At 67.2% G+C, this 54,265-nt stretch carries 58 protein-coding genes (2 of these 58 cut by a window edge); 24 read left to right on the forward strand and 34 right to left on the reverse strand.

Annotated elements, in window-relative coordinates; genetic code table 11:
* On the forward strand, positions 1-52 hold the final stretch of the coding sequence (locus ACZ5BU_RS21610; RefSeq protein ID WP_465701403.1) for a CBS domain-containing protein. Its footprint begins 644 nt before the window's first position; the window shows 52 of its 696 coding nt (coding positions 645-696); its start codon lies off the left edge, out of view; its stop codon occupies positions 50-52.
* 129 nt (positions 53-181) lie between these two features.
* On the opposite strand, the gene ACZ5BU_RS21615 is transcribed toward ACZ5BU_RS21610, so the two are convergent.
* From ACZ5BU_RS21615 to ACZ5BU_RS21630, 4 genes are read right to left on the reverse strand one after another with little or no spacing between them, the layout of a single operon-like run.
* Complete coding sequence (locus ACZ5BU_RS21615; RefSeq protein WP_465701405.1) at positions 182-673, reverse strand: nitroreductase/quinone reductase family protein; 492 nt, start codon at positions 671-673, stop codon at positions 182-184.
* 17 nt (positions 674-690) lie between these two features.
* A complete protein-coding gene (locus tag ACZ5BU_RS21620; protein WP_465701407.1) occupies positions 691-1,512 on the reverse strand; it encodes an FAD/NAD(P)-binding protein in 822 nt (273 codons plus the stop codon).
* Positions 1,505-1,945: a cyclic nucleotide-binding domain-containing protein gene (locus ACZ5BU_RS21625; RefSeq protein WP_465701409.1), complete on the reverse strand. Its 441-nt coding sequence runs from the start codon at positions 1,943-1,945 to the stop codon at positions 1,505-1,507. Before ACZ5BU_RS21625 ends, ACZ5BU_RS21620 begins: the two co-directional genes overlap by 8 nt.
* Positions 1,938-3,011 carry a 4Fe-4S dicluster domain-containing protein gene (locus tag ACZ5BU_RS21630; RefSeq protein ID WP_465701411.1) on the reverse strand — a complete coding sequence of 358 codons (1,074 nt, stop codon included), beginning with the start codon at positions 3,009-3,011 and terminating at the stop codon, positions 1,938-1,940. The genes ACZ5BU_RS21625 and ACZ5BU_RS21630 overlap by 8 nt, the downstream gene beginning before the upstream one ends.
* Positions 3,012-3,118: 107 nt before the next feature.
* Between ACZ5BU_RS21630 and ACZ5BU_RS21635 the strand changes: the two genes are divergently transcribed.
* The 8 genes from ACZ5BU_RS21635 (at position 3,119) to ACZ5BU_RS21670 (ending at position 9,303) form a co-directional block, all read left to right on the forward strand.
* Complete coding sequence (locus ACZ5BU_RS21635; protein WP_465701413.1) at positions 3,119-3,868, forward strand: NADH-quinone oxidoreductase subunit B family protein; 750 nt, start codon at positions 3,119-3,121, stop codon at positions 3,866-3,868.
* The gene (locus ACZ5BU_RS21640; RefSeq protein ID WP_465701415.1) at positions 3,865-5,160 is read left to right on the forward strand and encodes a Ni/Fe hydrogenase subunit alpha; all 1,296 of its coding nucleotides are present in this window, start codon (positions 3,865-3,867) and stop codon (positions 5,158-5,160) included. The genes ACZ5BU_RS21635 and ACZ5BU_RS21640 overlap by 4 nt, the downstream gene beginning before the upstream one ends.
* Positions 5,157-5,687, forward strand: coding sequence for a hydrogenase maturation protease (locus tag ACZ5BU_RS21645; protein WP_465701417.1), 531 nt, complete (start codon positions 5,157-5,159; stop codon positions 5,685-5,687). The genes ACZ5BU_RS21640 and ACZ5BU_RS21645 overlap by 4 nt, the downstream gene beginning before the upstream one ends.
* Positions 5,688-5,696: 9 nt before the next feature.
* On the forward strand, positions 5,697-6,779 hold the full coding sequence (locus ACZ5BU_RS21650; RefSeq protein WP_465701419.1) for a site-2 protease family protein: 1,083 nt from the start codon (positions 5,697-5,699) through the stop codon (positions 6,777-6,779).
* An 83-nt stretch (positions 6,780-6,862) separates the two neighbouring features.
* Positions 6,863-7,405 (forward strand): pyridoxamine 5'-phosphate oxidase family protein, encoded by a 543-nt coding sequence (locus ACZ5BU_RS21655; RefSeq protein ID WP_465701421.1) that lies wholly within the window; start codon positions 6,863-6,865, stop codon positions 7,403-7,405.
* Between the two features lies 1 nt (position 7,406).
* Positions 7,407-7,610 (forward strand): HypC/HybG/HupF family hydrogenase formation chaperone, encoded by a 204-nt coding sequence (locus tag ACZ5BU_RS21660; protein ID WP_465701423.1) that lies wholly within the window; start codon positions 7,407-7,409, stop codon positions 7,608-7,610.
* Positions 7,607-8,512 (forward strand): DMT family transporter, encoded by a 906-nt coding sequence (locus tag ACZ5BU_RS21665; protein WP_465701424.1) that lies wholly within the window; start codon positions 7,607-7,609, stop codon positions 8,510-8,512. Before ACZ5BU_RS21660 ends, ACZ5BU_RS21665 begins: the two co-directional genes overlap by 4 nt.
* Positions 8,509-9,303 (forward strand): DUF6390 family protein, encoded by a 795-nt coding sequence (locus ACZ5BU_RS21670; RefSeq protein ID WP_465701425.1) that lies wholly within the window; start codon positions 8,509-8,511, stop codon positions 9,301-9,303. The genes ACZ5BU_RS21665 and ACZ5BU_RS21670 overlap by 4 nt, the downstream gene beginning before the upstream one ends.
* Here ACZ5BU_RS21670 and ACZ5BU_RS21675 read toward each other — a convergent pair.
* From ACZ5BU_RS21675 to ACZ5BU_RS21685, 3 genes are read right to left on the reverse strand one after another with little or no spacing between them, the layout of a single operon-like run.
* Entirely contained in the window at positions 9,221-9,862 is a 642-nt protein-coding gene (locus ACZ5BU_RS21675) for a hypothetical protein (RefSeq protein WP_465701427.1), read from the reverse strand. The genes ACZ5BU_RS21670 and ACZ5BU_RS21675 overlap by 83 nt on opposite strands.
* 19 nt (positions 9,863-9,881) lie before the next feature.
* The gene (locus tag ACZ5BU_RS21680) at positions 9,882-10,151 is read right to left on the reverse strand and encodes a hypothetical protein (protein ID WP_465701428.1); all 270 of its coding nucleotides are present in this window, start codon (positions 10,149-10,151) and stop codon (positions 9,882-9,884) included.
* 22 nt (positions 10,152-10,173) lie between these two features.
* Positions 10,174-11,235, reverse strand: coding sequence for a BtrH N-terminal domain-containing protein (locus ACZ5BU_RS21685; protein ID WP_465701429.1), 1,062 nt, complete (start codon positions 11,233-11,235; stop codon positions 10,174-10,176).
* 346 nt (positions 11,236-11,581) lie between these two features.
* Here ACZ5BU_RS21685 and ACZ5BU_RS21690 point away from each other — a divergent pair, with 346 nt between their 5' ends.
* The gene (locus ACZ5BU_RS21690) at positions 11,582-12,064 is read left to right on the forward strand and encodes a hypothetical protein (protein ID WP_465701431.1); all 483 of its coding nucleotides are present in this window, start codon (positions 11,582-11,584) and stop codon (positions 12,062-12,064) included.
* A 1,463-nt stretch (positions 12,065-13,527) separates the two neighbouring features.
* Positions 13,528-14,739, forward strand: coding sequence for a hypothetical protein (locus ACZ5BU_RS21695; protein WP_465701432.1), 1,212 nt, complete (start codon positions 13,528-13,530; stop codon positions 14,737-14,739).
* Here ACZ5BU_RS21695 and ACZ5BU_RS21700 read toward each other — a convergent pair.
* Positions 14,733-15,287 carry an NUDIX hydrolase gene (locus ACZ5BU_RS21700; RefSeq protein WP_465701433.1) on the reverse strand — a complete coding sequence of 185 codons (555 nt, stop codon included), beginning with the start codon at positions 15,285-15,287 and terminating at the stop codon, positions 14,733-14,735. The two genes, ACZ5BU_RS21695 and ACZ5BU_RS21700, sit on opposite strands and share 7 nt — an antisense overlap.
* Positions 15,288-15,605: 318 nt before the next feature.
* A complete protein-coding gene (locus ACZ5BU_RS21705; protein WP_465701434.1) occupies positions 15,606-15,935 on the reverse strand; it encodes a hypothetical protein in 330 nt (109 codons plus the stop codon).
* A gap of 212 nt (positions 15,936-16,147) precedes the next feature.
* Here ACZ5BU_RS21705 and ACZ5BU_RS21710 point away from each other — a divergent pair, with 212 nt between their 5' ends.
* From ACZ5BU_RS21710 to ACZ5BU_RS21720, 3 genes are read left to right on the forward strand one after another with little or no spacing between them, the layout of a single operon-like run.
* A complete protein-coding gene (locus ACZ5BU_RS21710; RefSeq protein WP_465701436.1) occupies positions 16,148-16,633 on the forward strand; it encodes a NucA/NucB deoxyribonuclease domain-containing protein in 486 nt (161 codons plus the stop codon).
* An 8-nt stretch (positions 16,634-16,641) separates the two neighbouring features.
* A complete protein-coding gene (locus ACZ5BU_RS21715; RefSeq protein WP_465701438.1) occupies positions 16,642-17,184 on the forward strand; it encodes an SMI1/KNR4 family protein in 543 nt (180 codons plus the stop codon).
* On the forward strand, positions 17,168-18,106 hold the full coding sequence (locus tag ACZ5BU_RS21720) for a hypothetical protein (RefSeq protein ID WP_465701440.1): 939 nt from the start codon (positions 17,168-17,170) through the stop codon (positions 18,104-18,106). The genes ACZ5BU_RS21715 and ACZ5BU_RS21720 overlap by 17 nt, the downstream gene beginning before the upstream one ends.
* A 28-nt stretch (positions 18,107-18,134) precedes the next feature.
* Here the strand turns inward: ACZ5BU_RS21720 and ACZ5BU_RS21725 are convergent, their stop codons facing one another.
* Positions 18,135-18,485: a hypothetical protein gene (locus tag ACZ5BU_RS21725; RefSeq protein WP_465701442.1), complete on the reverse strand. Its 351-nt coding sequence runs from the start codon at positions 18,483-18,485 to the stop codon at positions 18,135-18,137.
* A gap of 100 nt (positions 18,486-18,585) precedes the next feature.
* Entirely contained in the window at positions 18,586-18,933 is a 348-nt protein-coding gene (locus ACZ5BU_RS21730) for a hypothetical protein (RefSeq protein ID WP_465701444.1), read from the reverse strand.
* A gap of 567 nt (positions 18,934-19,500) precedes the next feature.
* Between ACZ5BU_RS21730 and ACZ5BU_RS21735 the strand changes: the two genes are divergently transcribed.
* Positions 19,501-19,968: a hypothetical protein gene (locus tag ACZ5BU_RS21735; protein WP_465701446.1), complete on the forward strand. Its 468-nt coding sequence runs from the start codon at positions 19,501-19,503 to the stop codon at positions 19,966-19,968.
* Between the two features lie 16 nt (positions 19,969-19,984).
* Here ACZ5BU_RS21735 and ACZ5BU_RS21740 read toward each other — a convergent pair whose 3' ends face one another.
* A complete protein-coding gene (locus ACZ5BU_RS21740; protein ID WP_465701448.1) occupies positions 19,985-21,157 on the reverse strand; it encodes an epoxide hydrolase family protein in 1,173 nt (390 codons plus the stop codon).
* Between the two features lie 113 nt (positions 21,158-21,270).
* On the opposite strand from ACZ5BU_RS21740, the gene ACZ5BU_RS21745 reads away from it, so the two are divergent.
* Complete coding sequence (locus tag ACZ5BU_RS21745; RefSeq protein ID WP_465701450.1) at positions 21,271-21,840, forward strand: TetR/AcrR family transcriptional regulator; 570 nt, start codon at positions 21,271-21,273, stop codon at positions 21,838-21,840.
* Positions 21,841-21,912: 72 nt separating this feature from the next.
* Here ACZ5BU_RS21745 and ACZ5BU_RS21750 read toward each other — a convergent pair whose 3' ends face one another.
* The 8 genes from ACZ5BU_RS21750 to ACZ5BU_RS21785 all read right to left on the reverse strand — a co-directional run bounded on the left by ACZ5BU_RS21750 (position 21,913) and on the right by ACZ5BU_RS21785 (position 27,912).
* Positions 21,913-22,776, reverse strand: a complete 864-nt coding sequence (locus ACZ5BU_RS21750; RefSeq protein WP_465701451.1) for a universal stress protein — start codon at positions 22,774-22,776, stop codon at positions 21,913-21,915.
* 63 nt (positions 22,777-22,839) lie between these two features.
* Entirely contained in the window at positions 22,840-23,715 is an 876-nt protein-coding gene (locus ACZ5BU_RS21755) for a universal stress protein (RefSeq protein WP_465701453.1), read from the reverse strand.
* Between the two features lie 16 nt (positions 23,716-23,731).
* Positions 23,732-24,706 carry an Acg family FMN-binding oxidoreductase gene (locus ACZ5BU_RS21760; protein WP_465701455.1) on the reverse strand — a complete coding sequence of 325 codons (975 nt, stop codon included), beginning with the start codon at positions 24,704-24,706 and terminating at the stop codon, positions 23,732-23,734.
* A gap of 101 nt (positions 24,707-24,807) precedes the next feature.
* Complete coding sequence (locus ACZ5BU_RS21765) at positions 24,808-25,437, reverse strand: helix-turn-helix domain-containing protein (protein WP_465701457.1); 630 nt, start codon at positions 25,435-25,437, stop codon at positions 24,808-24,810.
* 7 nt (positions 25,438-25,444) lie between these two features.
* Positions 25,445-26,011 carry a flavodoxin domain-containing protein gene (locus ACZ5BU_RS21770; protein WP_465701459.1) on the reverse strand — a complete coding sequence of 189 codons (567 nt, stop codon included), beginning with the start codon at positions 26,009-26,011 and terminating at the stop codon, positions 25,445-25,447.
* Positions 26,012-26,081: 70 nt separating this feature from the next.
* Entirely contained in the window at positions 26,082-27,056 is a 975-nt protein-coding gene (locus ACZ5BU_RS21775; RefSeq protein WP_465701461.1) for a hypothetical protein, read from the reverse strand.
* Positions 27,053-27,760, reverse strand: coding sequence for a cytochrome b N-terminal domain-containing protein (locus ACZ5BU_RS21780; protein ID WP_465701463.1), 708 nt, complete (start codon positions 27,758-27,760; stop codon positions 27,053-27,055). The genes ACZ5BU_RS21775 and ACZ5BU_RS21780 overlap by 4 nt, the downstream gene beginning before the upstream one ends.
* Positions 27,757-27,912: a hypothetical protein gene (locus ACZ5BU_RS21785; RefSeq protein WP_465701465.1), complete on the reverse strand. Its 156-nt coding sequence runs from the start codon at positions 27,910-27,912 to the stop codon at positions 27,757-27,759. The genes ACZ5BU_RS21780 and ACZ5BU_RS21785 overlap by 4 nt, the downstream gene beginning before the upstream one ends.
* A gap of 164 nt (positions 27,913-28,076) precedes the next feature.
* On the opposite strand from ACZ5BU_RS21785, the gene ACZ5BU_RS21790 reads away from it, so the two are divergent.
* On the forward strand, positions 28,077-28,805 hold the full coding sequence (locus ACZ5BU_RS21790; protein WP_465701467.1) for a dienelactone hydrolase family protein: 729 nt from the start codon (positions 28,077-28,079) through the stop codon (positions 28,803-28,805).
* 202 nt (positions 28,806-29,007) lie between these two features.
* Here ACZ5BU_RS21790 and ACZ5BU_RS21795 read toward each other — a convergent pair whose 3' ends face one another.
* Entirely contained in the window at positions 29,008-29,661 is a 654-nt protein-coding gene (locus ACZ5BU_RS21795) for a TetR/AcrR family transcriptional regulator C-terminal domain-containing protein (protein ID WP_465701469.1), read from the reverse strand.
* A gap of 98 nt (positions 29,662-29,759) precedes the next feature.
* On the opposite strand from ACZ5BU_RS21795, the gene ACZ5BU_RS21800 reads away from it, so the two are divergent.
* The gene (locus ACZ5BU_RS21800) at positions 29,760-30,782 is read left to right on the forward strand and encodes an NAD(P)-dependent alcohol dehydrogenase (RefSeq protein ID WP_465701471.1); all 1,023 of its coding nucleotides are present in this window, start codon (positions 29,760-29,762) and stop codon (positions 30,780-30,782) included.
* A 110-nt stretch (positions 30,783-30,892) separates the two neighbouring features.
* Positions 30,893-31,735 carry an LLM class flavin-dependent oxidoreductase gene (locus ACZ5BU_RS21805; RefSeq protein WP_465701473.1) on the forward strand — a complete coding sequence of 281 codons (843 nt, stop codon included), beginning with the start codon at positions 30,893-30,895 and terminating at the stop codon, positions 31,733-31,735.
* A 246-nt stretch (positions 31,736-31,981) separates the two neighbouring features.
* Here ACZ5BU_RS21805 and ACZ5BU_RS21810 read toward each other — a convergent pair whose 3' ends face one another.
* The 3 genes from ACZ5BU_RS21810 to ACZ5BU_RS21820 all read right to left on the reverse strand — a co-directional run bounded on the left by ACZ5BU_RS21810 (position 31,982) and on the right by ACZ5BU_RS21820 (position 33,914).
* The gene (locus tag ACZ5BU_RS21810; protein WP_465701475.1) at positions 31,982-32,854 is read right to left on the reverse strand and encodes a hypothetical protein; all 873 of its coding nucleotides are present in this window, start codon (positions 32,852-32,854) and stop codon (positions 31,982-31,984) included.
* Between the two features lie 2 nt (positions 32,855-32,856).
* The gene (locus tag ACZ5BU_RS21815) at positions 32,857-33,459 is read right to left on the reverse strand and encodes an RNA polymerase sigma factor (protein WP_465701477.1); all 603 of its coding nucleotides are present in this window, start codon (positions 33,457-33,459) and stop codon (positions 32,857-32,859) included.
* Between the two features lie 113 nt (positions 33,460-33,572).
* Positions 33,573-33,914: a TetR-like C-terminal domain-containing protein gene (locus tag ACZ5BU_RS21820; RefSeq protein ID WP_465701479.1), complete on the reverse strand. Its 342-nt coding sequence runs from the start codon at positions 33,912-33,914 to the stop codon at positions 33,573-33,575.
* Between ACZ5BU_RS21820 and ACZ5BU_RS21825 the strand changes: the two genes are divergently transcribed.
* Positions 33,891-35,231, forward strand: coding sequence for an MFS transporter (locus tag ACZ5BU_RS21825; protein WP_465701481.1), 1,341 nt, complete (start codon positions 33,891-33,893; stop codon positions 35,229-35,231). The two genes, ACZ5BU_RS21820 and ACZ5BU_RS21825, sit on opposite strands and share 24 nt — an antisense overlap.
* A 7-nt stretch (positions 35,232-35,238) precedes the next feature.
* On the opposite strand, the gene ACZ5BU_RS21830 is transcribed toward ACZ5BU_RS21825, so the two are convergent.
* From ACZ5BU_RS21830 to ACZ5BU_RS21855, 6 genes are read right to left on the reverse strand one after another with little or no spacing between them, the layout of a single operon-like run.
* Complete coding sequence (locus tag ACZ5BU_RS21830; protein WP_465701483.1) at positions 35,239-35,913, reverse strand: class I SAM-dependent methyltransferase; 675 nt, start codon at positions 35,911-35,913, stop codon at positions 35,239-35,241.
* A 12-nt stretch (positions 35,914-35,925) separates the two neighbouring features.
* Positions 35,926-36,993: a LacI family DNA-binding transcriptional regulator gene (locus ACZ5BU_RS21835; protein ID WP_465701485.1), complete on the reverse strand. Its 1,068-nt coding sequence runs from the start codon at positions 36,991-36,993 to the stop codon at positions 35,926-35,928.
* A 50-nt stretch (positions 36,994-37,043) separates the two neighbouring features.
* Positions 37,044-38,066 (reverse strand): hydroxyacid dehydrogenase, encoded by a 1,023-nt coding sequence (locus ACZ5BU_RS21840; RefSeq protein WP_465701487.1) that lies wholly within the window; start codon positions 38,064-38,066, stop codon positions 37,044-37,046.
* Between the two features lie 10 nt (positions 38,067-38,076).
* The gene (locus tag ACZ5BU_RS21845; RefSeq protein ID WP_465701489.1) at positions 38,077-38,973 is read right to left on the reverse strand and encodes a carbohydrate ABC transporter permease; all 897 of its coding nucleotides are present in this window, start codon (positions 38,971-38,973) and stop codon (positions 38,077-38,079) included.
* Entirely contained in the window at positions 38,970-39,935 is a 966-nt protein-coding gene (locus ACZ5BU_RS21850) for a carbohydrate ABC transporter permease (RefSeq protein ID WP_465701491.1), read from the reverse strand. The genes ACZ5BU_RS21845 and ACZ5BU_RS21850 overlap by 4 nt, the downstream gene beginning before the upstream one ends.
* 27 nt (positions 39,936-39,962) lie before the next feature.
* Positions 39,963-41,273 (reverse strand): ABC transporter substrate-binding protein, encoded by a 1,311-nt coding sequence (locus ACZ5BU_RS21855; protein WP_465701493.1) that lies wholly within the window; start codon positions 41,271-41,273, stop codon positions 39,963-39,965.
* 243 nt (positions 41,274-41,516) lie between these two features.
* Between ACZ5BU_RS21855 and ACZ5BU_RS21860 the strand changes: the two genes are divergently transcribed.
* Complete coding sequence (locus tag ACZ5BU_RS21860; RefSeq protein WP_465701495.1) at positions 41,517-44,957, forward strand: putative Ig domain-containing protein; 3,441 nt, start codon at positions 41,517-41,519, stop codon at positions 44,955-44,957.
* 51 nt (positions 44,958-45,008) lie between these two features.
* Here the strand turns inward: ACZ5BU_RS21860 and ACZ5BU_RS21865 are convergent, their stop codons facing one another.
* The 4 genes from ACZ5BU_RS21865 to ACZ5BU_RS21880 all read right to left on the reverse strand — a co-directional run bounded on the left by ACZ5BU_RS21865 (position 45,009) and on the right by ACZ5BU_RS21880 (position 50,142).
* Entirely contained in the window at positions 45,009-45,956 is a 948-nt protein-coding gene (locus tag ACZ5BU_RS21865; protein WP_465701497.1) for a glycoside hydrolase family 43 protein, read from the reverse strand.
* An 8-nt stretch (positions 45,957-45,964) separates the two neighbouring features.
* On the reverse strand, positions 45,965-46,705 hold the full coding sequence (locus ACZ5BU_RS21870) for a FadR/GntR family transcriptional regulator (RefSeq protein WP_465701499.1): 741 nt from the start codon (positions 46,703-46,705) through the stop codon (positions 45,965-45,967).
* 105 nt (positions 46,706-46,810) lie between these two features.
* On the reverse strand, positions 46,811-48,829 hold the full coding sequence (locus ACZ5BU_RS21875) for a glycoside hydrolase family 36 protein (protein ID WP_465701501.1): 2,019 nt from the start codon (positions 48,827-48,829) through the stop codon (positions 46,811-46,813).
* Positions 48,826-50,142, reverse strand: coding sequence for an L-fuconate dehydratase (locus ACZ5BU_RS21880; RefSeq protein WP_465701503.1), 1,317 nt, complete (start codon positions 50,140-50,142; stop codon positions 48,826-48,828). Before ACZ5BU_RS21880 ends, ACZ5BU_RS21875 begins: the two co-directional genes overlap by 4 nt.
* Positions 50,143-50,277: 135 nt before the next feature.
* Between ACZ5BU_RS21880 and ACZ5BU_RS21885 the strand changes: the two genes are divergently transcribed.
* The 3 genes in view from ACZ5BU_RS21885 to ACZ5BU_RS21895 are tightly spaced (at most 25 nt apart) and all read left to right on the forward strand, a layout consistent with a single transcriptional unit that may run on beyond the window.
* Positions 50,278-52,647, forward strand: a complete 2,370-nt coding sequence (locus tag ACZ5BU_RS21885) for a glycoside hydrolase family 95 protein (RefSeq protein ID WP_465701505.1) — start codon at positions 50,278-50,280, stop codon at positions 52,645-52,647.
* Between the two features lie 25 nt (positions 52,648-52,672).
* Positions 52,673-53,662 carry an ABC transporter permease gene (locus tag ACZ5BU_RS21890; protein ID WP_465701507.1) on the forward strand — a complete coding sequence of 330 codons (990 nt, stop codon included), beginning with the start codon at positions 52,673-52,675 and terminating at the stop codon, positions 53,660-53,662.
* Positions 53,659-54,265, forward strand: the 5' portion of a protein-coding gene (locus tag ACZ5BU_RS21895; protein ID WP_465701509.1) for a carbohydrate ABC transporter permease. It continues 344 nt past the right edge of the window; the window shows 607 of its 951 coding nt (coding positions 1-607); its start codon is at positions 53,659-53,661; its stop codon lies off the right edge, out of view. The genes ACZ5BU_RS21890 and ACZ5BU_RS21895 overlap by 4 nt, the downstream gene beginning before the upstream one ends.

Raw genomic sequence — 54,265 nt, forward strand, 5'->3', positions numbered from 1 at the left:
GACAGCCACACCGCACCCCCTGCCCTCCCCGGAAGTCCGCCGCCGCACCTGAAACCCACGTACGCCAGTCGGCTCCCGTCGGGAAGTGACCAGTACGCGACGGCCGCCCTTCGCCCCGCCGCCCGGCAGCCTCCGTCATCACGTGAGGGACCGGTGGCGTTCACCGACCACGTTCTTATCGCTACGAACCAGGTGTGTTCGGTCCGTGGGTGATGCGGAAGACGGGGTACTGCGGTGCGATGCGTTCGAAGTCCGTGAGGGGTGCGTGGCGGTCGATGGGGAAGTGCCCGCGGGCTCCCGGCGCGAGGTCGAGGTAGTGGCGGAGGATCGGGGCACGGGCTCCGGGGTCGATTTCTTCGAGGGTTACCTCTTCGCGGTAGCCGTGCCGGAGGACCGCTCGTCCGTCGGCGGCGCGGACGTTGTGGACCCAGTTGGTCCGGTCGCCGAGCATCGCGACCAGGTACCGCTCGTTGTGGTACTGCGTGAGAACCAGCGGGAACGAGATGACCCGGCCGCTCTTGCGACCGGTCACCTCGAGGGTGACGGCTCGCGCGGGCGCGGCGAATCCGCGCGCGTACTGGATCGCGCTGAGTCGGTTCAGCGCCCGCGCGATTCGGTTCGGTCGGCCGCCGCGGTACATCCAGCGGTCGAACTCGTGCAGCCAGCGCATCATCGATCAGCTCCCTCAGTTCACAACTCCGGCACGGCCAGTAGGGGTTCGGCGACGGTGTAGCTGACGACGGGGCCGTCGCGGCAGACCAGCAGCGGGCTGAGCTGGCAGTGCCCGCACAGGGCGATCCCGCATTTCATCGAACGTTCGAGCGACACGTGGATCCGCTCGGCAGGCACCTGTCCGCGGAGCAGTACGCGGGCGCTGAACCGCATCATCGGTTCCGGACCGCAGAGGAACGCGACGGTGCGCTCCGGATCGAGCCGCAGCCGGGCGAGCGGCTCGGTGACGAATCCGACCGTACCGTCCCAGCTCGCGGCCGGGCTGTCGACAGTGAGTTCGATGTCGAGGTCGTCGCGTGCGGCCCAGGTGTCCAGCTCTGTGCGGAACAGGAACTCGTCCGGAGTCCGCGCACCTGCGATCAGCACCACCCGGCGGTACGCCGAGCGCCGGGACAGCGCGGCCTGGACGACCGGACGCAGTGGTGCCAGTCCGACGCCGCCGGCCACGACGACCAGATCGTTGCCGACAGCACCTTCGGGTGCCCACGTCGTACCGAAGGGTCCACGGACACCGATCACTGTTCCGGGTTGCGCGTCGTGCAAGGCCCGGCTGACCGCGCCGACCGACCGGACGGTGTGGTGCAGGGTTCCGTCGTCGCCGATGCCACTGATCGAGATCGGTACCTCGCCGACGCCGTGCGCGTACAGCATGGCGAACTGCCCCGGCCGGAACGGCGCGAGCCGTTGATCGACCGGCTGCAGCCGAAGTGTTGCCGTGTCGCGGGTCTCGGCAGCGCGATCGACGACCCGGTACCGGACCGGCAGCATCGGCTCAGCCATGATCGGCGTACAGGTCCAGCAACCGCGCCCGGGTGGACTGCAGCCGATCGAGTACGACGCCCAGGAGCTGTCGCGTCAGCAGGTACCCGAGTCGAGGATCCTGGTCCGCGAGCACCCGCAACTGTTCCGCATCGAAGGCTGTCGCCTCGACGGTACCGATCGCACGGGCACCGAAGTGCCAGCGGTACGGCGGTATCAGCCAGGACCAGCCGAGCAGGTCGCCAGGACCGAGTGTCTCGACGACGACGTGACCGCGGCCAGGTACCGCGGTGTCGAGCGCGACGCGGCCGTGCCGGATCAACCAGCAAAAGCCTGCCCGGCCGCCTTCGTCGAACAGGCGCTCACCGTCGTCGTAGAACTCGTCACGAGAAGTGCGGACCACTGCCTCGCGTTCGTCGGCGGTGAGCCCGTCGAAGAGCTTTGCGTCAGGCATGAGCGGACTCCGCGAGCCGGCTGACCTCTTCGGTGAGGTCGATGCCTACCGGGCACCAGGCGATGCAGCGGCCGCAGCCGACGCAGCCGGAGCCGCCGAACTGGTCGTACCAGGTGCTGAGCTTGTGGGTGATCCACTGCCGGTAGCGGCTCTCACCAGAGGTACGGACGCTGCCGCCGTGCAGGTAGGAGAAGTCGAGTTCGAAGCAGGACGACCAGCGTTGCCAGCGTTCGGCGTGGTCGCCGGTGAGGTCGGTGACGTCCTCGGTCGTCGTACAGAAGCAGGTCGGGCAGACCATCGTGCAGTTGCCGCAGGTGAGGCACCGCTCGGCGACGTCCGCCCAGTGTGACGACTCGCGGCTGTCCACCAGCAGCGCTCGCAGGTCCACCTCCGGCATCGCACGCCCCATCCGATGAGCTGCTGCCTCAACTGCTGTGTGCGCCCCGGCTGTCTCGTCGTCGGTCGCGGCTCGGTGGACGATCCGCGTGAGTACCTCGAGCCCGGCTTCGCTGCCGGCCTCGGCGACGAAGTGATCGGCCATCTCGGTGAGAGTCAGGTCCGCGCCAGGTCCGGCCGCCGGTCCCGTGCCCATCGAGGCGCAGAAGCACACCTCACCGGGCTCCGTGCAGTTCACGGCGACGACGAACAACGCCTGGTGCCGGGCCTGGAACGACCCATCGAGATGCAGGACCTCGCGAAGCTTCCCGATCGCGGCCAGGTCGCATCCGCGGACGCCGAGCAGCGCGTACCGAGGCGTCTCCTCGTCGGCTGCGTCGAACGAGCCGTCTGCATTCGTGGACCACAGCTTGCGGTGCGCGGGGTGCAGGAAGGTCTTCCACGACTGGGGTCCGGCGGAGTGGGCGAACACGGCGTCGTCCTCGCGCCGCCGCAGCCGGTAGTACCCCGGGCCTGTCTCGACGCCCCAGCCGGCGGGCAGCTGGCCGGCGTCGGTCAGTTGGGCCAGTTCGATCGCGCTGCCCGTCTTGGTCGGTCCGATGACCTGGTACCCGTCAGCGATCAGCACCTCGACCAGCTCGGTCAGGCCGTGCACGATCACCTGGTTCATAGCGCGATCGTGCCGAGAACCGCCGTACTGGCCAAGGGCCGAAGGTCCCGGTCATCTCGGTCGGCGGTCCCTGGTGGGCAGCCTTGTCGCCTGGTGTGCTCGCAGGGATGGACACTCCGACGCTAGCGGTCTTCAAACTCGCCTCGTGTGACGGTTGCCAGCTCACCGTGCTGGACTGCGAGGACGAGCTGCTCGCGCTGGCCGGGCGCGTCCAGATCGCCCATTTCCTGGAGGCTTCCAGCGCGGTCCAGCCCGGGCCGTACGACGTGACGCTGGTCGAGGGGTCGATCACCACGCCCGCGGACGCCGAGCGGATCCGGCGGATCCGGGCCGAGTCGAAGGTGCTGGTGGCGATCGGCGCCTGCGCCACGGCGGGTGGGATCCAGGCCTTGCGGAATTTCGGGGACGTTGCCGAGTTCGCATCCGTGGTGTATGCCCGGCCGGACTACATCGAGACTCTGGCCACCTCGACGGCGATCGCCGACCACGTCCAGGTGGACTTCGAGCTGCGCGGCTGCCCGATCGATCGGCGGCAGCTGCTCGAAGTACTGACCGCGTTCCTGGCCGGCCGCAAGCCCGACCTGCCCGATACCTCGGTCTGCACCGAGTGCAAGCGTCGCGGGCTGACCTGTGTGATGGTCGCCGAGGGTACGCCGTGCCTCGGACCGGTCACGCACGCGGGGTGCGGCGCGCTGTGCCCGGCGTACCGGCGGGGATGCTTCGGCTGCTTCGGGCCGATGACGAAGCCGAACGTGGCCGCGCTGATTCCGCGGTTGCGAGCGGCAGGGATGTCGGACGGTGAGGTGGACCGGGTGTTCCTCACGTTCAACGCAGCGTCCGGAGGTTGGTCGTCGTGAGTCATCGTGCACGGCAGCTCAAGGTCAGCTCACTCGCCAGGGTCGAGGGGGAGGGCGCGCTGCACGTCATCGTCCGAGACGGTGAGGTGGAGCGCGCGGACCTGCAGATCTACGAGCCGCCGCGATTCTTCGAGGCGCTGTTGCGCGGCCGGGGCTACACCGAGCCGCCGGACATCACCGCGCGGATCTGCGGCATCTGCCCGGTCGCGTACCAGACGAGTGCGTGCAACGCGATCGAGGACGCTTGCGGTGTGCGGATCGGCGGCGCGATCCGGGAGCTGCGGCGGTTGCTGTACTGCGGTGAGTGGATCTCGAGCCATACGCTGCACGTCTACCTGCTGCACGCACCGGACTTCCTCGGCTACCCGGACGCGATCGCGCTGGCGGCCGATCATCGGGAGATCGTCGAGCGCGGGCTGATGCTGAAGAAGGCCGGCAACGCGATCCTGGAGCTGGTCGGCGGCCGGGCGATCCACCCGATCAACGTCCGCGTCGGTGGGTTCTATGCGGCGCCGAGCCGCGCCCAGCTCGACCGGTTGGCCGAGCAGTTGCGTCCGGCACTGGACGCTGCGATTGCAACGGTGCACTGGGTGGCCGGCTTCGACTTCCCCGACGTGGAACTGGATCACGAGCTGCTCGCGGTGTACGACCCGGCGCGCTACGCGATCGAGGGCGGTACGACGTTGCGCCGAAGCGCGGGCCCTTCCTTCGAGGTCGATGCCTTCAGCAACCATGTCGTCGAGGAGCACGTGCCGCACTCGACCGCCCTGCACGCCAGTCTCGACGGCGGCCGCTATCTCACCGGACCGCTGGCGCGCTACACGCTCAACCATTCCCAGCTGTCGCCGCTGGCGCTCGGGCTCGCGGTCGAGGTGGGGCTCGGGAGCGAGTGCCGCAACCCGTTCCGGAGCATCGTGGTCCGCGCGATCGAGACCGTGTACGCCGTCGAGGAGGCGCTGCGGCTGATCGAGTCATACGAGCCGCCGGAGCCGTCGTACGTCGCCGTACCGGCTCAGGACGGAGTAGGGCACGGGGTCAGCGAGGCGCCGCGGGGGTTGCTGTACCACCGGTACGGAATCGGGGACGACGGGCTGGTCCGGTCGGCGACGATCGTGCCGCCGACTGCGCAGAACCAGGCGGCGATCGAGGACGACCTGCGCCGGGTGGTGTCGGCCAACCTGCAGCTCGGCGATGAGCGGCTGACCGGATTGTGCGAGCAGACGATCCGGAACTACGACCCGTGTATCTCCTGTTCGACACACTTCCTCGACCTCACCGTGGAGCGGCAGTGACGAGGGCCGTGGTGATCGGCGTCGGCAACGAGTACCGCCGCGACGACGGCATCGGCCCCGCATTGATCACCGCCCTCGAAGACCACTGGCTCCCCGCGGTCAAGCTGCTCGTCTCCGACGGCGAACCCGCACGACTGCTCGACGACTGGGCCGGCGTACCCCTCGCAGTCATCGTTGACGCGGTCTTGTGCGATCCGTCGACACCTGGCGAGTTCTACCGCACCGAAGTACCCCTCGACAGGCCCCTCCACCAGCACCCGGCGCCCGACGACGCCGAGCCGCATACGCACTCAGCCGGCTCGCACAGTCTTGGCATCCCTGACGCACTTCGTCTCGCACAGGTCTTGGACCGTCTCCCGCAGCGCCTCGTCGTCTACGCAGTGGAGGCAGAGGATGTCTCGTTCGGCACCAACCTCTCGGCCCCTGTCGCCACGGCCTTACCCAGACTCGTCGACGCCGTACTGAGCGAACTCGCCCTGAACGACCCGGCTTGTCCATCCGGCTCTCGGCGGGCATCGTCTGAGTAGGGGGTGGCAATGAACGAGACGGTCCGGTTCGGCCGGATCGCCGGCATTCCGGTCGGCGCGCACTGGTCGGTGCTGCTGATGGTGGTCATCGTCAGCAACATCCTGGCCTCGACCGCGCTGCCCGAGCTCGTCCCAGGCCGTTCCGCCGTGGCGTACTGGTCGACGGCGGTGCTGGTCGCGATGGTGTTCGTCGCATCGCTACTCGCCCATGAGCTCGCGCACGCGCTGGTCGCGCTCCGATATCGCCTGCCGGTGCAGCGCATCACGCTGTGGATGCTCGGTGGAGTCAGCGTGCTGGGAGGCGACCCGGCCACGCCGCGAGCAGCATTTCTGATCGCGGCCGCGGGTCCGGCCACCAGCTTCGGCCTCGGGCTGCTGGGTGGCGGCGCGGGCCTGTTGCTGCGAGCCGCTGGTGCTCCGGACCTCGTCGAATCCTCGGTGTGGTGGCTCGCGGTCATGAACGTCGCTCTCGGTGTGTTCAACCTGCTGCCCGGCGTTCCGCTGGACGGCGGGCGGGTACTGCGTGCCCTGCTCTGGCATTGGTCCGGCGATGCCGATCGGGCCACGGTGCGCGCATCGTTCGCCGGCCGGGTGGTCGGCGGAGTCGTGGGCGCGGCCGGTGTCCTGCAGCTGGTCAACGGCGACGCCGGAGGGTTCTGGCTGATCGCTGTCGGCTATGTGATCGTGCTCGCCGCAGTCGGTGAGGGCAGACAAGCCAAAGCGCATGGCACGACCGCAGCTCAACTCGTGCGACCCGCAGAGCTCACCGGGAGTCGGTCGACTCCGATCGATCAGTTCGTCACCCTTGCGCTGGGCGCGCAGCAGCTCGTCTTCCCGATCGTCGGTCCGGATGATGCTCCGACCGGAGTCGTGAGCATGGCCCGGATAGCGTCCGTACCGGCCGACGTACGGTCGACCACCACGCTCGGCGACATCCAGATCCCGTTGGAGCAGGTCCCGGTCGTCACCCCGCGAACGCCTCTCGCCGAACTCCGGCGGCTGCTCCGCACCGCTGACCAGATCGCCCTCGTGGTGGACGGCGCACGACTCGTCGGCATCATCACCGGCTACGACGTGGCCGGAGCGAGCTAGGCCGGGCCGGGAAGGGACTTTCGGCCCTGCCCGCGATGTGGGGCGAGCTGTTTGACTCTGGGCATCGACGAAGAGGGTGGCCGATGACGATGGACAGCGAGCGGCTAGCGGCGACGGTGACGACCGACAGCAGTACGGATGGCGTGAAGGGCCCGGAGCTGACGGGTGAAGAGGTCTGGCAGGCGATCGCGAAGCGGTCGTTCGCCGTACTGAGTTACGTCACCCCGACCGGGCAGCCGCGATCGAGCGGTGTTGTGTACGTGGCCGGCCCGCGCCGGTTGTACGTCGCGGTCGCCCCGGACAGCTGGAAGGCCCTGCACATCCCGGCGACCGATCAGGTCGCTGTGACCGTGCCGGTACGTCGCGGCGGCCTGCTGTCGTTGCTGCTGCCGATTCCGCCGGCGACGATCAGCTTCCACGCGCGGGCCGTCGTGCATCCGGTCGGTGCGCCGGCGCTGGGATCGCTGTCGACGGAGCTGGCCAGGCTGGTGCCGGCCGAGCGCCTGTCGAATTGCCGGATCGTCGAGATCTTCCCGGAGGACCACTTCCTCACCTACGGCATCGGTACCTCTCTTCTCCGGATGCGAGACCCGCGTGCCTCCCGCGCCCGCGTCGAGGTTCCCTGACATGTGTATCGGGATCGTGGGCCGGGTGCTCGATCTCGACGCGGATGCTCCGCCGGCGGCGCCGACCGGCACGGTACAGACCTCAGAGGGTCCCCGCCAGGTCTGTTTCGCGTTTCTGCCCGACGCGTTGGTGGGAGACGTCGTGCTGGTGCATGCCGGGTACGCGATCAATCGGGCCGAAGACAGCGATGAGGGGGAGCGATGACAGGATCCAGGGCCCAGGGACTCGCGCTCGCGTTCGGGACGGCTGTGATCAGCGGGGTGTCCGTGTTCGTCAATTCGTACGGCGTCCGCGTGGTGCGGGATGCGACCGTCTACACGACCGCCAAGAACTTGGTCGCCGCCGTCGTACTGCTCGTTGTGCTGGTCGGCTCCCGTAGGTTCGGGCCTGCTGTCCAGCTGTCCCGGCGACGGTGGATCGGCCTGCTCTCCATCGCTGTCGTCGGCGGGTCGGTGCCGTTCGTGTTGTTCTTCAGCGGTCTCGCGCGGGCGTCGTCGACGCATGCGGCGTTTGTGCACAAGACCCTGGTGGTATGGGTGGCGTTGCTTGCCGTACCTCTTCTGGGTGAGCGGCTCGGGCTCTTGCACTACGCCGCGATCGGCTTCCTGATCGTCGGTCAGGCGGTGCTCGGCGGCGGGTTGGCCGGGTTCCGCTTCGGCAGCGGCGAGCTGATGATCCTGGGCGCAACGTTGCTGTGGGCAATTGAAGTGATCGTCGTGAAGAAGCTGGTCGGCGCGGTTCCGCCGGATGTGCTTGCGGTCGCGCGGATGGGCCTCGGCGTTGTGCTGCTTGTCGGCTGGGTAGCGGTCAGCGGTCACTGGTCGGCGCTGATCGGGCTGACGGCGGAGGGCTGGCGATGGGCTTTGCTCACCGGGCTCCTGCTGGCCGGGTACGTCGCGACGTGGTACCGCGCTCTGGCGCTGGCCCCCGCAGTGGACGTGACCGCCGTCCTCGTGGTCGCCGTGGTCATCACCGCTGCCCTCGACGCGATCGTGAAGGGGACGGTTGTCACACCGCAGGCCGGTGTCGGCATCGCGCTGCTCGCCGCAGGCGCTGGGCTCGTCACAGTTGCGCGATCACGCCGTACGCCGGTTCTGGCCCGATGACAGCGGGTCCGCTGCTGTTCGCGCGGTACGCGTATCCGCCGAACGCGCTCGGCTACTGTGGTCCGGACGACTCCGGAGAGCTCCTGGAGTACGCCGGCAGCGGTGTGTCGGACCGTGGTCTGGCGGCGATCGCCCACCGCTTCCTCGGCGCGTGGCCGTATCTTTCGCTGATCGCGGCCGCGTCGGGCCGGGACCCGCTCGATCCCGAGGTAGTCGAGGCGTACTGGGTCGGCAACCGCCTGCTCGGCAAGGTGCCGGGGAGGTTGCTGGCGGCGCACCTGAGCGACCGCTTCGACCGACGGGATCACGTGCTCCGCGATCCGGTCCGGTTGGCCTTGCTCGGTGGTCGGCCGCACCACAACTTCCACGTGTTCGCCGTCTACCCGTGGACCGGATTGCTGCGGGCCGGTCCGGCGGCGGAGCCGTTGCGGGTGCTGGACAGTTGCCGGATCTCCTGGGGCACTGTCATTGCGGTTGACGGCGAGGCGGCCGATGTCCGTACGCAGCCCCTGCACTACGACAACGGCAGGCTCCGGCTCGGTGAACCCGTCGTACGGCGGATGCTCGCAGGTTCACGTGGTTATCGATTGGCGCGCGGTGGACGGCCCGGTGATGTGGTCTCGCTGCACTGGAACTGGATCTGCGACATCCTGTCCGATGCCCAGGTTGCCGAGCTGAGCAAGGCCACGACGCAGGTGCTGAGGCTGGTCAATCGTGGACTCGGCCGTCCAACCGTCGGCGCCGCACTCGAGCCGGTGACGAGACCCGCCCTGGGGCTTCAGGCGCGGTGAGGCCGACCGGTCGCCACCAGGTGTCGTTGGCAGCAGGCAGGACGGGAGGCAACAGGTGCGGGTCGGCGAGCAGTTGGTCGCGGTGTAGACCGGGTACCACGTGATAGCGGATCGAGCCCCGTACGCTCACCAGTTCGAGCACCCGCCACAGCGCGCGGGCGTACGCCGTTGCGGCGTCAGGGCCGTCCCATTCGTACACACCGCGGTAGACCCCGTAGGCGTCGTTCGCGAGCCACAGCTTCGAGACGAAGCCGGGAAAGCCGACGAACAGGGGAGTGTTGAGTAGTGACTCCCACCGGAAGAGTGCGTGCCCCCGGCCGTGTACTCCGTACAGCCGGAACGCGACAACCAACACGCAGGGCTCCGTGACGGCCGCTCGATCGACCACGGTCTCGCGGTACACCCGGCCCTCGGTGCCGTCGGCGAACCGGAGGTGGTTGCCGACGTTTCCTTGCCGGTGGTGGATACGTCGTTGCGTGAGGAGGCGCGCTGTGGTGGCGACGCTCCGCGCGACCGCAGCGAATGCGACGGCTTTGGGTAGTGGGGTTTGTTCGCTCATGATCAGCTCTGCTTCGGTGTCAGGTCACGTCGCGGCGGACGGCGAGGGTGGTCCCGTTGACGGCACCGATCAGCGTTCGTGGAAGGCCGTTGGCGGTGAGGGAGACATCGATGTTCTTCGCCGACAGCCAGGGCAGGGCCAGTGCGATCGTCGCGAGCACGCTGACACAGCCGAAACCGATACCTGCGATGGCGTAGGCGATCAGCTTGGCCACGACCACGCGGCCTCGGCGAGGGGTGGCGAGGAACGTGGGTGTGACGGTCTCGTGGCGGTACTCGCCGGTCATCATTCGTCTCCACTGGGCGCCTCCTTCAGGCCTGGTTCGCGGTCAGCGCCTTCAGCCGCTGCCAGAGGATCTGTTCGCGGTCGGCTATCTCGTGCATCGGTGTGACCGCAGAACCGAGGAAGTCAGCAGGATTGCCCAGTTCGGCCGCGGCGGCGAAGGTGGCGGCGACGTCTTCCCAGCGGTCGCCGATCGCGTGCAGTTCGTTGCCCAGCTCGGTGTACCTGTCTTCGCCGGTGATGATCGCGGCTTCGTCGAGGAAGCGTGCGTACAGGTACCGGAAGATGCCGCCGCCGGTACCGCCGCGAGCGTCGATCATGAGGGCGGTGTTGAAGCAGGTACGGCGGAGGGCCTCGACGTCGAGCAGCTCCGGCCATCGCATGGTCTCCCGGATCGCCTTCCGGATCCCGCGTACACCGAGGTTGTTGATCGGTGGGGCCAGCATGCCGTCACACACCTCGGTGATCGCGGCGCACACGTCGGCCGGGCGAGGTTCGCGTGCCCTGCTGAAGTCGAACGTGTACCAGGTGTGCCGTGGCGGGAACGGCCGGTACGTCGATCCCCGCGCCTCTTCCAGTACGTCCCAGTCGACCGGATGGAGTTCCTGGTCCCGGTCCGCGACCAGGACCTGCCCGGTCTGCGGCTCGTAGCCGGCCACGACGACCACATGACCGCCGAAGTGGTAGCCGGCCGGTAGGTCGAAGTACGGCAGGAATCCCATGTCGAGATACACGAGCACCGGCTCGCCTTCCTGGAGAAGTTGCCGGAGCTCGGCTTGCGCGACGCGGGCGCTGGAGGTGGCATGCGATTCGACCGCGACGCCCGTACGTCGGCCGGCTGTCTTCTCCAGCCCTTCCACCCGGGCGCTCGCGTTGTTGGCGCGACCGCCGTAGAAGGGATCGGTGTCCTTGAAGTGGAAGTACACGAACCCCAGCCCCGCACCCAGGCCGAACAGGAGTTCCTCGCTGATGCGGTAGCCGTGGAAGTCGTAGACGTGCTTCAGCGAGCCGGTGACACAATGGTGCGTCGGATAACTACCGACCTGAGGGAACGGTCGAAGAATTGCAGGCCCACCGATCGTCGTCGCCATCCCGGTCCCTCCTGATCAACCGATTCTCACCATCGAGCTTGATCCAACAGACCACGCGGCCACAGAGCCGAAAGTCCCGTCAGCACCCGGCCGGTTACGTGGGAACCAACTCGACGACCGCGGCGGCGGTTCGCTCCACCGTGCTGGATGACAGGAGGACCTCTCACTGGCTCACCCACGCGACCCGTGACCTCGCGACGGCGGTAGGCCCGGCCATCAGCGGTTTGGATCAATCTGGACCGCGTTGGTCGGGGCCCGCCCGGCGCTGCTATCGGACGAATGCGGTCGGCTTCTACCGCAGCCAGCGCATGCTCGCCCACGACCCCTTCCAGGTAGGGTTCATCGGGTGATGGGGCAGCAGCTGAGCCAGCAAGTCGAAGCCGGTTATCACCAGTTCTGTCTGGCACCGCCCGGCTTCGATCCGGTCGTCGACCCGGCTGAAGCCGGCCCCCTGCTCGCACTCGATCGGAAAGGGCCAGCCGTCGTCGTCACTACCGGGTGCGCTCCGGGACCCGTCAACGTCACCGTTCGCATCACGCAGGATCCACCACCAAGCCTGGAAACGGCAGTTGCTGGCTGGGAGATCGGTGAGCGGATCGCTATTGACGTCACCTCGGATCTCTACCTCCTGTCCATGACGCCGGAAGGCGGCGGCGCTCTCGCCTATACCGCCGAATCCCCAGGGCTTCACCTCGTCCGGGTTCTCGCACGAGGCCGTCCAGCTCACTACGACGCAATCGTCGACGAGGCGACCGAGGACTACGACATCACCATCACACCCATCACCATCGACCCCGGCCGGCAGACGACCGGCGGCGACAGCCTGTAGCAGGCGCGCTGACCTCGTCGCAGCTGCGGCAGCGGTACTCCGCGATCAGCGGGAGGCCTGTGGCCTTGTACGGGCGTCCGACTGTTCGGCGGTAGCCGAGTGGCCGGACGCTCCCGCACAGCGGGCAGCGCAGTTCACTGACCGGCTCGGGTACCGGACCTAACACAAGCCCGCGCAGGCCTCCTCGACGTCGGCACAGGTCAGCTCGTCTGTGGCGGGCGGTTGTTCGCCGGTCACCGCGAAGCCTCGAGCGTGGCTGGCGCCGACTCGCAGTTGGTCTGCCAGCAGACCCACCCTGCGCCGTAGGCGGTCGTGGCCCACTGCCACCCTGGCGGTGAGCTGGTCGGTGACGAGTGCCGGCAGTTACTGCGGATCGGTGTCGCGTGCGAACTGGGCGAGCTGGACGGTGAGGAGTTTGCGGTCGCCGCTGTTCAGACAGGCGAACGCGTAGACGGTGCGCGGTTGGCACCGGCCGCAGCTGCTACAACGGCCAGTGCTCGGGGTGGTGGCACGAGGGATCCATGGACGAGGACGAGAAGCGCGAGTACTTCGCGTGCGACGAGTGCGGCGGCGACACCCGCAGCTCGTACGGCTGCTACTACGGGCAAGACCCCGTACAGCTGAGGGTGGTAGACGAGTGAGAACGCGTAGCGCGTCCGATCGCGAGTGGCTGTCACCCGTCGCGGTGCCCGGTTCGGGCGATCCAGGAGCGGATACCGCTGATCGCGGCCAGCAGAGGTACGACGACAACCAGGCCGCTGAAGGACCGCTGCGCCCAGGTGGAGAACGACGACTCCGGCTCTGTCGACCACGAGGAGCAGAGTGCTGCGCGGCTACCGCCTGCGCCTGCCGAGTAGGCCGGATCCGGGGGCCGCAAGGTGTACGACCCTCAGGGGAAGTACGCGGACAATCGTCGCGGCGACCGAGTGAGCTACCGCAGCACCGACAGCGCCAGCATCAGCAGCCCATTGCGCGGCGGGCAGGCATGGGTAGCGCCAGCGCACGCCGCGCCGGAGACCAGGCGGATCGCTCGCTTGATGTGGCCCGACAGGTACGGGCGGACACCCCGGCGGTAAGGGCCACCATCGCCCGCCCGGACGCTGCACCGTCTGGAGCTGATCGGCCCCGATAGATCTCTGCCAGCCGGGCGCGCTGCCACTCAGGTCCTCTCTTCGAGGGGGACCGGTGTCGATGGCTCACCGTTTTACTCACCGTAATGAATGAGAGTTGGTGAGCAATTCCGGTGCGCAACGGGGACTCTCCATTGTGCAGGCACCGGATACTGCCCGACAGTCATCGGCCACGATGCGATCGCCGTCGCCAGTTTCGTCGTCGCGGCGATCCAGAGGCATGAGAGCGATCACGATGCACTAAGGCACGGCGCTCATCATCTTGGACCAAATGCTGGCAGATCGCACGTAACGCGGACCGAACTCCGGCGATATGGGGAGGGGGTGGTGGGGATGATCTGGGACGAACCGGTTAGGGCGACGTACTTCGCCGAAGGTGATCCGCACGATCCGGTCGCACCGGAGGAGCGTCCGGACCTGCGGGCTTGTCTGTTGCTCCACCTGCTATTCACACCGCGCCTGGTGATCGGTGATTCGCAGGCGCTCAACAACCCGGCCTTCCGCGCGCTGTTGACTGATGAGTCGGGTACGCCGTCGGCCGACAGCGACATCGCGCCATTGCTCGGGCGGGGCGACCTCGTCATCGCAAAGCGAGCGGGTCAGACGCTGGCCGAGGTGCGGGCCGTGCATGCGGCGGGGGATGTGGTTGGCGTACCGCCGGCCGAGTATGCCGCGTTTCTCGACGAGATTGCGGCGGAGGTGTGGGAGTGGGACCCGGCTGCGGTCGCGGCGGAGTTCAAGGCGAACTCGTTGCTGCGGCTTTCGGAGGTCGCCGCCCGGAGCCCTGATCCGCACCAGTTGGCAGCTGTGCGCAGGTGGGCGGAGGCGCGGGAGCCGCTGCTGTACAACGACCTGCGCAAGCGGCTGCGCGAGGTCGACAGGCCGACGTACGACCTGGTAGACAGACTGGTCGGTATCGAGTACCGGATGGGTCTGCCGAACGCGCTCGGGATGCCGGTCGCGGATTCAGCGACGAGCTTGAGCAGTCCGTTCGCCTATCTGTCGTTCAGCGAGCCGACCGAGATCGGGGCCGTGCGGACCTGGGTCCTGCGTCCGGAGGCGCTCGCGAAGCTGCCGGTGGCGGCCGTTATGGCGGCGGCCGAGCTGCCCGCCAGCCAGACGGTCAAGGACCAGTTGGGGAAGATCGAGGCCGGCGTCGAGCCGAACCTGAAGGTCCTGTACGCGGCCCTCGACGAGTTGGTCCGGCGGCTCGAGTCAGCGGCTTTGGAGCTGGCAGAGGGCGGAGACTTAGCTGCGTTGTACGAGCTCAGGCGCCGGCCGGCCCGGGTTCGGCTCTGGAAGGCAGTGAAGTTCACCGCCGTTTCGAGCGGGCTCTGTGTCGGCTTCGACGTTCAGTCGGGCGGCCTCCCTGGCCGGTTGTCGCTCGTTGCCCAGCTCATCACGATCGGCGCCTCGATGGCCCGCGATGTCGGCGGCGCCCGGAGGGATCGGGGTGCTGCTGACCTGGCCGACCTGGTCCAGCGTGCTGACGCCCGGCGGGACGGCGCAGGCTTGCTGAAACGAGTCGTCCTGCCGCGTCAGTGAGCCAGCCTGCACATCGTGAACGCCGCAATGCTGATCGAACACGTCAGCTCCCCGTTGGCGACCTTGCGCAGTACCTCGTCGTCGCTCAGCCAGACGGCCTCTGCCACGGACTCCATCACCTCGGCGCGTTGCTCGCCGACATTCAGATCCGGTTCGTCGATAACCACCTCGGCTACCGTCACCGCATTCTCGATCAGCCCTGTATCGGGGTAGATCTGCCCACGCTCGGTCACCTGACTACCGACGTACCCCGACTCTTCAAGCAGTTCCCGGCACGCCGCCTCCTCCAGGCTCTCCTCAACCTCCCAGCCACCTCGCGGCAGCTCAAGCGAAACCAAGCCCGGCGGATACCGATAGGCGGGCACAAACAACGTTCCCTTCGAACTCCGCGCCGCGACGACGACACCACGGGCACTCCACCGCCATCGCAGATAGTTGCCGCGATCCCCCGAGGGCCCCTCGACCTCGTCGTTGTACAACTCGCCGAACCTGTTCGAGAACACCACATTCTCCCGACGACGAACGATCGGAACCGGCTCAGGCAACATCCTCGGATCGTAGTCGTTCGCTCCGGTTGGCGCAGTACGAACGGAGCCTTGCCGTCTGTTTTGCGTGCCCTCGGATTGCGCGAGATCAGGCAGGAGCTGTGGGCCATGCCTGGCTGCCGATGAGCCTTCCTGACCTCGACGCGGAAGAGTGATTTATATGGCTAGCGCGGTGTCTACTCACTATCGGGTGCACACGCTAATGCACGAGCGGCGCGGCAGATTCTGACCGGTGTAGCGCCCCCTGAGGTTCGCTAGCTGGGCGCTCGACTTCGCCGCTGTCGAACTGCCGTCGACATCGTTGCCTCGGCAGATGTGGCGTCATCTGGTTGTCGATGGCCCTTCGGCACCCAGGATTTCTTGGAAGATGTCGGCGTTGATCAGGCGCCGGCGACTTTGGTCGAACTCGACTGCTGATGTCGGTGCGGTTCCGGCGTGCGTTCCGTGATGGGCGAGGTCGGTCCAGGAGATGCTGTCGATCTGCTCCTCAAGGTCGTGGGGAAGTGTGTAGATCTCGTACGTGTCGGGATAGTCGTCGGTCGCTGGGTCGAACGGGCTGTCGAGTAGGTACAGCTGGTTGTGCCACTTGACGACGACGGCTCTTGGGATGTCGTTGAAGTCGCGGTATCGGATGGGGAGCCATTCGGTCATTGGATTCGTCCGCTCTTGGGCACGGGGTTCGGCTGAAGCAGTCCGGAGGGGCATGGCGCGTTTCCGAGGCAAACGTTGACGTGCTGCTTGTTCATGACGCCGCTGCGGGTCAATTCTGGCGCAACTTCTACAGAGCCTCCACCTGCGCGGATCTCGCCGGCGGTTGACTTCTCCAGGGGGACGTCACTGGTGCCGCCGCGCACGATGATCACGTGGTCGGCAAGTCCGCCGACCTCCTTGGTGGCGGTCCTTCCTACGGCTCCGGCGGCTATGACGCCTCCGCCGATGCCGGTGAGGCCGACGACGTCGATGGCGGCATTGACGACAACCTGGGCGCACGCTCCCTTGGGGCTCGTGCATTGGTCAACGGCTTTGGCGATTCCGGTGCCGGCAGCAACAACGCCGGCCGTGCTTGCTACGGCTCCGTGGAATGGGGCGGCGGGTGCGCACACGACGATGGCCGCCGCCGCTCCGTCTACCAGTGCAGGAAGTGGTTCAGCTCGCCGCTGTCGGATGATTCTTGTGACGAGTACCCGTTCGCGTCGACGTACGAAGGGAGCTTCAACGACCCGGAGACCAACTACTCGGTCAGGTTTCTTGACGCGACGCAGAATTCGACCGAAGGAGGAAAACGGGGCGCTTGGTACCTCGCGGACCGCATCCTTGAGTTGGACACGTTCCGTGTCTACCCGTATTAGGAGCAGCGATGAGCATCGAGTCCGACTGGCAGGATATCGAGGCAGTGCTCGAGCAGCGCAGCCCTCGCATCCTGGCCGACCTGCGCCCACCGATCACACCTGACGAGGTCGCTAGCTGGACCGCGACCGCGGGCGAGCTGCCGCAGCCGCTGCTGGACCTGTATCGGGTTCATGCCGGCACGACGACTCGCGGATCTGGCGGCTTCTCGTTCATCGCCGAGTGGTACCCGCTGGCTGTCGAAGACGCACTTGTCCGCTACGAGTGGTGTCAGCGGCAGTCCGAGATCTGGGGGCAGCCCAGCTTCATTCCGTTCGCGTTCGACCTTTCGGGATACCACCTTGCGGTGAGTCCTGGCGGTAGCGGCGACCTTACTGTCATCCGCACCGACTCGCCGTTGGGGCCCTACGACGAATACCCGACGATCGAGACTCTGCTGACCGCAACCGTCGACGGACTTCGCGGCAACAGTCCTGACTGGCGGCCCGAATTCACCGAGAACGAGCTGTCTTGGGTCAATCTGGAGGAGGAAGCAGATGATTTGGGGCTTTAGCCGTGTGAGGTTGTGGTCGCGGCCCCAGGTCGTGGTTCCGGTCGCGGTGTTGCTCACGGCCGGCATTCTGAGCGCCAACGTACCGTCAAGCGAGGCGGCCGGACAGCGTGCCGCTGCCGCGTCATGCACCCTCAATGTGCCATCACGTGTGGCGATCTCTTCCCCGCATATGAAGCCGACATTTACGCTCGGCGCGGACTGCGCCGCCGCTGGCGTGACCCACGCGAGCTGGGAGGCCAAGCGAGCCGATGGCGTCGTGATGAAGAAGGCCTATTTCAACTTCGACCGACCGGCCTCGTGGCACGTCTACGACAACACAAGCCTGGCCCCGTGGACTTGGCAACCCACCGGAGCCACAACACCCGGCGACACCACTCTCGCCACCAGCGGGCGCACTCCGAGCGCGACCGGATCGAACCAACAGATCCAAGCCACCGTTCCCCAGAACACACCAACCACCGACATCCGCATGATGTCAAACGTGGAGGCAGTCCCGGTAAGTCAGGAAGACTGGTGCGCCGGCAATACTGCAGCTGTCTACGCACAGCGTTACGCGATCGCACCACACGGGCTGATCAACTATGGCGGCCGAACAGGCTCGATCCAGCAGCTCAACACCGGCAGTGGCGGATGGTTCGTACTCGCAAACTTCACCACGGGGAGCGACGGTCGCTGGAAGGGGTACGCGAGGCCGGCGGGAGCTGTCGGCACAAACGCTTCGATTCGGGTTGTGATTTACGACGGCCAGTACATCTTCGGCAGCATCAGTCCCACCTACTCAGGCACCATCGACCCTGGTCCCGATTGTTCCGGATCGGCCCGTATCGGCAGCGCGCAGCCCACGATTTTGGGGTTGATCGACCCGACGGTTGAAACCAGCAAGGAGAAGCCGGGACCCCTCGAGCCACCAGTTGGACGCTAGACGCCCAGAGCGTCACGGCGCGGAGCTGTTAGACCCTCCGAATTTGCAACACGCTTCTCGACACTCGGCGTGTTGAGGTCCGGCCAGCTTGGGAGCGCGGGTGTTGAGATAACGATCCAATCTCAACACCCGTGGCGTTCCGCGCACTTGCTGGTGAAGTGCGCGGTGATCGCGGTGTTTGGTCGACGTCGAGGTGATCGGTGTTGGGCCCGGTGCTGAAGTTCAGGGCGATCAGGATGTCTTTGCCGTCGCCGCCGTCGAGGAAGTTCTGGATCGCGCGGATCGCGGTCGGCATGAGGAGGTCGTTGCCGGGGCCGCCGTACATCAGCTTGCCGGATGACAGAGTGCCGCCGACCAGGACGTCGTCGCCGGCGTACATGCCGTACAGGTCGTGGGTGTCGTCGAAGATCGTGTCGTAGTCCCCGACCAGCTTGGTGCCCCCGCCGTAGAGGATGTCGTTCCCGTCGTTGCCCTCGATGTCATCGATGCCGGGGGCCGCCGTGAATGACGTCGTCGCCTTCGGTGCCGACGATCACGTGATAGCTGTAGTTCCGCCAGTCCTTGTGATGCCCGCACCGGCCGTACTGGTGCTCGGTCGGCTCCCGGTCTCGACCGTCGTCGTGCTCGTGGTTGGGGCCGCTGAGGTTCGGGGCGGGTTGAGCGTGCCGCCGGTCGGCGCGCTCGCCGCCGCCGTCGTGTTCGGCTCCGCTCGCGATCCTGTCGGTCGGCGCCTGACATCGCCGGCCTCGGTCCAGGGATTGCTTGCGGCGCCTGGCGAGCTCGGCCGATGTCACGGCGTGAATCTCGCCCTCAAGCGGAGAGAGCATGCGCTACACCTGCTGCTGGGCCAAGACCATTCGATCCTGAATGGCCCTTCTGGCCGTGCCGTGCAACTCCTGACTGTGCCGCGCGGAGGGTGGTTGCCGTGAGACGGGTTCGGTGCCCACCGATGATGCGAACCTCGATGCGCTGGTGCGCGAATCTGACGGCTACCTGGCGACCGTTCGTGAAGAGGCGTCGTGGTAGCGGCGACCCAGGCACGCCCGCGCTGTGGTCGAGGGTGCGGCAGCATCGCTCGCTGCCGACGCGGAAAACTCGCGGGACTCAACTCAGGCGCCGTCTCAATTCACGGAGATCTGACGTCACAGAACACTGTAAGAGCCAATCTCGACCAGGAGGCCCGTGACGAGACCATCCTCGCGGGAGAAAGTCCCGCATGAGCCAGGGCAAAACCCGGGTGGCCGGGAGGCCGGGCTCTTGTCCCGGGACCTGACCACGCGCGACAGTGTCGGTACTTAGTTAGCCGCACGGAGCGCTGGTCCCAAGAGGGCCCCATGATTCCGTCGCAGCTGTTCGGAGGCCCTGTCTTCGGGCCTTGTTCCTGGAGGTGCGCCTTGATCCGAATCCTCGCGCTCGGCACTGCGATCGTGTTCGCGCTGCCGTTCGCCGCTGCAGCGCCGGCGGCTGCCCAAGGTCCAGAGATCGAGCGAGGGACAGTGCACGACACATTCGACGATGATCTGTACCTCGACCTCTGCGGAATCACCACGAAGACGACAGTGACCGAGCACTGGACGCTGATGACCTATCCCGACGGATCGCAGGTGTTTCACGATGAGCGCACCTTCGTGTCTGCTGACCCGCGGCTTCCGGTGGAGAAGGGCGCCGCGACGGCGTTCTACGCCGCGGACGGTTCTTGGCGTGTCGTGGGCAAGCCGATCCAGCTGATCGCGCCCGACGGCGGCACGCTGCTCCTCGATGCCGGCTGGATCTCGTTCAACGCCAACGGCGACGTCTCGACGGTTCGCGGCCCCCACCCGTCCGTCGGCGTCGACCTGGCCGACTACTACTGCCCCCACTGAGCAGAGTGAATTGGCGTCAGGAACGGAGGGTGCGCAGACCGGTTCGGATTTCGTCGACCAGGATCTCGGGTTGCTCCAGGGCCGCGAAGTGCCCGCCCTTGTCGGCCTCGCCGTAGTGGATCAGATTGCTGTAGGTGTCTTCGATCCAGCTTCGTGGCAGGCGTGGGATGTCCCTCGGGAAGACGGTCACCGCGACCGGAAGCGTCAGCTTCGGGCCGGCGAGAGTCGCCGATTTGTTCTCCCAGTAGATCCGGCCGGACGATGCTGCGCTGTTGGTGAACCAGTAGAGGGATATCGCGTCGAGCATGTCGTCGACGCTGAGGGCGTCCTCGGCGAGCCCGTGGTTGTCGGTCTTGGACTGGAACTTCTCGTAGATCCAGGCCGCCTGACCAGCGGGAGAGTCCGCCAGGGCGAATCCGACAGTCTCCGGCTTCGTGCGCTGAAGGTGGTTCGACCCGCCGAGCTCGCCGGTGTAGAGGGCGAGGGTCTCCACGGCGTAGCGCTGTTCGGGCGACAAGGTGTCGGGTATCTGTTCGGGAAAGGCGTACTGGGTGTTCAGATGAATTCCGACAAGCCCCTCAGGCTGCATGGCTCCGAGGGCGGTGGTGACGACGGCACCCCAATCGCCGCCTTGCGCGGCCCAGCTCGTGTAGCCGAGACGCTTCATCAGCTCCGCCCACGTGCTTGCGATGCGCGATACCGTCCACCCGGTGTCCGTGGGCTTCTGGGAGAACCCGAACCCGGGGAGCGACGGGACGACGACGTCGAATGAATCGGCGGCGTCTCCTCCGAACGCAACCGGATCGGTCAGCGGGCCGATCAGCTTCAGGAACTCGACGATCGAGCCGGGCCATCCGTGCGTGAGTATCAGCGGCATCGCGTTGGGATTCCTGGACCTGACGTGGATGAAGTGGATGTCCAGTCCATCGATCTCGGTCAGGAACTGGGGGAGGCGATTCAGCTCGGACTCGAAGCGCCGCCAGTCGTAGCAGCGCTCCCAGTAGTCGACCAGAGATGTGGCGTTCTCTACGCGGACCCCTTGCGACCAGTCGCCCACCGTTTCCGGATCCGGCCAGCGAGTTCTGGCCAGTCGCTGCTTCAGGTCGTCGATCTCCGAATCCGGGATCGAGACGGTGAACGGGCGGACGAGGGCCGAGGTCGGCTGCGCCGGTGCGGTCATTGCCTTCATCTCCTGAGCTTCGAGGGGCAACTGTCCGTTGCACACTGGTGTGCAATCTACTCCATTGCACACCGATGTGCAATGATGGTGCTGTGGCCACCGAGTCCTCCCGTTTGCGTTCGATGAACGAGACACGCGATCGCATCCTCGACGTCGCCCTCGAGGTGCTGGGAGAGAACCCGGACGCCGGAATGGGCGACCTCGCGTCCGCTGCCGGCGTCGTGCGTCGCACCGTCTACGGCCATTTCCCGTCGCGCCTCGACCTGGTTCGGACACTCACCGAACGCGCCGTCGCCGAGATGACAGCCGTACTCACCGAAGTCAACGCCTCCGACGCAGAACCGGACGCGATGTGGGTCGAATTCATCGCCCGCGTCTGGCCGGTGGCGCACCGGTACCGAGTGCTGGTGGCGCTGCGGCGTGGCGAGTACGGCGAGGCGATCCACGGCCTGCTCGGGCCGGTCGATGAGCTCCTCGCCGACCTGGTGAAACGTGGCCAGGACAGCGACGTGTTCGCACAGCACCTGCCCGCAGACATTCTGAGCCAGGTTGCCTACGGCACCGTGTTCGCCATCGCGGACAGCGACCTGTCGAACGGTCCGCTCGGCGCCCGGGCAGCGACGATCACAAGCCTGCTGATGCTGGGAGTCCCCGAGACGCGCGCGATAGCTCTGCTGGGCGACCAGCCCTGACCATCCAGTCCGCCAGATCCCTTCTCGGTGTCCGCAAGCTGTGGCCGGGGCGACTGGGCCGCGCAGCCCTGATCAGCGCTCCGGGTGGTGTACGACGGCGACCGGGCTCGCCGAGTGGTACAGCAGGCCGCGGGCCACGGAGCCCATCCGCAGTTCGGAGAACGCGGTACGACCGACGCCGCCGACCACCACCAGGTCCGCGTCCTGGGACTCGCGGGCCAGGACGAGCACCGGGTGGTCGACGACGCCGTGACTGTGGACGGTGACGTCCGGGTACTTCGCGATCCAGCCGTCGAGCGTCTGCGCCAGCAGTTCGTCGGCGGTCTCGTTCCGCGGCCGGCTCGGGTCGAACCAGCTGTTCGGGTCCGAGTAGGTTTCGCGCACCTCGATCGCGTGGACGCCGACGAGTTCCGCGCCGGTCGCCCCCGCGAGCTCGAAGGCGAAACGCAACGCCTCCTGCCCTTCGGCGGATCCGTCGACGCCGACCACGAACCGGTTCCGCGCAGGTGCGGCGGGATCCCAGGTGTCCGGTACGACGACCAGCGGCACCTTGGTGGCGAGCGCCGTACACACCTGCGACGTGGAACCGAGCACCAGCTCGGCGAATCCGCCCATGCCACGGCGGCCGACGACCAGCGCCTGCGAACGCTCGGAGAGTTCGAGCAGTACCTGCGCCGGATGTCCGTGCCGGACCTCGAGCAACCCGGTACGGAACCCGAGCCGCTCGAGCTCGTCGAGTGCATCGCCCAGCACCTCGGTGCCGTCGTCGGGTCCGTCGTACGGCGCACCCGGAGGTTGGTGCTGATCGTCGTCGAGGACGTGCACGGCATGCAGCGGCGCTTGGCGTATGGCAGCGTACGCGGCCGCCCAGGTCAGCGCGATCAGACCGTCGCGGGACCCGTCGATCCCCACCAGCACAGGCAGTTCGTTGGTCATGGCGCCTCCCTCGGAGATGGCGACCTCAGCGGACGATGGGGACCTCAGCGGATGATCGGGACCTCAGCGGACGATGGCGATCGGGCAGTGGGTGTGATGCAGGACGGTCTGGCTGACCGATCCGAGCAGGAGCCCGGTGAAGCCGCCTCGGCCTCGCGTACCGACAACCAGTAGGTCGGCCGACTCGGAGCGCCGTAGCAGAGCCTGCCCGGCCGAGCCGTTCTCGAGTTCGGTGGTCCACTGGACGTCGGGGTGGTCTGCCGCTGCGCCGGCGACGGACTCGGCTACCAGCAGCCGAGCCTCCTCGCGGACCTTCTCCTCGTCGAACTGGAGCATCGATGCGCCGTCGGCGTACGTGAGGAAGGGACTCGTCCACGCGTGCACCGCGACGACCTGCGCGTGCAGGGCATCGGCCTGCTCGAACGCGAAGTCGATCGCCTCGGCCGAGGACTTCGAACCGTCCACGCCGACGACGACGGTCGAGCCCTGGTGCGCGGGCGGCCGTGGCTCGTGCGGGATCACGACGACCGGGCATGGTGCGTGCGTGGTCACCTGTACGGCGACCGAGCCGACCAGCAGTCCGCTCCAGCCGCCGAGGCCGCGTGATCCGAGGACGACCAGCCGGGCGTCGTCGGCGGCCTCGATCAAGACCTTGGCGGCCGCGCCGCCTTCCAGGATCGTGTCGACGGTGAGCTCGGGGTGGTGGAGGCGTACGCTCTCGGCGACCGCGTCGAGGCCCTTCTGTCGGGCGGTTCGGACCGCGTCGAGCGGGACGATCTTCCCGGGTGACGGCCGCGTGATGATGACGAGCTCGAAGGCTTCGACGAGCCGGAGTGGTGCCATCGTCCGGACGGCCTCAGCGGTTGCCCAGCGGAGGGCGCTCTGACTGCCGGTCGAGCCGTCGTACCCGACGACGATCGGGGCAGGCTGCGTGATCATGGAGTTTCTCCTTGTCCTAGAACCATCGGTCGAACGAGGTGCGCCACTCCCGGCGACCCGTGTGGCCGTTGGACTGTGCGGGGTAGCCGATCCGGATCACCAGCTGCGGCCAGTCGCGGCCGCCGATCAGGTTGCGGACCTGGGCGCGAGGCGCCGGCCGCTCGAGGAGCTGGTCGAGGAAGGATGCGGTCAGGTCGTACGACGTGGCGACCAGGAGCACGTGCTGCAACGCGAGGCCCGCCTGCACCCAGGCGCCGGTGTGCTCGCCGGCGGTTGTCAGTACGGCGATGTTCGGCTCGGTCTCGAAGACGGCCTGACTGCGATGCGTGCTGCCGAAACCGGCGGACAGGTCGCGAACGAACGCAGGACGGACCGGCTGCGGACCCAGTGCGTTTTCGGGGATTCCGTCGCCCGGCCGGTCGCCGCCGATCCAGTTGTGCCGTTCGTGCACACGTGCCTCGTCGTGGAGATCCTCGGCGTCGGTCTGCGAGAGCAGCGCGGCCAGGTCGCTCGTGGCGGTGAGCCAGTGCAGCTCGGCGCCTTCGGCCTGCGCGGCCGCGTTCAGCTCGCGTCGTACGGTCGGGTGGATCGGTTGGTCGAGCAGGGGACCCCGGTACGTGTGCCGTTCGGAGATCTCGCCGTACAGGCCGCTGAGAGGCGGAACCGGCGTCGAGCGGTCTGCGAGGAAGACCCGGGCTGTGACGTCCGGCCGGGTCGGATCGGGTTGCACCACGACGCGGGTCTCGTGACCGAGCATCGCGGCCGCTACCTGGACGTTGAAGATCGCCGCGCCGATGCCGATGTGCGCGGCGCGCCCCGACCTGTCTTCGAGTGGAAGCAGCCGTTCCTCGTCGAGCAGTACGTCGACCACCGGCCCCTGAACCTCGAAGCGCCAGGGCTGCGTGTTGTGCATCGACGGCGCGTGCACGGCGGCCGCCAGCACGATGCCGACCTCGTCGTCGGTCAGTTGCGTGTTCATCAGGTCGGTCACCTCCGCGAGCGTGCGGTTCTTCCATTCGATCGTCGGCTTGTTGACGGGTGGTCGACAGGTGCATACGTCCCGGGACCGGTAGGCCGTTCGGCTCAAGGTGGTCACCAGGCGCGGATGCGGCGGCCGGTGATGCGGTGGGGTTCTATGGTCAGGTAGGTGTCTCGGGTGCCGCCGGCCCAGGGGGTGACGTGGACGGCCTCGATCTCGGCCGTGAGGGCCGGGCGGACCGTGCCGTTGACCAGGATGCTCCAGCCGTCGTGCATGCCTTCGTCGAAGGAGTCGAGTTCGAAGACGATCGGTTCGAGGTCGTACTGGGCGACCGCGCTGTCGGCGGCGGTCCGGAAGACGATGCGCTCGCCCAGCGGGCAGTAGTTCACCGGGATCACGACGATGCCGTCGGCGCCGGTGTAGGCGATCCGGCCGACGGTGCCGGCTTCGATCAGCCGCCTGCACTCCACCTTCCGCATCGGTTCGAGTGTCGGCGCGACCGGTGACAGGTGGTGCGCCTTGGTTCGCTCCGTGGTGAGGTCCTGAACACTCAGGTCGAGGGCGTGCGCGAGCCGGACGAGTTCGGCGCCGGTGAGGGCGGAAGGCCCGGACTCGACGTACTCGACGCGGCTCGGCGCCAGCCCGGCACGTTCGGCGACTTCGGCCGTACTGAGACCCAGCGCCTTCCGGCGATACCGGATCCGGGTGCCGAGGTTGCTCGACCCAGCGGTCTGTAGGTTCATCGGGGGCTCAGCCGAGGAAGTGGCCGGCTGTGGGCTTGGCGGCCGGGTCGGCTGGTGGGCGGTGCCAGGTGCTGCGTTGGGTGGCTTCGATGGCGGCGCTGATGTCGGCGGACCACCTGCGGATCTTGTCCCAGTCACGGAAGTCGCCGGCCAGCGACCCGCTCGCGAGGCGACGAGCCAGGAAGCTCGTGGCGGTGGCCCGTTCGAGGCGCCCGGCGAACGTAACGGCAGGGGTAGCGCCGATCTCGTGCGCGAGGTGACGTACGGCCGGTGGCATCGCCTGATCCTCGTCCTTGTCAGGTCCGACCGGGCCACTGTGGAACAGCCACACCTGCCGCTGGCGCAGTTCCTCGGTGTGGTGCCGGAGGAACCGTACGGCGTCCTGCCGCCACCGGCGGATGTAGATCGCGCTGCCCAGGACGACTGCGTCGTACGGCGTGAGGTCCTTGACGCGCGCGACGTCGAGTACGTCGACCTCGTGCCCGTGTGCGCGGAGTTCGTCGCCGATCGCTTCGGCAATGCCCACGGTGGCGCCCATCTTGCTGGCATACGCGACCAGGATTCTCTTCGACATCACATCCTCCTTCGAGTCAGTCCCAGCACATCAGCCGGCGTCGGCACGGCGGCAGTGCCGAACGGCCCTCCTACGTGGGACCTTCAACTTTTTGAGGAGTCGTGCGGCGGTAGTAGTCGCGCCAGATCAACCGGTGGAGGGGGATCCAGCGGGGGATTGAGCGCAGGCCTGGGATGAAGGGGACCAGGACGAGGGCGAGGGTCAGGATCATCATCAGCGCCCAGACCTGGGCGTCTGCGTTGTCCGAGGTCGAGAACGGTTTCACCTGGTACCAGAAGGTGTACAGCCACATCCACGGCTGGCCCGGGTAGTTGCCGGTCTCGTTCATCATGCCCCACTGGTCGCCGCCGAGGTTCCTCGCGCGGGCTTGGTCCTCCAGGTAGGCGCCGTCGGCGAGCAGCAACAGGCCGCGGGTGGCGTCGCCCTGATAGAAGTTGCCGTGGGCATCCAATGCACCCTCGAGGCCGCCGGACCGGGCCAGATCGAGGAACTTCGCGCCGAGCACTGGGACGGGTCCGAAGGCGGCCGAGGGTTTGACCGCTGCCGGGTCGCCGTCCGGTGCGTTGGACAGCGCGTCGGCGTAGGCCGCCGCCCATTCCTGCTGGTGGGTGGCGGTTGCCGACGTCCAGGTCTGCAGCGCGCCGGTCAGCTCGTTGTCTCCGCTGACACCCCGCAGCGGCGTGATGACGAGGTCGTTCGCGGAGTCGACCGGGATCCGTACGCCGGCCGAGTTCTGCAGCTGGAGCGGGCCGAGCGTCTGCCCGGTCGCGGCGTGGTTGTACGGCGGCCCGTACTGGGCGCTGGTCGTCGTACCGGCGAGTTCGCCCGTCGCGGTCGCCACCACGTCGTTCGGCGCCTTCTGTGCCCAGTCGGACAGCGAGATCGACTTCTCGTCCGGCGACGAGAACACAGCGGCCAGGACCGTGGTGAGGACCGCCACCACGACCAGTGCGATGACGAACTCCTTGACCAGGTCGTACGAGCGGGTCGGAAAGTCGTGGGAGTCCGGCGTACGGCGCCGGCGGGTGGTCGTGATCGTGGTCATGACGAGGCCTCCTCGTCAGCGTCGGCAGCCGCCGCTGCCTCGGTCGCTGTGTCGGCATCGGTGTCGGCGTCGATCGGTGGTACGACGCCGTGCCGCCGGACCAGGATCACGTGCAGCACCACGATGACGCCGACGAGAGTCGGCAGCAGCGCGATGTGCCACATCAGCATCTGACCGGGGTCCAGCACGTTGAACCACGCGCCGATGCCGACCGAGTTCAAGCCGTCCTTGGCCTGGGCGCTGATCCACTGGGAGTCGAAGTTCGACTGCGACAGGTACCCCGTGAACGCCGTACCGATGGATCCGACGAAGCAGATCACGCCGGTGATCCAGGTCAGCGCCCGCTTGCCCCGCCACGCGGCCATGAAGAACTTGCCCCACAGGTGGATCACCATGAACGCGAAGAACAGCTCGACGCTCCACAGATGCAACGAGTTCACGAAGTGGCCGGTCGACGAGGTATGCCACCAGGTCGGGCCGCCGAGTGCCAGGACGCCTCCAGTGATCAGCACGATCAGCAGGGCGGCCAGCGTGAGCGCGCCGAAGACGTAGATCCAGGAGCTCACGTACACGGGTTGACGGTCCGGGAGCAGCTGGCCGGGCGGTACCGTCCGGCCGAGCCGCGTGCGCAGCCGGGTCGTCCAGTTGCCTTTGGCGGGCCGGTGGCGGTCGTGTGCCGCAGAACGGCTGGCGATCGAGGTCATGATCGGTCCCGATCGTCCCAGTCGCTGTTGCTGTCGCCGTGCCCGAACGGTACGGCGATCGCGAGCGCGAAGACCACGATCATCGCCACGATGATCACCAGGTTGGTGACCGAGATCTGGATGACTCCCCAGTGGATGTAGCTGCCGGCCATGACTCCTCCTCCGAGGGTTTGGACCTCCTACCTCCACCTTCGGTGCCTGGACGGCGTCCGAGGAGGGTCCTTGGACTCTGGCGGGCGGGACCAAAGTCTGCTCCGCTCTCAGAGCCCACACAGGTCGTTGATCTGCACCCCGGCGCCGCCTAGGGTCCGGTGTCATGAGCTCACTCGATTCCTGGGACCTCAGCGACCGTACGGTCGACGGCGTCACGCACCCGACGTACCGGAAGGGCAGCGGGCCCGGTGTGATCGTGATCCACGAGATCCCCGGCATCACGCCCGCGGTGCTGGAGTTCGCCGAAGAGGTGGTGGCTCGTGGCTTCACTGTCGTGATGCCGTCGCTGTTCGGCCGGCCGGGGGCACCGGCCACGGCGCTGGAGTCGATCCGGAGCGTTGCGAGTATCTGCGTCAGCCGCGAGTTCACCATGTTCGCCATGGGGCGCACGACGCCCGTGGCCGGCTGGCTGCGGTCGCTGGCTCGCGAACTGCACGAAGAGCTGGGAGGCCCGGGAGTTGGAGCCGTCGGCATGTGTATGACCGGTGGCTTCGCCCTCGCGATGCTGGCCGACGCACCTGTCGTCGCGCCGGTCCTCGCCCAGCCGGCCTCTCCCGCGCCGGTGGGCAAGGCGCGCAAGGCCGACCTGGGACTGAGTCCGGACGATCTCCAGTCCGTGAAGGCGAAGGTCGCCGCGGGATGCCAGGTGCTCGGTCTGCGCTACCAGGGCGATCCCGCGGTCGGTACGCGCTTCGACACCCTTCGCCGCGAGCTCGGCGCGAACTTCATCGCCGTGGAGTTCCCCGGCCGCAAACACGCCACTCTCACCGAGCACCGCCAACAGGAGGGCGTCGACCGAGTCCTCACCTTCTTCGACGAAAAGCTGAAATAGCGCAGTCGCTCGGCATGTCCGCCACGTGGGGCGAATGGCCGTGGGCTGAAGGGCTGATCGGCACTGCTGCGGGCGGTGCCTGGTGCTCGGCGCCAACTTCGGGGGAATGACGGCGGCGCCGGCGGTTCGGCACGAGCTGGACGGTGACGTCGACGTGACCGTCCTGTCCGCCAGCGACCGTGTGTCGCTGCATCGAGCTGTATCAGTCGTGAGCGAGGGTTCTTTCGAGGCCGTCGAGGATGAGGTCGAGGCCTAGCTCGAAGTCCTCCACCCGGCCATGCTGCATGACGTGGCCGATGATCTCGGCCACGTGCGGGTACTCGTCGACCGGGATCCCGCCGATCACGCCGGCCGACACCTGCGGGGCCTCGTCCGCTCCGAACGGCAGGTTGAGCTGCTGGAGGGTGAACCCGAACAGGTGACTGTCCAGGGTGTGCCAGGCGTCGAGCGCGCCGGTGATCGAGAAGCCGCCCTCGCGCAGCCGCCCCAGCGTCGCGTCGAGGTACCGCGTCATCCCGAGGCCGATGTTGAACCGCGACATGATCTGCATCGCCGCCCAGGGATGTTGCAGCAGGACTTCGTGGGCGGAGATCGATCGTCGCCGCATGGCGGTCTTCCAGTGCGTGCCGGCGGGCGGTATGTCGATGTCGCCCAGGACGAGATCGACGATGCCGTCAAGGATGTCGTCCTTGTTCCGGACGTGGTTGTACAGCGACATCGCCTCGACCCCGAGCGCCTGACCGAGTTTCCGCATCGTCAGCGACTCGATCCCGTCCCGGTCGGCGAGCGCGATCGCCGCTCGCAGCACCAGTTCTCTGTTCAGCGGGGCGCGGCGCTCGGTGTTCGCTGCCGACATCGGACGCCTCCTGGCGATCAGCTGCTGCTTCGCGGACTTCAGCCCTGGACGGATTTGTCCAACGCGCGTAGCTTACAGCGTAAGCATACAATGTAAGTATGTTTCGCGGCCGGTCGGAACCGGCGTGTACGCAGGGGGAAATCACCATGCTCGCCACCACCCAGAAGACCTACGGCTCGACGGACGTGCTCGAGCTCAGCGACATCGACAAGCCCACGATCGGCGACGACGAGGTACTGGTCCGCGTCCGCGCGGCCGGCGTGGATCGCGGGGTGTGGCACATGATGGCCGGGTTGCCGTACCCGATCCGGCTGGCCGGGTACGGTCTCCGGACGCCGAAGAACCCCGTGCTCGGCATGGATGTCGCCGGGGTCGTCGAGGCGATCGGTCAGAACGTCACCAGATTTCAGCCTGGCGACGAGGTGTTCGGCATCGGAATCGGCACCTTCGCGCAGTACGCCCGGGTCGCTGAGACCAAGCTCGCGCCGAAGCCGGCGAACCTCACCTTCGAGCAAGCCGCGGTGGTCCCGATCTCGGCAATGACTGCGCTCCAAGGGGTTCGTGACCATGGCCGCATCCAGCACGGCGACAAGGTCCTGATCACCGGTGCGTCCGGGGGAGTCGGCAGCTACGCAATACAGCTGGCGAAGGTGTTCGGGGCCGACGTCACCGCCGTTTGCAGCACCACCAAACTCGATCTGGTCCGATCGCTCGGCGCCGACCACGTCGTCGACTACACCCAGGAGGACTTCACCGCCGCCGGCAACCGGTACGACGTCATCCTCGACATCGCCGGGAACACGCCTCTGTCGCGCCTGCGCCGTACGCTCACGCCGAACGGGACGCTGGTCATCATGGGTGGCGAGACCGACGGAAAGTGGCTCGGCGGCACCGACCGGCAGCTCCGGGCGATGCTGCTGTCCGCGTTCGTCGGGCAGCGACTCGGCACGTTCGTCAACTCCGGGAAGCACGAGTTCCTTCTCGACCTCATCCCGCTGCTGGAGTCCGGCCAGGTCGCCCCGGTCGTCGACAGGCAGTACCCGCTCGAAGAGGTACCGAAGGCCATCCGCTACCTGACCGAAGGCCACGCCCGAGGAAAGCTCGTCATCACCGTGGCATGATCCTCCTGGCATCGCCGCCGTGGCTGCCGGCGCCGCTTGACCTAGAGCCTTGTCTATGAGGTTGACTCTGTTCCGCCGCCCGGGAGCGGGCACCGAGGGAGTGGGGACGGATGAGGTACGGGCTCAAGGTGAATCCCGCGACGTGGGACGAAGCATCAGAATGGGCTGCGATGGCCGAGCAGGTCGGCTTCGACGGTCTGTGGACCGGCGACAACATGCGTAATCCTCGCGATCCGTCGACTCCTGTGCACGCCGGTCCGGAACTTCTCGCGGCGTGGGCGGCGACCACGAGCCGGATCTCGATCGGCTTGCTGATTGCGAATGTGGTGTTCCGGAGTCCGATGCTTCTGGCCAAGCAGGCGGTCACGCTGGACCATGTCTCGGGAGGCCGCTTCCAGCTCGGCATCGGCGCCGGCGTGTGGCCGACGGATCATGCGATGGCAGGCGTGCCACTGTGGGCGGCGAAGGAGCGGTCGGAGAGGCTGGGTGAGTTCGTCGGAATCGTCGACCGGCTGCTGTCCGGAGATGTCGGCGACCACGACGGCGCGTACTACTCGTACCACGACGCCGCGATGAGCCCGGCGTCCGTACAGCAGCGCATTCCGTTGATCGTGGCCGCGAACGCGCCGGCGAGTCTCGACGTGGTGGCGGGCCACGCCGATGCATGGGTCACGTTCGCGGGTTCGGCGGCTGAAGAGAACTTCTACCAGGGATCGATTCGGCGTATGCGCACGCTGGATCGACTCTGTGGGGAACGCGATCGCGACCCGTCCACCGTCCGACGGATCCTGCTCGCGTACGGCTCGTTGCAGCCGTGGTCCGGCCCTGATGCACTGTCCAGGCTGACCGAGCGCTACCGGGACATCGGGTTCGACGAGATCGTCTGCTACACCCCGAAGCCGGACGAACGCACCGCCTTCGAGAAGGCGGTCAGCCGCCTGGACGCCCGCTGAAGACGGTTCGATTGACGACTTCCAGCTCCACAGTACGAGCACGGTAGAACCTGCCCTCACGCTCATTCTCGCATCGCGCGGAGCGCAGCTCACCGCGCGGTCTGGTCAACGCGCCGTCCGCGCTGACCGACCTACTGCCGAAGGCTGACTGGACCGCTTCGTACGTGGGGACCAACGGCAGAACGCTGTCCCCCACCCGACGCGAGTGGGGGACAGTGTGTGGGTCAGAGGCTCACTGGAACAGGATCACCAGTTCCAGGCGACTCCGCGCTTGCACTGGCTGACAGGGGGAGTCTTGCCGGCGAGGGAGAAGACGACCTTCGTGCCTTCGGGGTTGGTGTAGCAGCTGTTGAGTTCTGCCTGCTGTTCCCGAACGGTCTTGCCGGAGGCGTAGACGACCTGGCCGTTTGCGTCGTACGCACGAACGGTATACGTCGGCGCCGCGTCGAGCTTCAGCGGTCCGGGAGTGTCCTTCCATTTCATCGGGACGAAGTAGAACCCGTTCCGCAGAACGGCCTCGACAGCAGGCTCGGTGCCGTACGCAACCGTGATGCGCGCTACTGACTTCGTGTAGAGCCCGCCGCCGGCGGCTGACTTCTCGAGCGCGGCCCCGATGGCCTGACCGCTACCAGCCCAGAACAACTCCGTCTTTTGCCCGTTGGCGCCGAAGCCACAGGCGAACGATCTGCCGGAGGTGAAGCGAACGACGACCCAGGCAGCCGCATGAGTGCCGGCCGGAGGGTTCGCCCATTTGAATCCGTCCGTCACGGAGTAGCTTTGATCGATCCCCTTGGGGATCCCGGCTTGGGGGTTGGCGCATGCCCTGGCGTAGGCCGTCCTCTCGGCCTTCGTCAGCGGCTCAACGGCTGGTGCGGCCGCACCGCCGGCCGCGCCGGACACGGCCGGCTGAGAGTTGTGGCCGCGCAATGCGGGTAGTCCGAGCGCGAGACCGCCGGTGACCAGGACGATTGCCGCTGCGGCGGCGAGCGGGGCGAGCCGACGGCGGGGGCGGTTCTGAGCGGACTCGTGGTCGACGATTGCGATCAACTCGTCGCGCTGGCGGTCGCGAGTTGCCGGGCGAAGGTCGTGTACCGGCGGCGGAGTGAACTGCGTGGACATGTCTAAGCCTCCAGGGAAGGAACGATGCTGAGCTCACGCAACCGCTTGCGGGCTCGGGACAAGCGGGACTTGACCGTGCCGATCGGAACGTCCAGGGCGACCGCGGCCGCCTGCTGATCGAGATCGGCCCAGATGCAGAGCTCGATGACTTCGCGCTCCTGCTTGGGTAGTCGCTTCAACGCCTGCCGGGCGGCGCTGATGTGCCGGTCGTCGTCGGACCGGCCGGCCACGTCGTCGGCGTGGTCGCGGACGTGTTCGGCCAGCGCGTGAGCGGCCTCGACAGCCCGGCGATACCGGGCCTTGGAACGCCATTCGTTCCGCGCTGTGTAGTCCGCCACCCGGTACAGCCAGGGGAGGACAGAGTCGCGGTCGAGCACGATTTCGGCGCGCCGCCGCCAGGCGTGCAGGAACACCGCTGAAGTCAGGTCCTCGGCGTCACTCCACGACGCCGTCCGCCGATGGAGAAAGTTGTAGATCGCCGTGGAATGCCGATCGTAAAGCAGAGCGAACGCCGCCGAATCGCCTTCGGCAGCTCGCTCCCACAATGTCCGATCACTACTCGTCGCCATCGCCAGACCAGCCTGCCCCACGTCGAGGGCGATCATCTACCGGCTCCGCTCAGATTGCCGCGCATGTGCGCTCCCGTCCCGAATCGATGCGAACTGACTGCCTCATATCCGGTTTGTGTCCACGGCAACGAAAATGGTTCCCGCCGGCCTCAGGAGGGCTCGAGGCGCCGCAAGACGGTGGCGACCAGCTCGGAGGCGTACTTCTCGTCGAGCGGCTCGTGACTGACGAGAAGCCGGTAGTACACGGCGCCGTACAGCGCATCGATCACGATCCCCGCGTCGGTGCCGGCCGGAAGCTGCCCGCGCTCGACTCCGCGGTTGATGACCTCGGCGGCAGCCGCCCTGCGGTGCCTGATGTACCGATCCTCGAGCGCGACGGCGAGGTCCCGGTCGTACCAGCTTTCCGCGACGAGCCCGAGGTACGCGCGGCCCGCATCGGTGGCCAGCAGCCTGATGACGGCGACGAGTTGATCGGTCAGGTCCTGGTCCACCGAGCCGGAGTCGCCGAATGCGACGATCGGCTCGAACCTGTCGCCCAACGCGTCGAGGCCACGATCAGCGGGAACCTGCACGGCTCGGTCAGCCAGTTGCAGTGGGTGGTCGACGGCTACGTACTGGTGTTCGCAGCGCTGCTCGCGGTCGGCGGTTCGATCGGCGACCGGTACGGCCCGGTGGCGGTGTTCCGCGCCGGAGTCGTCGTCTTCGGCGCTGCGTCAGCCGCCTGCGCACTGTCGCCATCGCTGCCCGCACTGATTGCCGCCCGCGCAGTCCAGGGTGTAGGCGCCGCGATGCTGGCGCCGACCTGTTTGGCCTTGATCACTCGGGCGTACGCCCACGACAGCGTCCGCAGAACGCGGGCGACAGCAGTTTTCGTGACGGCCGCAGGGAGCCCGCAAGCGTTCGGGCCGCTGCTCGGAGGGGTCCTGGTGCAATTCGCCGGTTGGCGTTCGATCTTCTGGATCAATGTGCCGATCGCGATGGCCACCGGCGCCCTTTCTCTCCGACTACGGTCCACCGATCATCAACGTGCTCGGCTGCCTCTGCTCGGCCACGGCTTCCTGCTCGTCATGATCGCTGGGCTGACAACCGTCATGATCGAAGCGCCCCACCGAGGACTCACGTCTCCGCTCGTGCTCTGCGCCGGCGCAGCCTTCCTCGTAGGCACAGAGCTGCTCATCCATCACGAGCGTCGAGCCGTGCGACCGGCCGTTGCCCGCGAGCTTCTGCGAGCACCGACGGTCCTGTACATCGCCGTCGGACTCCTGCTGTTCGCCAGCTACTACGGGCTGGCCTTCGTCATCTCTCTCGACGTACAACAACGCCTCGGCTTTGACGCACTGTCGACCGGCGCTGTCATGCTGGCATCCGCGGTCGGGATCTTCGTGCTTCCACTCGCGAGCTCCCGACTCACCCACCGCTTCGGCGCGCGCAAACTACTGCTGTCCGGGTTGCTGTCTGTCGTTGCCGGAGACGTCTTCCTTGCCGTCGGAGACGTCGCCGACGCCGGAGTACGCGAATCCGCCCTCGCGCTGCTCGGCATCGGCGTCGGCCTGAGCGTCACCCCACAGATCACGCTGACCATGGACGCCAGCCCGGCCGAGGTAGTCACGCAAGCCAGCGGCGTACTCAACGCAGCCCGGCAACTGGGTACCGTCGTCGGGGTTGCAACCCTCGGAACCATCGTCACCGTGGCCCCGAAGTCAGCAGCATCCGTCACGATCGCAGCCGCCGTCGCCGCGGCCGTCGCAGTCCTCGGCGTCGCCGCGACACAGGTGGCGAGCAGGATGCACCGACTTGAAGGGCGCTGAGATCTCGCTATTCGGGTTTGGTCCAGGCGATGGTGTGGCGGAAGCCGAGCTGGTGTCGCATCTGCGCACCTGGCATGACGTCGTCGACGAGGGCGCGTAGTTCGTCGAACGACTGCGTGGGGTCCCGCACGGGGAAAGGTGGGGCTTGTTTGCCTGAAGGGTTCGGCCAGGGGTGCTTGATGTAGCCGATGATCGGGTTGGTCACGGCAGACGCGACGTCCCAGGCATGGTCGCGGAGGTTGCGTGGGACCGCGAGGCCGACGGCGAGGAACTTGCCCTTGGGGGCGAGGAGGCGCCGTACGTCACGCAAGGCGTTCGGGACATCGAGGTGGTGCAGTACCGCGATCATGGTCACGAGGTCGAACGGGCCCGGGCTCGTCGTCCACTCGTCGGCTTCGACGGCGACGTTGTCGAGACCGCTGCAACGTCGCGCGGCGAGCTCGCGCATCGTCGCGTCCGCGTCGGCTCCGTAGGCGCTCGTGAAGTGTGGTGCGAGGGAAGCCAGGAGTTCGCCGCGGCCGCAACCTACGTCGAGTGCCGAGTGACGGCGCTCGGGGAGGTTCGCGAGGATCCAGCTGTGGAAGTGATCGTTGTGGCTCCACGGGTGCCGCGCGTTCAGGCTCTCCAGCTTCGCGGCCACGGTCCCGTACGCGTACGTTTTCGCCCATTGTCGTAAGGCCATGCCGGACATTCTCTACGACGACGGGGCAGGCGGTGGGGCGGCGGAGTTGCGGATGATGACGTGGGTGCCGAGCACGGTGTGCTGGCTCAGGGCGTGCCGCTCGCGGTTGAGGGCATAGCGTACGGCGGTCCGGCCGAGCTCCTCGTAGTCCACATGGACCGTTGTCAGCTCGGGTGTGACGTCTCTGGCCAGCGGGATGTCGTCGTACCCGACGACCGAGACGTCCTGCGGCACCCGGAGGCCGGCTTCCCGCAACGCGACCAGCACTCCGCTGGCCACGACATCGGTCGCGGCGAAGATCGCGGTGAACTTCCGGTCGCGGGCGAGCAGATCGCGGGTGGCCTGGTACCCGGACTCGCGGTCGAAAGTGACAGCCCGGGTGCGCTGCGGCGTCGCGGACAGGTGGTGTGCCTCGTGCGCGCGCTCGAACCCGCGCAGACGTCCGTCGATGGTGCTGTGGCCGGGTTCGCCGGCGCCCAGGAAGGCGATCTCGCGATGTCCCAGCGAGATCAGGTAACTGGTCACCGCGTAGGCGCCGCCTTCGTTGTCGTACTCGACCACTGTCGCGGGTGCGTCCGTGCCGAGAGGCGGACGCCCACAGAGCACGAGCCGCGATCCGGACTTGTCCAGCGCACGGGCTGCTTGCGTCAGCCGGTCGACATAGCTCCGGCCGTCGCTGCCGCCGCCGACCAGAACCACGGCCTCGGCCTGCTGCTCGCGCATGAGCTCGATGACTTCCAGTTCGCGGTCCGGATCGCCGTGACTCGTGCAGACCAGACACAGCCGGCCCTCGGCGGTGGCCTGCTGCTCGACGCCCTGCCCGACGTACGCGAAGGCAGGGCCGACCAGGTCGTGGACGATGAACGCCACCGTCTTCGTACCGCCGCCGCCGAGCGCTCGCGCCTGGGCGTTGATGACGTAGTCGAGCTCGCGGACGGCCTTCATCACTCGCGCGCGGGTAGCCGCCGAGACGGGGTAGTTGCCCGCGAGTACGCGGGACACCGTGGTGGCGGAAACCCCCGACGAAGCGGCGACGTCCTTGACGGTCGGACGCTCGCCGGAGGTCGGTTGCCGAGCCACCACGGCCCCTTTCGGAAAGGACTGGAACGGGTCAACGATAGGTTAGGGCACTAGGCGACCCGGTCCAGATCGGACGCCACGATCGCGTGCGCGAACGGGCGGCCGTCGAGGAAACGCTCGAGCTCGTCGATGACGCAATCACCCATGCGTGCCAGCTCGTTGCCATGCGAGCCGGCGATGTGCGGTGTCAGGAAGGTGTTGGGCAGCTCCCAGAGAGCGGAGCCGGCGGGCAGCGGCTCGGGTTCGGTCACGTCGAGTACGGCGTACAACCGGCCGGCCTCGAGGTGTCCGATCAGCGCATCGGTGTCGACGAGGCTGCCACGTGCGGTGTTGATCAGAGTCGCTCCGTCCCGCATCAGCGCGAGCTGTTCGGCCCCGATCAGCCGATCGGTCTCCGGATTCGCGGGAGCGTGCACACTGACGACGTCGCTGGTGCGCAGCAACGTGTCCAGGTCGACCAGGCGTACGCCGAGTTCGGCAGCGGTGGCGGCGTCGACGTACGGGTCGGACAAGCACACCTCCAGCTCGAACGGACGGAGCAGTTCGATGACGCGCCGGCCGATCCGCGAGGCGCCGATCACCCCGATCGTCCGGCCGTAGTTCCCCACGCCCGGCTGAACTTCGGCCAGGGTGAAGTGCCTGGCTGCGTGGTACTGGTCGCGGAGGCGGAACACGTTCTTGCCGGCGAACAGGATCGCGGCAACGGTGTACTCGGCAACAGGTACGGCGTTCGCCGTCGCGGCTGAGGTGATCGCCAGACCGCGCTCCCAGCAGGCGGGGGAGAGGAGTGCCTTGACCGAGCCGGCGGTGTGCAGGATCGCCCGTAGCCTCGGTGCCGCGTCGAGGACGTCCGCGGTGATCGGCGGGCAGCCCCATCCGGTGATCAGGAACTCGGTCGAGGCCAGAGCGGCCCGGATGTCAGCAGTGTCGAACCGCTCGGCGACGACGGTCGGGTCGACTCGCACAAGTCGCTGCAGCCGGTGCATGGACCGTGGTGGGTACAGGTCCTGCAGATGGTGTGCACCGAGGGCGAACAGTGCCGCGGGGCGGTCGGCCACGGGCTCCTCCTTCATGAGTGGAAAGCTATTTCAGGCTGCCCAGCGTGATGCCGGAACGCCAGTACCGCTGCATGGCCAGCATCAGGGCGACGATCGGGATGAGGGAGACGATCGCTCCGACGATGACGAGCCCGGTCAGGTCGACGGACTGGTCGACCTTGATGTTCAGCCAGGAGTACAGGCCGAGCATGATGGTCCATTTCTGTTCGCCGCGGAGGAACACCAGCGGTCCGAAGAAGGAGTTCCAGGAGCCGACGAACCCGAGCAGGAAGATGGTCGCCGACCCGGTCGTCATCAGCCGCGCTCCGATGGTGAAGAAGGCGCGGTACTCACCCGCTCCGTCGACCCGGGCCGCCTCGAGCAGCTCCGGCGGGACCGCGCCTTCGGCGTACACCTTGGCCAGATAGACCGAGAAAGCGCTGAAGAAGTGCGGCACGATGATCGCCCACGGCGTGTCGACCATGTGCAACCGGGTGTAGAGCAGGAACGACGGGATGGTCAGCAGGGCGCCGGGGATCAGGAACGAGGCGATGATGCAGCCCATCAGAACGCCGCGGCCGCGGAACCGGTACATGGCCAGCGCATAGCCGCAGGCGACGCAGATCACCGTCATGCCGACGGTGCCGGCGACGCCGTACAGGAGCGTGTTCGCCATCCAGCGCAGGAAGATGCTGTGGTCGTAGGTGAACAGGTCCCGGGTGTTGTCGAGGAGGTGGAAGTCGGCGAACCACAGGCCGTTGGTCGTGTAGAGGTCGCGCTGGTCCTTGGTCGCGGAGACGATCAGGAACCAGACCGGTGCGATCGAGTAGACGAGGAACAGGACGAGGCCGGTCCAGACCAGGATCCGCGACAGTTTCGACGGGTGGTGACCGGCCGGCAGGTCGTCGTCGTGGCGGCGTCTGACAGCAGCAGTTGTGCTCATGCGGGAGCCTTGTTCGTGAGTTTGTAGAAGATCGCCGAGATCAGGCCGACCACGAGCGCGAGGACGATCGACAGCGCCGCGGCGTAGTTGAAGTCCCCGACCGCGAACGCCTGGTTGTAGATGGTCATGATCGGGGTGAAGTCCTTGGTGACGGTCTCCGGAGTCATCGAGCGGAACAGCAACGGTTCGCTGAAGATCTGGAGAGTTCCGATGATGCCGAGCACGCTGACCAGTACCAGCGAACGCCGTACGTACGGCACCTTGATCGACCAGGCGATCCGCCATTCGGACGCGCCGTCGACCCGTGCGCTGTCGAAGATGTCGCGCGGCACCGCCTGCAGAGCGCCGTACACGATCAGCATGTTGAAGCCGATGCTGCCCCACGCCATCAGGTTGCCGACCGACACCCAGATCAGCTCGCTGCTGTAGAAGTTCGCGTTGATCCCGAACAGCTTGAAGAAGGGCGTGAGTGGACCGACGGCAGGGCTGTAGAGATAGATCCAGATCAGCGTGGCGACGATGCCCGGGCTCATGTACGGCACGAGCATCGCGATCCGGAGTTTCCCGGCGACCCGCCGGCGGACCGAGTCGAGCAACAGCGCCAGGGCAAGGCTGGTGGCCTGGATCAGTGGGATGACGACGATCGCGAACAGCGCGACGCGCCACAGGCTGCCCCAGAACTTCACGTCGTGCAGGGCGCGGTCGAAATTCTCGAACCCAGTGAAGCTGACGGTCTTGTCGCCGAAGCCGAGGCCCGAGCTCTTGGCCGTGTAGAGGCTCTTGCTCAGCGCCATGATCACCGGGACGACTGTGAAAACCAGGAACCCGGCGAAGAACGGCACCGTGAACGACGCCCCTTTGAGCGCCACGGTCCGGCGCCACCGCCCGCCGGAGGAAGGGAGGTCCCCGGTCCGATCGGCAGGCGACGCGGTCAACGGTTGCGGTTTCAGATCCAGGGACATCCGTACTCCTCCAAGTCTGTCGTCGGGTCAGTTCGCGACGTTGATGCCCTTGACCTTCAGATCGTCGACGGTGAACTTCTGCATGTTCTCGAGGAGCTGGTGGAAGGTGATCTTCTTGGTAACGGCCTTCGCCCACTGGTCCTGCAGTTCTTTGAAGACACCGGTGTAGTTGGGGCCGACGAGCCAGTTGTCGACGCCGGACGCGGAGGCCTTGTTGATGACGGTCTTCGCCTCCGAGCGGTGGCTGCCGAACAGCTTCTGCGGAACGGCGGCGTCCACCCACGGCGACGGGTCGGGCATGGCGCCGGGCCAGGCGTAGGAGCCGGTGGCCTTGTCGTAGGTGGCGTCGATGCCGTCCTTGGTGGTGTTCATCCAGATGCCCACCTCGGCTGCTTCCTTCGGGTGCTGGCATCCCTTCGGCACGAGCAAGGCATTGCCGTGCGCCGGAGTCGCGAACTTCGTGGCGCCGGCGAACTGCGGCAGATCGACAGGTTCCCAGTCGCCGATGGTCTTCTTGAAGTGGAGCTCGTAGTTGGTCAGCTGCCAGGTGGACGTCGGCAAGGAGACCATCTTGCCTTCGTCGAAGTACGCGATCAGCGCGGGACGGTCCTGGTACGTCTGGTTGGCGACGAGTCCGTTGTCCACGAGCTGCTGGAGAATGTTGGCGGCGGCAACGGATTCGGGCGAGAGGAAGTCGACCTTCCAGGAGTCGTTCTGCACCGAGTACCAGGATCCGCCTTCCTGGATGATCAGGTTGACCAGAGTGCTGGGGTCCTCACCGGCCAGGTTCATCACCTGAACGCCGTGTGGCTTGAGCGCCTTACCGGCGGCGATCACCTCGTCCCACGTCTTCGGGACCGGTACGCCGTACTTGTCGTAGGCAGCGCGGTTGACCATCATGAACGTCGGTCCGGTGCCGGTCGGGATGCCGTAGTACTTGCCCTGAACCTGTGCGGCCACCAGCGACGCAGGCTTGAACTTGCTCTCCGCGGGCTTCATGTACTCGGTCACGTCGGTGAGGAGGCCTTCCGACAGCAGGGCCGGGACATCACCGAAGTTCTGCGCCAGGCAGGGGATCTTGCTGCCGGCCGCGACGGCGTTGCGCAGACCGGTGGCGGTGGTCGGAAGGTCGGCCTGCTTGACGAGCTTGACCTTGACGTCGGTGTGGGTGGCGTTGAACTTGTCGACCACCGGCTGGGCGGGCGACCAGGCCCAGTACTCGATCTCGACCGGGCCCGAGGCTGCGGTGTTACCGGTGTCGCTGCTGCAGGCGACCGTGGTGGCGGCCAGGCACAGGGCGAGACCGGCCAGCACGGCGCGACGGCTGTTTCTGGGCATGCGTGTATCTCCGGGGTGAGGTGGGGGAGCTGCGGGCTGGTGGCGGCCGCCATAGTTAACGATTTCTATGAAAGCTAGGAGAAGAAAGTCTTACCGTCAAGGCCGCGTGCTCTTGCCGCGACGTCCGGATGATGCTTAGCGTAGAAATCGTTAACTACGACCGCCCAGCCCGCCGCTGTCCCGTCGCGGCGTCGCGTGTCACCCGAAGTCCTCCTGTCCCGCCTCAGGAAAGAAGGTGCTGTCTTGTATCCGACTCCTGCCGCTGTTCGCGGCCGCGTCCGGCGACTCGGCGCGTTCAGCGCGGCCCTCCTGCTCCTCACCGGACTCCTGTACGCCGTGGCCCGACCGGCCGCCGCCCAGGAGCTGGGTGGGTGTGCCCTGTCGTTCCACTCCACGGTCAGCCCGCAGGGGTTCGTACATCCCGGCGTCGGGCTGACCCAGCCGATCCTGGACAACGCCCGCCGGCAGGTCGCCGCGGGCGCCGAACCCTGGACCTCGTCGTTTCGGGCGATGCAGCAGTCGTCCGCGGCCGGGACTGCTGTGACGTCGTCCAACCGGAGCAGCACGGACCCGACCAAGCCCGCCTCCGACGCGTTCAACAGCCAAGGTTTCAACGGCCGCTTCATCGCCGACGGTCTGAAGTCCTACACCCAGGCGGTTCTGTACGTGCTCACCGGCGAGGAGGTCTACCGCAAGAACGCGCTGGACATCATCCGGATCTGGGAGCAGCTGGACCCGGCGAAGTACGAGTACTTCACCGACGCGCACATCCATACCGGCATTCCGCTCAACCGGATGGTGTCGGCCGCCGAGCTGTTGCGCTACAGCTCATGCGCCGACGAAGCGTACCCGTGGACCGACGCGGACACGCAGGCGTTCACCCGCAACCTCGTCACGCCGGTCATCGAGACGTTCCAGAACGACAACAACCACTTCATGAACCAGCACAACTACCCGCTGATGGGTGCGATGGCCGGCGCGATCTTCATGGACGACACCGCGCTCTACAAGCGGTCGGTCGAATGGTTCACCGTGAACGCCACCGCGCAGGACCAGGGCTTCAACGGCTCGATCGCGCGGCTGTTCCGCTGGGTCGACCACGACGACAAGACCGGCAAGCCGATCAAGGACCCGCACGTCCAGCACGCCGAGATGGGCCGTGACCAGGCCCACGGCGGCGGTGACCTCACCAACGCGGTGATCATTTCCCGGATGTTGCTGGCGCAAGGAACGAAGGTCGACCCCGTTGCCGGTACCGTCTCCAACGCCGCGAACGCAGTCGGACCGTACGAGTTCCTCGGCAACCGGATCCTCGCCGCCGCCGACTACTTCTGGCGCTTCATGCTCGGCTACGACACCGCGTGGACCCCGATGGCGTACGCGATCTCGCCGGACGGGACGATCCGCGACACCTACAACCACATCGCCGACGGCTACCGCGGCCGGTACGTCACCGCGAGCTTCTGGGAGATCTATTACTACTACCGGTTCACGCTCGGCAAGGACGTCAAGGCGATGGCGCCGTACTACGCCGAGGCCTACGCCAAACGCCCTGGCCCGCTGTACTCACGCGGCGGAGTCGTCGGCAACTCGTGGGACGGCGTCGACGGCGGCGGCGATTCCTGGCTGTTCGCGCCCGCTGCGGCGGCAGGCGAGTCGACCCGGCCGCTGGGCAACAACCCCAACCTCTACGAGGTCGAGGACCGCTACACGCGCTTGGCCGGCGAGGTCACGACCGGCGACGGCTACGTACGGATGGCCCCGGGCTCGAAGATCGCCTATCTCAACGGCGCGACGGACCGCCCGAAGCTCGGGTTCCTCGTTCGCACCAATGGTGATGCCGTGCTGCACCTGCACACCGCCAGGAACGGCCGCACCCTGAAACGCGACTACCCCGTGATCGTGCCGAACACCGGCGGCAAGTGGCGCTACGTCACGACCGACGGGCCGATGGACGACATCCTGTTCATCGAGGTCGAGGGTGCGACCGTCGACCTCGACCACATCAACATCAACGCCGCGGCCGAGCTCACCGGTCCGGTCTTTCCCGACACCGCCGGCCGAGTCGTCGGCTGGCTGGGCGCCGAGGCCGAGGTCAACCTCGCCGCGACCGCCGCGCAGGGTACGACGTACACCGCGACCGGGCTCCCCGGCGGCGCCACGCTCGATCCGGCCACCGGCGTCCTCACCTGGAAGCCGACCCGGGCCGGCTCCTGGACCGTCACCGTTGCGGCCGATGACGGCACCAATATGGCTGCCCGCCGCATCACGCTCACCGCGGCTGGTGACCGCGCCAGCGCCCTGGAGCTCGCGAAGAACGGCTACAACCCCCAGACGACGTACGAGTCCGCGACCAAGGACGCGTACAGCAAGGCGGTCGACGCCGCGAACAGCCTGCTCGAGAAGGGATCCGACACTGAGTACCTGGCCGCGCTGACCGCCGTCGTCGGGGCAGTCGACGGACTGCGCCCGCTCTCGCCGAAGCTCGCTCTGGACGGCAGTCTCGACTATCCGGGCCTCGTCGCTTCGTCCACCACCGCTGACCGGATCGTCAACCTGGTCGACGGCGACGAACAGACCGGGACCTCCTACCCGCAGGCAGTCAATCTGTCGCACACGTTCGACTTCGGACCGGACTACCGGGTCTCCGCCACGAAGTTCGGCTTCCAGAGCAACATCTTCGCCGACCGGATCGCGAACTCGGCCGTGTTCGGCTCCAACGACGGGGTCACCTGGACCCGTCTCACCCCGGGGGTCACGGCGTTCACCCAGGACTACAACACCCTCGATGTCGCCAAAGACCTGCAGGACGACCAGTTCCGGTACCTGAAGATCCAGATGATCAAACAGCTACCGGATGTTCTGTACGGGATCGTGCGCGGGGTGTTCGAGCTGACCGAGTTCCACATCTACGGAGAGCGGCACGAGATCGGCAATCTGGTGAAGTCGACCTCGATCACCTCCGCTCAGGCGATCGCGGGCAAGATCATGACCGGCGACACCGTCGACGTCGCGGTCACCGCGAAGAAGCCGCTCCAGCAGGTGACGGTCACCGTCCAGGGCGTGACGGCGAAGGCGACCTCGACGGACGGAATCAACTGGCGCGCCGCGGCCAAGCTGGACAACGTTGCTGCGGGCAACATCCAGGTCGCCGTGGACTACGTCGATGCCAACGGCAAGGCCGGCCCGACCGCGTACGGGACGACCGACGGGTCGAAGCTGTACATCGCGGGCGACCCGGCACGCTTGATCGACGTTGCCAAGGTGGCGACCGTCACCGCTTCCGACAAGCAATGGCCGGGTACCGGACTGGGTGCCGACAAGGTCGGCTACCTGCTCTTCGACCGCAATCCTGATACGTACGGCGACCTGAACAGCGGACCAGGTGCGTACTACGTCCTGGACTTCGGCGCGCACGCGACCGTACAACCCGAGGAGGTGCTGTTCCTGCCGCGGGCCAGCCATCCGCAGCGGGCCAACGGTACGGTCGTCCAGGGGTCGAACGACGGCCAGACCTGGACCGACCTCACCAAGTCGGTGGCCGGTGCACTGGCGAACACCTGGAGCGACCAGCAGGCCTCGGGCGAGAACCACTACCGGTACCTGCGCATCTACAACGCCACGAGCTGGTTCGGCGACCTGTCCGAGGTCGAGCTCTACGGCGACCTCAAGAACGACGCGTAAGCAGCCACCACGATGGGCGAGCGCCCGCACCTCAGCAAGGCGCTCGCCCACTCAGGTCCACGCCGAGCGGAGCCGTTCGTACTCCTCGAGCGTCACAGGCAGGACGACGCCGTGGCAGGGGTCTTTCGGCAGTCTGTGGTTATTGGAAGGAATCCATTGGCCGTCGGCGAGGTCGGTGGTTTCGAACGGGACGTAGCGGCGTTCGGGGGTGAACTCGTCGATCCAGAGGTACCACTTGTGCTCCGTGTTCGACTTGTACACCAGGGGGCCCTCGCCCCGGGTGACTGCTCCGAGACCGATGCCTTCGGCCAGTGGCTTCCAGCCGGCGGCCGTCAGAGACGGTGAGGTTTCGGAGAAGATCGACTTGCCGTACGGCGCTTCGCCGTTGCGGCTGCGTTCGTCCTTGAGGAAGCGGTAGTACACGCCGTCGTGGTCGATCACAGTGGTGTCGATCGTCTGCCAGCCCCGGTCGATCCAGACCCGCGGTTCGGAGAAGTCGCGGAAGTCGCGGGTGGTGGCGTACATGATGCGGTTGTAGCTGTCCCCGTAGTGTTCGGCGTTCTCGTAGAGCGTGGACGACCAGTGGACCAGGTACGCGTTCTGTTCGGGGTCCCAGACCGCCTCCGGAGCCCAGGTGTTGCCGGCCTCCGGCGGTGCGACCTCGACGAGTCGTCCCTCGCCCCAGTTCACGAGATCCGTCGACTCCCAGATCATGATCGAGCGGCTGCCCCGGCGTTGATGGAGGTCCCAGTCCAGGCTGGTGTAGAGGCGCAGGTCGGTGGCGACCAGGTAGAAGCGATCGCCGGTGGGGGCGCGGACGATGTGCGGGTCGCGGACACCGCGTTCGCCGAGGGTCGAGTACAGGACCGGCCTGCCGTCGTTGAGGTCGTCGAAGTGCAAGGGATCGTTGCCCTCGCTCAGGGCGAAGTAGATCTGCTCGCCGTCGGCCGATTCGCGCTTGAAGTGTGCGTAGAGGTAACCCGCATAGTTGGGCTTCATCTGAGGAGTCATCCTTCGGCGTCGGGCCGGCTCTGTAGGTAGTCCTCGACGGTGAAGAGGTGGGCGGACATCCGGGTCCGGGCGCGGTCGGGGTCGCGGGCGGTGAGGGCCGCGAGGATCGAGAGATGTTCGCGGTGGGCGGTGTCGTCGGCACCGGGCTGGGCGATGGACCGGCGGAGCCGGTCGCGCATCGTACGGCCGCCGAGGGCGTGGATGAGTGCGGCCAGGACCGAGTTGCCCGACGCCTCGGCGATGATCCGGTGGAAGGCGATGTCGTTCTCGATCACCGTCTCGTGATCGGGGTCCGGCCGCGCGAGCTCGGTTTCGTTGCTGCGGAGCAGGTCCTCCGCAGCAGCGAGTCGCTCGGACGTGATGTCGCGCGCCGCCAGCGCGGCGGCCTCGGTCTCGAGGATGCGTCGTACGGCGTGCAGGTTCTGGGTTCCACTGCTGTGCTGGAGGTCCACGACGAACCCCATCGGGGCGAGCAGGATGGACGGATCGAGCGCGGTGACGTACGTGCCGTCGCCCTGGCGGGTCTCCAGAACGCCCATGATCGACAGCGCGCGGACTCCTTCGCGGAGCGGGTTCCGGGATACCCCGAGCGCGGCGGCCAGGTCCCGTTCGATCGGGAGCCGGTCACCGGGCCGGAGGTGTCCGTCGACGATCAGTTGCCGGATGCCCTGGACGACGACATCGGTCTGTGAAACGCCGGGGGTGCGCGCCTGCGTGACCGGCTTGCTCGGGCTCATGACCGCTCCCCGGCCGCCCGCGAGACCCGGGAACGGAACCTGAAGATGTACATCTCGGCACTGTAGCCGGGCGTTGACCGGGGGAGGCGCGTCGCGGTGAGCATGTCACTCCAGCCGGAGGACCCGAGCTGATGGCTCGGATGTCGTGGTGGTGACGACCAGAGCGTCGTCGTTCCAGGCGTAGCTCCAGTCGCCGAGGTCGGTGGGGAAGTGCGGCGTGATCCTCGACGGTGGGATCGGGAGCGTGGTCGTCGACGGCCCCGGAGCGCGATGCCAGAGGGCGAGGTAGGAGACATCGGGTCCGTTGAGGAGGAGAGCGATCCACTCGTCGGTCCAGTTCGGCAGACCCAACGGCCAGGACGGCACGAGCGACGGCAACTCGGCGAGTACGGCGCGATGCGCGGCGAGGGCGGCTCGTACGATATCCAGTTCGGCCGGCGTCATCCGGTTCAGGTGACCCGAGAGGTACAGCCGGCCGAGCATGCCGTTCACCAGCGCGAGGGTGAACTCCTCGCGGGTGGTGCCGGTGATCGGATACGCCCAGTTGCCGGCCTGCTCCGGGAGTACGGCGGCGGGTGCGGCTGCGGCGATGGATGCGTAGAGCAACGGATGTTCCTGGTCCGAGGTGGACTGCAGATGGAGGCGGGAGAGCATCGCGTAGTCCATCCGCATCGCGCCGGAGGCACAGTTCTCGATCAGCAGGTCCGGATGCCGGGCGTGGAGGCCGTCGAGCCAGTCCAGCAGCGCTCGGTTGTGCTCCAGCAGACCTTGGCCCAGCGACGTCCCGACCTTGTCGGTCCCGGGTCCGGTCTGGGTGTTGTTGTCGAAGTTGAAGAAGCCGATGCCGAACTCGTCGACGAGCCGGTCGACGGTGCTGTCGAGGTGCCTGCGAGCGGCGGCGCTGCGCAGGTCCAGCAGATAGCGGCCCTTCTCGGCGATCCGCCGGCCGTGCCGGGTGAGGAACGCGTCGTCGGGTAGTTCGCCGGCGATCGGGGAGCGGACCCCGATGACCTCCGGTTCCAGCCAGAGCCCCGGCACCATGCGATGGCGGCGGATCCGGTTGATCACCTCGGCGAGTCCGTTCGGGAACCGGGTGGCCGACGGTTGCCAGGCGCCGACGGTGTTCCACCAGTCGCCTTCGGCGTACCAGCCGGCATCGATGCAGAAGTAGTCCGCACCGACCTCGGCCACGGCATCGATCAACGGCAGCAACTTCTCGGTGGTCGGATCACCCTGCAACGTGTTCATGTAGTCGTTGAAGACGATCGGCATCCGGTCGTCGATCGGCCGGTGCGCCCGGATCGCACGGCGCTGACGCGTGAGCGCCGCGAAGACACTGTCGGCGTCGGTCCCGGCGACCAGCGACACCGGTACGGTCGTGAACGCCTTGTCCGCGGTGAGTTCGACGCTCCACTGGTGGTCGAGGTCGGTCGGTCCGCTGAGCAGCAGGTAACCACCCTGTGCGGTCTCACCGATCTCGTAATGCCACGGCCCGTTGTGTTCGATCTGCCAGCCCAGCGCGTACGGCGCACTGCTGCCGACCAGCACTCCGATGGGCAGGACCTCGCCCGTCGACCACGAGTTCGTACTGGTTACGGCGTACCGGCTGTTGGCGACGTGGTGATGCGGGTCGCGGACGATGTCGGCCAATACGTCCCGGACCGCGCGCTTCGACCAGCGGTTCTCCGCCATCCAGCTGTTGGCCGCGGAGTACAGCTCGGCGTCGATCGACGCGAGGCCGACCACGAGCGATGTCAGGCTCGTAAGTTCCAGAGAGCCCGGGCCGGTCATCGAGGCTTCGGTCCAGGCGCGGACGCCGGCTCGCGCTTCGAAGACGCTGGTGATGCGTAGACCAGTGACCGGCTCCTCCTGGACGATGCGGAGCGTCGTCTCGGTCTCCTCGTGCCCGACGTACCGCAGTCGCCCACCGAGGACGCTGCCGACCTGACGGTTGCTGGAATGACCGTGACCGACGGCGGCCACTTCGACCAACGGTCGGCTCGAATCCGCCCCGCTACCTCCGGACTGTGCGGAGTCGCGCACCGCGGACAGCCGGACCGGACCGTCGTCGAGGACGAAGGTCAGGGCGATATCGGGCGTGGTCCACTTCAGCAGATCGGTCATAGCTCCTCAGTTGGTCGTTGGGCGGCCCAATAGCTGCCGTGGGGAAAGCTGTAGGTCTCGAGTGAGTCGCGGTACATCTCGGCGCTGTAGCCGGGCGCGGCCGGCAGCACGTACGCACCGTTACGTACCACGCACGGGTCGACGAAGTGCTCGTGCAGATGGTCGACGTACTCGGTGACACGGCGCTCCAGCGAACCCGAGACGGCGACGTAGTCGAAGATCGCCAGGTGCTGGACGAGTTCGCACAGGCCGACGCCGCCGGCGTGCGGGCAGACCGGGACGTCGAACCAGGCGGCGAGCAGGTAGACGGCGAGTACTTCGTTGACGCTTCCGAGTCGTGCGGCGTCGAGCTGGCAGTAGTCGAGGGCGCCGGCCTGGAACATCTGCTTGAACAGCACCCGGTTCATGCCGTGCTCACCGGAGGCGACCCCGATCGGCGCGACCGCCTTGCGGATCGCGGCGTGGCCGAGGACGTCGTCGGGGCTGGTCGGTTCCTCGATCCAGAGCGGGTCGAACTCGGCCAGCGCCTTGACCCACTCGATCGCCTCGGGTACGTCCCACACCTGGTTCGCGTCGATCATCAGGTGACCGTCCGGTCCGAGGACCTCGCGGGCGATGCCGCACCGGCGGATGTCGTCGTTCAGATCCGCGCCGACCTTGAGCTTCACGTGTTTGTAGCCTGCGGCAACGGCTTCCTCGCACAGCCTGCGCAGCTTGGCGTCGGAGTACCCGAGCCAGCCGGCCGACGTGGTGTAACAGGGGTAACCTGTTGCCTCGAGCTCCTGAATCCGTTGCTTACGGCCACTTTCCTGGCCGGCCAGCAGGGTGATCGCCTGGTCCCGGGTGAGCGCGTCGGTGAGGTACCGCAGGTCGGCGGCGTCCACCAACTGCTCCGGTGACATCTCGGCCAGCAGACGCCACAGCGGTACGCCGGCGCGGCGGGCGGCGAGGTCCCACACGGCATTCATCACCGCGGCCAGCGCAAGGTGTACGACGCCCTTGTCCGGGCCGAGCCAGCGCAGCTGACTGTCGGACTGCAACTCCCGGTAGACCGCGCCGAGATCGCCGCACAACTCGTCGACATCCCGCCCGATCAAAGGCTCGGCCCGCTGCCGCGCCGCCGCGGCGCACAAGTCGTTGCCACGCCCGATCGTGAACGTGAAGCCGTACCCGGACACCGCATCGTCGTCGGTGTGCAGTACGACGTACGCCGCCGAGTGGTCACCGTCCTTGTTCATCGCGTCCGATCCGTCCTGGGTCAGCGACGTCGGGAACCGGACATCGACGACCTCGACCGAGGTGATGCGTGACATGGCGCCTCACTGTCAGTAATAGATGGGATCTTTCTCCCGATCAGACGTCGTTCAGTATGGACCACCAGGCGCGACAGCGCTACGATCCGGGAAATTCATAGGATTAATCCTCGTCTTCTCGACGGAGGGCTGCGCATGAGCGACCTGGTGAGCTCTGATCGGTCCGGCCGGCAACGGTTGTGGTACGACCGGCCGGCGGCGACCTGGCTGGAGGCGTTGCCACTCGGCAACGGCCGCATCGGCGCGATGTGTTTCGGAGGTACGGCCAACGATCGCATCGCGCTCAACGACGAGACGCTGTGGTCGGGCGGTCCGGAGACAGCGCGACTGCTGTCGGCTCCGCTCGGGGCGACCGGCCCGGAAGCCGTGCAGGCGGTCCGGGAGGCGTTGTGGGCCGGCGACATCCGGCGTGCCCACGAACTCGCCCGCGGTTTCCACTCCGGCTACTCGCAGGCGTACCTGCCGCTCGGAGACCTTCTGCTCGAGACGCGCGTCGGCGGTTCCGCACCGGCGGACGTGGGGGCGTACCAGCGAGCGCTCGACCTCGACGCCGCCGTGGCGACGACGCAGTACGAGCTCGACGGAGTGCGTGTCGAGCAGGAGGTGTTCGTCAGTGCACCCGACCACGTACTGGTTCTCCGGCTGACGGCCTCCGCGCCCGGGCTAGGGCTCACCTGCCGGTTGGCGTCACAACTGCAGTCGCGCGGGTATGCGATCGAGGGCGGCCTCGGACTGCTCCTCCAGGCGCCCGCCGACGTAGCGCCCCCACACCGCGACGTCCCCGAGCCGATCCGGTACTCCGACGGTGTGGATCGTGGGATGACCGCGGCGATCGCCCTGCGAGCGGTCACCGACGGCCAGGTCCGGGCGACCGATTCAGAACTCGTCGTCGACGACGCGACCGAGATCGTTCTGGTGCTGTCGACCGCCACCGGGTACGACGGACCGTCGACGCCACCGACCCGTACGGCAGTCGAGTGCCTGCTCAGAGCGGATCACGCGGTGTCGAACGCCCTGACCCGGGAGTTCATCCACCTCCTCGACCGTCACCTGAACGATCACCGGCAGCTCTTCCGCCGTTCGTCGCTGGAACTCGTGGGACAGCCCGAAGAATCGCAGCAGCCGACCGATGTACGGATCGGCGCATCGGTCGGTACCGACGACCCCGCGCTCGCCGCGCTGGCCTACAACTACGGGCGCTACCTGATGATCGCGAGCTCGCGCCCCGGTGGTCTGCCGACGAACCTGCAGGGCATCTGGAACGACATCCTGCGGCCGCCGTGGAGCTCGAACTTCACCGTGAACATCAACACGGAGATGAACTACTGGCCGGCCGAGACGACGAATCTCCCGGAGTGCCACGAGCCACTGCTCAGGTTTATCGATCAGCTTGCCGAAGCGGGCCGCAGTACCGCCCGTGAACGCTACGGCTGCGGCGGCTGGACCGCGCACCACAACGCCGACGCCTGGTGCTGGGCTTACCCGGTCGAGGGTGATCCGCGCTGGTCGAACTGGCCGCTGGCGGGCGCCTGGCTCGCCCGGCACCTGTGGGACCACTACGAGTTCACCGGCGACCTCGCGTTCCTCGGCGACTCGTGGCGCACACTGCGCGGCGCGGCCGAGTTCTGCCTCGACTGGCTCGTCGAACTGCCCGACGGCAGTCTCGGTACGGCGCCGTCGACGTCGCCGGAGAACGACTACCTCGCTCCGGACGGGCGCCCCGCATCGGTGACCGTGTCGTCGACGATGGACCTGGCATTGATCTCGGACCTCTTCCACCGGGTGGAGCAGGCCGCCGCGCTGCTGGACGTCGTCGATCCGCTCGTCGCGGAGATCTCCACGGCACGCAAGCGGTTGCCGGAACCATCGATCGGTTCGCATGGCCAGTTGCAGGAATGGGCGGCTGACCTGCCGGAGGAGGACCCGCACCACCGGCACATGTCGCATCTGGTCGGCGTACACCCTGGCGACGCGATCACGCCGGACAGTACGCCGGTACTGGCGGCAGCGGCCCGGCGTTCGCTCGACCTCCGCGGTGACGAGGCGACCGGTTGGTCGCTGGCCTGGAAGATCTGCCTGCGTGCGCGGCTGCACGACGCGGAGGGCGCACACCGCCTGATCGGGGCCTTCCTGCGGCCGGCCGACGATCAGGCCCGCGGCCGTCCCGGGAGCGGCGCGGGCGTGTACCCGAACCTGTTCTGCGCGCACCCGCCGTTCCAGATCGACGGCAACTTCGGTGCCACCGCCGGCATCGCCGAGATGCTGCTGCAGAGCCACACCGGCGACATCGCGCTGCTGCCGGCCTTGCCGGACGCCTGGCGCAGCGGTCGGGTGACCGGGCTGCGGGCTCGTGGCGGGGTCGTCGTCGACATCGCCTGGACACCGAACGGCACCGAAGCCGTCCTGACCGCGGACCACGACCAGGAACGGACGGTCCGGTACGGCGACGACGGGGTGCGGGTCCGGCTCACCGCGGGCCTCGGTCATCGGCTGAGTACGTCATGACCACGGCACCGACGAAGGAGGTTCCATGGCAACCCTGACCACGGTCCGGCCACCGGCGGGTGAGACGGCCACGCGACGCACGCGGCGGAGGCGCGAACGCCCAGGTATCCAAGGGTTCCGGCGCAGCCTGCGACGGCACTGGACCCTGTACCTGTTGATGGTCGTGCCACTGATCTGGTTCGGGGTGTTCAAGTACATCCCGATGTCGAACGCCGTCCTGGCGTTCAAGAGCTACAACGTGATCAAGGGCATCTGGGGAAGCCCCTGGGTCGGCTGGCAGAACTTCGAGCTGTTCTTCCACAACCCGGTGTTCTGGACCCTAGTGAAGAACACCTTCGTGCTCTCGATCTACACCGTGGCGGCGAGCTTCCCGATCGCGATCGTCCTGGCGCTCGCGCTGAACGAGGTCCGCAACGGTCTCTTCAAGCGCACGGTGCAGATGGTGACGTACGCGCCGTACTTCATCTCCACCGTCGTGGTCGTCTCGATGACGATCCTGGTGCTCTCCCCGCGGCTCGGCATCGTCAACGAGGGTCTCGGGTTCTTCGGCGTACCCGCTGTCGACTTCCTCGGCAACCCGGACTACTTCCGGCACATCTACGTGTGGTCCGACGTGTGGCAGACCACCGGGTACTCCGCGGTGATCTACCTGGCGGCGCTGGCCGGCATCGATCCGGCGTTGCACGAGGCCGCGCGGGTCGACGGGGCCAGCCGGATCCGGCGGATCATGCACGTCGACCTGCCCGGCATCATGCCGACTGCCGTGATCATCCTGGTCCTTGCGGTCGGCAACATCATGGCGATCGGTTTCGAGAAGGCGTTCCTGCTGCAGAACCCGCTCAACCTGAGTCAGTCCGAGATCATCGCGACGTACGTCTACAAGACCGGCCTGCTCAACGCCGACTTCAGCGGGGCGACCGCGGTGGGGCTGTTCAACTCGGTGATCAACCTGGGCCTGCTGCTGATCGTGAACATGATCGCGAAACGGATCACCGGGAACGGACTGTGGTCATGACTACCTTGACCGGCACGACTACGTCGACCAGCAAGCGGCTGGAGCGCCGGGCGGAGCGAGCACGGCGGATCCGCGAGCCGCGTACGGACCGGATCTTCCTGTTCTGCGTGTACCTGCTGCTGTCCGTCTTCCTCCTCGTCGTCCTGCTTCCGCTGCTGTACATCGTGGCGAGTTCGTTCAGCAGCCCCGAGGCGGTGTCGTCCGGACGGGTGCTGTTCTGGCCGGTCGACTTCTCCCTGCGCGGCTACCACGCCGTGTTCGCGAACCCACAGGTCATCCAGGGCTATCTCAACTCGCTCTTCTACACCGTCGTCGGCACGATCGTCAGCGTCACGATGACGATCGCGATCGCGTACCCGCTGTCCCGCCGTACCCTGGTCGGCCGGAACGTCGTGATGACGCTGATCCTGTTCACGATGCTGTTCACCGGCGGGCTGATCCCGACCTACCTCGTCGTGCAGTCCGTCGGTCTCCTCGACACCCGGTGGGCGCTGATCGTCCCGCAGGCGATCGGCGTCTGGCAGGTGATCATCGCCCGCACCTACTTCCGTACGGCGATCCCGGACGAACTCGTCGAGGCCTCGCAGCTGGACGGCTGTGGTG

Source organism: Kribbella sp. NPDC031520 (assembly GCF_055580825.1).

Excerpts from the sequence above, each read along its gene's own strand:
- ACZ5BU_RS21615 (WP_465701405.1), bottom strand. The coding sequence starts at position 673 with ATGATGCGCTGGCTGCACGAGTTCGACCGCTGGATGTACCGCGGCGGC.
- ACZ5BU_RS21620 (WP_465701407.1), bottom strand. The coding sequence starts at position 1,512 with ATGGCTGAGCCGATGCTGCCGGTCCGGTACCGGGTCGTCGATCGCGCT.
- ACZ5BU_RS21625 (WP_465701409.1), bottom strand. The coding sequence starts at position 1,945 with ATGCCTGACGCAAAGCTCTTCGACGGGCTCACCGCCGACGAACGCGAG.
- ACZ5BU_RS21630 (WP_465701411.1), bottom strand. The coding sequence starts at position 3,011 with ATGAACCAGGTGATCGTGCACGGCCTGACCGAGCTGGTCGAGGTGCTG.
- ACZ5BU_RS21635 (WP_465701413.1), top strand. The coding sequence starts at position 3,119 with ATGGACACTCCGACGCTAGCGGTCTTCAAACTCGCCTCGTGTGACGGT.
- ACZ5BU_RS21650 (WP_465701419.1), top strand. The coding sequence starts at position 5,697 with ATGAACGAGACGGTCCGGTTCGGCCGGATCGCCGGCATTCCGGTCGGC.
- ACZ5BU_RS21655 (WP_465701421.1), top strand. The coding sequence starts at position 6,863 with ATGACGATGGACAGCGAGCGGCTAGCGGCGACGGTGACGACCGACAGC.
- ACZ5BU_RS21660 (WP_465701423.1), top strand. The coding sequence starts at position 7,407 with ATGTGTATCGGGATCGTGGGCCGGGTGCTCGATCTCGACGCGGATGCT.
- ACZ5BU_RS21665 (WP_465701424.1), top strand. The coding sequence starts at position 7,607 with ATGACAGGATCCAGGGCCCAGGGACTCGCGCTCGCGTTCGGGACGGCT.
- ACZ5BU_RS21670 (WP_465701425.1), top strand. The coding sequence starts at position 8,509 with ATGACAGCGGGTCCGCTGCTGTTCGCGCGGTACGCGTATCCGCCGAAC.
- ACZ5BU_RS21675 (WP_465701427.1), bottom strand. The coding sequence starts at position 9,862 with ATGAGCGAACAAACCCCACTACCCAAAGCCGTCGCATTCGCTGCGGTC.
- ACZ5BU_RS21680 (WP_465701428.1), bottom strand. The coding sequence starts at position 10,151 with ATGATGACCGGCGAGTACCGCCACGAGACCGTCACACCCACGTTCCTC.
- ACZ5BU_RS21685 (WP_465701429.1), bottom strand. The coding sequence starts at position 11,235 with ATGGCGACGACGATCGGTGGGCCTGCAATTCTTCGACCGTTCCCTCAG.
- ACZ5BU_RS21695 (WP_465701432.1), top strand. The coding sequence starts at position 13,528 with ATGATCTGGGACGAACCGGTTAGGGCGACGTACTTCGCCGAAGGTGAT.
- ACZ5BU_RS21700 (WP_465701433.1), bottom strand. The coding sequence starts at position 15,287 with ATGTTGCCTGAGCCGGTTCCGATCGTTCGTCGTCGGGAGAATGTGGTG.
- ACZ5BU_RS21705 (WP_465701434.1), bottom strand. The coding sequence starts at position 15,935 with ATGACCGAATGGCTCCCCATCCGATACCGCGACTTCAACGACATCCCA.
- ACZ5BU_RS21715 (WP_465701438.1), top strand. The coding sequence starts at position 16,642 with ATGAGCATCGAGTCCGACTGGCAGGATATCGAGGCAGTGCTCGAGCAG.
- ACZ5BU_RS21720 (WP_465701440.1), top strand. The coding sequence starts at position 17,168 with ATGATTTGGGGCTTTAGCCGTGTGAGGTTGTGGTCGCGGCCCCAGGTC.
- ACZ5BU_RS21725 (WP_465701442.1), bottom strand. The coding sequence starts at position 18,485 with ATGTACGCCGGCGACGACGTCCTGGTCGGCGGCACTCTGTCATCCGGC.
- ACZ5BU_RS21730 (WP_465701444.1), bottom strand. The coding sequence starts at position 18,933 with ATGCTCTCTCCGCTTGAGGGCGAGATTCACGCCGTGACATCGGCCGAG.
- ACZ5BU_RS21740 (WP_465701448.1), bottom strand. The coding sequence starts at position 21,157 with ATGAAGGCAATGACCGCACCGGCGCAGCCGACCTCGGCCCTCGTCCGC.
- ACZ5BU_RS21745 (WP_465701450.1), top strand. The coding sequence starts at position 21,271 with ATGAACGAGACACGCGATCGCATCCTCGACGTCGCCCTCGAGGTGCTG.
- ACZ5BU_RS21750 (WP_465701451.1), bottom strand. The coding sequence starts at position 22,776 with ATGACCAACGAACTGCCTGTGCTGGTGGGGATCGACGGGTCCCGCGAC.
- ACZ5BU_RS21755 (WP_465701453.1), bottom strand. The coding sequence starts at position 23,715 with ATGATCACGCAGCCTGCCCCGATCGTCGTCGGGTACGACGGCTCGACC.
- ACZ5BU_RS21765 (WP_465701457.1), bottom strand. The coding sequence starts at position 25,437 with ATGAACCTACAGACCGCTGGGTCGAGCAACCTCGGCACCCGGATCCGG.
- ACZ5BU_RS21770 (WP_465701459.1), bottom strand. The coding sequence starts at position 26,011 with ATGTCGAAGAGAATCCTGGTCGCGTATGCCAGCAAGATGGGCGCCACC.
- ACZ5BU_RS21775 (WP_465701461.1), bottom strand. The coding sequence starts at position 27,056 with ATGACCACGATCACGACCACCCGCCGGCGCCGTACGCCGGACTCCCAC.
- ACZ5BU_RS21780 (WP_465701463.1), bottom strand. The coding sequence starts at position 27,760 with ATGACCTCGATCGCCAGCCGTTCTGCGGCACACGACCGCCACCGGCCC.
- ACZ5BU_RS21785 (WP_465701465.1), bottom strand. The coding sequence starts at position 27,912 with ATGGCCGGCAGCTACATCCACTGGGGAGTCATCCAGATCTCGGTCACC.
- ACZ5BU_RS21790 (WP_465701467.1), top strand. The coding sequence starts at position 28,077 with ATGAGCTCACTCGATTCCTGGGACCTCAGCGACCGTACGGTCGACGGC.
- ACZ5BU_RS21795 (WP_465701469.1), bottom strand. The coding sequence starts at position 29,661 with ATGTCGGCAGCGAACACCGAGCGCCGCGCCCCGCTGAACAGAGAACTG.
- ACZ5BU_RS21800 (WP_465701471.1), top strand. The coding sequence starts at position 29,760 with ATGTTTCGCGGCCGGTCGGAACCGGCGTGTACGCAGGGGGAAATCACC.
- ACZ5BU_RS21805 (WP_465701473.1), top strand. The coding sequence starts at position 30,893 with ATGAGGTACGGGCTCAAGGTGAATCCCGCGACGTGGGACGAAGCATCA.
- ACZ5BU_RS21810 (WP_465701475.1), bottom strand. The coding sequence starts at position 32,854 with ATGTCCACGCAGTTCACTCCGCCGCCGGTACACGACCTTCGCCCGGCA.
- ACZ5BU_RS21815 (WP_465701477.1), bottom strand. The coding sequence starts at position 33,459 with ATGATCGCCCTCGACGTGGGGCAGGCTGGTCTGGCGATGGCGACGAGT.
- ACZ5BU_RS21830 (WP_465701483.1), bottom strand. The coding sequence starts at position 35,913 with ATGGCCTTACGACAATGGGCGAAAACGTACGCGTACGGGACCGTGGCC.
- ACZ5BU_RS21840 (WP_465701487.1), bottom strand. The coding sequence starts at position 38,066 with ATGAAGGAGGAGCCCGTGGCCGACCGCCCCGCGGCACTGTTCGCCCTC.
- ACZ5BU_RS21845 (WP_465701489.1), bottom strand. The coding sequence starts at position 38,973 with ATGAGCACAACTGCTGCTGTCAGACGCCGCCACGACGACGACCTGCCG.
- ACZ5BU_RS21850 (WP_465701491.1), bottom strand. The coding sequence starts at position 39,935 with ATGTCCCTGGATCTGAAACCGCAACCGTTGACCGCGTCGCCTGCCGAT.
- ACZ5BU_RS21855 (WP_465701493.1), bottom strand. The coding sequence starts at position 41,273 with ATGCCCAGAAACAGCCGTCGCGCCGTGCTGGCCGGTCTCGCCCTGTGC.
- ACZ5BU_RS21865 (WP_465701497.1), bottom strand. The coding sequence starts at position 45,956 with ATGAAGCCCAACTATGCGGGTTACCTCTACGCACACTTCAAGCGCGAA.
- ACZ5BU_RS21870 (WP_465701499.1), bottom strand. The coding sequence starts at position 46,705 with ATGAGCCCGAGCAAGCCGGTCACGCAGGCGCGCACCCCCGGCGTTTCA.
- ACZ5BU_RS21875 (WP_465701501.1), bottom strand. The coding sequence starts at position 48,829 with ATGACCGATCTGCTGAAGTGGACCACGCCCGATATCGCCCTGACCTTC.
- ACZ5BU_RS21880 (WP_465701503.1), bottom strand. The coding sequence starts at position 50,142 with ATGTCACGCATCACCTCGGTCGAGGTCGTCGATGTCCGGTTCCCGACG.
- ACZ5BU_RS21885 (WP_465701505.1), top strand. The coding sequence starts at position 50,278 with ATGAGCGACCTGGTGAGCTCTGATCGGTCCGGCCGGCAACGGTTGTGG.
- ACZ5BU_RS21890 (WP_465701507.1), top strand. The coding sequence starts at position 52,673 with ATGGCAACCCTGACCACGGTCCGGCCACCGGCGGGTGAGACGGCCACG.